The organism is Marinobacter sp. V34 (assembly GCF_055524115.1).
In genome coordinates, this window is sequence record NZ_JBUPZY010000014.1 from 57,672 (window position 1) to 98,300 (window position 40,629).

General features: G+C 55.8%; 36 protein-coding genes (1 of these 36 cut by a window edge). 20 read left to right on the forward strand and 16 right to left on the reverse strand.

The window, feature by feature from the left end:
- Positions 1 to 459: the 3' portion of a DUF2057 family protein gene (locus AC0B60_RS18770; protein ID WP_465087391.1), read on the forward strand. It extends 225 nt beyond the left edge of the window; the window shows 459 of its 684 coding nt (coding positions 226-684); the start codon falls outside the window, past its left edge; it ends in the stop codon at positions 457 to 459.
- Between the two features lie 49 nt (positions 460 to 508).
- Here AC0B60_RS18770 and AC0B60_RS18775 read toward each other — a convergent pair whose 3' ends face one another.
- A complete protein-coding gene (locus AC0B60_RS18775; RefSeq protein WP_465087393.1) occupies positions 509 to 2,035 on the reverse strand; it encodes a WS/DGAT/MGAT family O-acyltransferase in 1,527 nt (508 codons plus the stop codon).
- 121 nt (positions 2,036 to 2,156) lie between these two features.
- Complete coding sequence (locus AC0B60_RS18780; protein WP_465087394.1) at positions 2,157 to 3,068, reverse strand: LysR substrate-binding domain-containing protein; 912 nt, start codon at positions 3,066 to 3,068, stop codon at positions 2,157 to 2,159.
- A gap of 267 nt (positions 3,069 to 3,335) precedes the next feature.
- On the opposite strand from AC0B60_RS18780, the gene AC0B60_RS18785 reads away from it, so the two are divergent.
- Positions 3,336 to 4,337: a glutathione S-transferase family protein gene (locus AC0B60_RS18785; protein WP_465087395.1), complete on the forward strand. Its 1,002-nt coding sequence runs from the start codon at positions 3,336 to 3,338 to the stop codon at positions 4,335 to 4,337.
- Positions 4,338 to 4,352: 15 nt separating this feature from the next.
- Here the strand turns inward: AC0B60_RS18785 and ispB are convergent, their stop codons facing one another.
- Positions 4,353 to 5,321, reverse strand: a complete 969-nt coding sequence (gene ispB / locus AC0B60_RS18790; RefSeq protein ID WP_465087397.1) for an octaprenyl diphosphate synthase — start codon at positions 5,319 to 5,321, stop codon at positions 4,353 to 4,355.
- 230 nt (positions 5,322 to 5,551) lie between these two features.
- Between ispB and rplU the strand changes: the two genes are divergently transcribed.
- The 4 genes from rplU (at position 5,552) to proB (ending at position 8,751) form a co-directional block, all read left to right on the forward strand.
- The gene (gene rplU, locus AC0B60_RS18795) at positions 5,552 to 5,863 is read left to right on the forward strand and encodes a 50S ribosomal protein L21 (protein ID WP_036203642.1); all 312 of its coding nucleotides are present in this window, start codon (positions 5,552 to 5,554) and stop codon (positions 5,861 to 5,863) included.
- Between the two features lie 36 nt (positions 5,864 to 5,899).
- Complete coding sequence (rpmA, locus tag AC0B60_RS18800; protein ID WP_007155544.1) at positions 5,900 to 6,160, forward strand: 50S ribosomal protein L27; 261 nt, start codon at positions 5,900 to 5,902, stop codon at positions 6,158 to 6,160.
- Between the two features lie 137 nt (positions 6,161 to 6,297).
- Entirely contained in the window at positions 6,298 to 7,494 is a 1,197-nt protein-coding gene (gene cgtA, locus AC0B60_RS18805) for an Obg family GTPase CgtA (protein WP_465087399.1), read from the forward strand.
- A gap of 132 nt (positions 7,495 to 7,626) precedes the next feature.
- Complete coding sequence (proB, locus tag AC0B60_RS18810; protein WP_465087400.1) at positions 7,627 to 8,751, forward strand: glutamate 5-kinase; 1,125 nt, start codon at positions 7,627 to 7,629, stop codon at positions 8,749 to 8,751.
- Positions 8,752 to 8,832: 81 nt separating this feature from the next.
- On the opposite strand, the gene rpsT is transcribed toward proB, so the two are convergent.
- Positions 8,833 to 9,102: a 30S ribosomal protein S20 gene (gene rpsT / locus AC0B60_RS18815; protein ID WP_465087402.1), complete on the reverse strand. Its 270-nt coding sequence runs from the start codon at positions 9,100 to 9,102 to the stop codon at positions 8,833 to 8,835.
- Positions 9,103 to 9,387: 285 nt separating this feature from the next.
- Here rpsT and murJ point away from each other — a divergent pair, with 285 nt between their 5' ends.
- From murJ to ispH, 6 genes are all read left to right on the forward strand, one after another.
- Positions 9,388 to 10,968, forward strand: a complete 1,581-nt coding sequence (murJ, locus tag AC0B60_RS18820; protein WP_465087403.1) for a murein biosynthesis integral membrane protein MurJ — start codon at positions 9,388 to 9,390, stop codon at positions 10,966 to 10,968.
- Between the two features lie 65 nt (positions 10,969 to 11,033).
- Complete coding sequence (gene ribF / locus AC0B60_RS18825) at positions 11,034 to 12,005, forward strand: bifunctional riboflavin kinase/FAD synthetase (RefSeq protein WP_465087404.1); 972 nt, start codon at positions 11,034 to 11,036, stop codon at positions 12,003 to 12,005.
- Positions 12,006 to 12,040: 35 nt separating this feature from the next.
- Positions 12,041 to 14,860 carry an isoleucine--tRNA ligase gene (gene ileS / locus AC0B60_RS18830; protein WP_465087405.1) on the forward strand — a complete coding sequence of 940 codons (2,820 nt, stop codon included), beginning with the start codon at positions 12,041 to 12,043 and terminating at the stop codon, positions 14,858 to 14,860.
- Positions 14,861 to 14,885: 25 nt separating this feature from the next.
- On the forward strand, positions 14,886 to 15,404 hold the full coding sequence (lspA, locus tag AC0B60_RS18835) for a signal peptidase II (RefSeq protein ID WP_007155078.1): 519 nt from the start codon (positions 14,886 to 14,888) through the stop codon (positions 15,402 to 15,404).
- Positions 15,404 to 15,856, forward strand: coding sequence for an FKBP-type peptidyl-prolyl cis-trans isomerase (fkpB, locus tag AC0B60_RS18840; RefSeq protein ID WP_007155077.1), 453 nt, complete (start codon positions 15,404 to 15,406; stop codon positions 15,854 to 15,856). The genes lspA and fkpB overlap by 1 nt, the downstream gene beginning before the upstream one ends.
- Positions 15,857 to 15,915: 59 nt before the next feature.
- A complete protein-coding gene (ispH, locus tag AC0B60_RS18845; protein WP_465087407.1) occupies positions 15,916 to 16,866 on the forward strand; it encodes a 4-hydroxy-3-methylbut-2-enyl diphosphate reductase in 951 nt (316 codons plus the stop codon).
- 30 nt (positions 16,867 to 16,896) lie between these two features.
- Here the strand turns inward: ispH and AC0B60_RS18850 are convergent, their stop codons facing one another.
- The 10 genes from AC0B60_RS18850 to AC0B60_RS18895 form a co-directional block, all read right to left on the reverse strand.
- Positions 16,897 to 17,304 carry a type IV pilin protein gene (locus tag AC0B60_RS18850; RefSeq protein ID WP_465087408.1) on the reverse strand — a complete coding sequence of 136 codons (408 nt, stop codon included), beginning with the start codon at positions 17,302 to 17,304 and terminating at the stop codon, positions 16,897 to 16,899.
- Positions 17,305 to 17,350: 46 nt separating this feature from the next.
- Complete coding sequence (locus AC0B60_RS18855; protein WP_465087409.1) at positions 17,351 to 17,728, reverse strand: hypothetical protein; 378 nt, start codon at positions 17,726 to 17,728, stop codon at positions 17,351 to 17,353.
- 58 nt (positions 17,729 to 17,786) lie between these two features.
- Positions 17,787 to 21,191 carry a pilus assembly protein gene (locus AC0B60_RS18860; protein WP_465087410.1) on the reverse strand — a complete coding sequence of 1,135 codons (3,405 nt, stop codon included), beginning with the start codon at positions 21,189 to 21,191 and terminating at the stop codon, positions 17,787 to 17,789.
- A gap of 74 nt (positions 21,192 to 21,265) precedes the next feature.
- Positions 21,266 to 21,781 (reverse strand): pilus assembly PilX family protein, encoded by a 516-nt coding sequence (locus AC0B60_RS18865; RefSeq protein WP_465087412.1) that lies wholly within the window; start codon positions 21,779 to 21,781, stop codon positions 21,266 to 21,268.
- The gene (locus AC0B60_RS18870; RefSeq protein WP_465087413.1) at positions 21,781 to 22,908 is read right to left on the reverse strand and encodes a PilW family protein; all 1,128 of its coding nucleotides are present in this window, start codon (positions 22,906 to 22,908) and stop codon (positions 21,781 to 21,783) included. The genes AC0B60_RS18865 and AC0B60_RS18870 overlap by 1 nt, the downstream gene beginning before the upstream one ends.
- A 2-nt stretch (positions 22,909 to 22,910) precedes the next feature.
- A complete protein-coding gene (gene pilV, locus AC0B60_RS18875) occupies positions 22,911 to 23,411 on the reverse strand; it encodes a type IV pilus modification protein PilV (RefSeq protein WP_465087414.1) in 501 nt (166 codons plus the stop codon).
- Complete coding sequence (locus AC0B60_RS18880; protein WP_421840995.1) at positions 23,402 to 23,887, reverse strand: GspH/FimT family pseudopilin; 486 nt, start codon at positions 23,885 to 23,887, stop codon at positions 23,402 to 23,404. The genes pilV and AC0B60_RS18880 overlap by 10 nt, the downstream gene beginning before the upstream one ends.
- Positions 23,888 to 24,047: 160 nt before the next feature.
- A complete protein-coding gene (locus tag AC0B60_RS18885; RefSeq protein ID WP_421840993.1) occupies positions 24,048 to 24,620 on the reverse strand; it encodes a GspH/FimT family pseudopilin in 573 nt (190 codons plus the stop codon).
- A 121-nt stretch (positions 24,621 to 24,741) separates the two neighbouring features.
- Positions 24,742 to 26,130: a sigma-54-dependent transcriptional regulator gene (locus AC0B60_RS18890; protein WP_421840991.1), complete on the reverse strand. Its 1,389-nt coding sequence runs from the start codon at positions 26,128 to 26,130 to the stop codon at positions 24,742 to 24,744.
- A 53-nt stretch (positions 26,131 to 26,183) separates the two neighbouring features.
- The gene (locus AC0B60_RS18895) at positions 26,184 to 27,797 is read right to left on the reverse strand and encodes a sensor histidine kinase (RefSeq protein ID WP_465087427.1); all 1,614 of its coding nucleotides are present in this window, start codon (positions 27,795 to 27,797) and stop codon (positions 26,184 to 26,186) included.
- Between the two features lie 118 nt (positions 27,798 to 27,915).
- Between AC0B60_RS18895 and AC0B60_RS18900 the strand changes: the two genes are divergently transcribed.
- On the forward strand, positions 27,916 to 29,568 hold the full coding sequence (locus tag AC0B60_RS18900; protein ID WP_465087415.1) for an NAD+ synthase: 1,653 nt from the start codon (positions 27,916 to 27,918) through the stop codon (positions 29,566 to 29,568).
- Positions 29,569 to 29,612: 44 nt separating this feature from the next.
- On the opposite strand, the gene AC0B60_RS18905 is transcribed toward AC0B60_RS18900, so the two are convergent.
- Positions 29,613 to 30,449: an outer membrane protein assembly factor BamD gene (locus tag AC0B60_RS18905; protein ID WP_465087416.1), complete on the reverse strand. Its 837-nt coding sequence runs from the start codon at positions 30,447 to 30,449 to the stop codon at positions 29,613 to 29,615.
- A gap of 136 nt (positions 30,450 to 30,585) precedes the next feature.
- Between AC0B60_RS18905 and rluD the strand changes: the two genes are divergently transcribed.
- The 3 genes from rluD (at position 30,586) to clpB (ending at position 35,016) form a co-directional block, all read left to right on the forward strand.
- Complete coding sequence (rluD, locus tag AC0B60_RS18910) at positions 30,586 to 31,563, forward strand: 23S rRNA pseudouridine(1911/1915/1917) synthase RluD (protein WP_465087417.1); 978 nt, start codon at positions 30,586 to 30,588, stop codon at positions 31,561 to 31,563.
- Positions 31,553 to 32,296, forward strand: coding sequence for a peptidoglycan editing factor PgeF (pgeF, locus tag AC0B60_RS18915; RefSeq protein WP_465087418.1), 744 nt, complete (start codon positions 31,553 to 31,555; stop codon positions 32,294 to 32,296). The genes rluD and pgeF overlap by 11 nt, the downstream gene beginning before the upstream one ends.
- Before the next feature lie 143 nt (positions 32,297 to 32,439).
- Positions 32,440 to 35,016, forward strand: coding sequence for an ATP-dependent chaperone ClpB (gene clpB / locus AC0B60_RS18920; protein ID WP_465087419.1), 2,577 nt, complete (start codon positions 32,440 to 32,442; stop codon positions 35,014 to 35,016).
- 68 nt (positions 35,017 to 35,084) lie between these two features.
- Here clpB and AC0B60_RS18925 read toward each other — a convergent pair whose 3' ends face one another.
- Positions 35,085 to 35,543, reverse strand: coding sequence for a DUF4124 domain-containing protein (locus AC0B60_RS18925; RefSeq protein ID WP_465087421.1), 459 nt, complete (start codon positions 35,541 to 35,543; stop codon positions 35,085 to 35,087).
- Between the two features lie 497 nt (positions 35,544 to 36,040).
- On the opposite strand from AC0B60_RS18925, the gene AC0B60_RS18930 reads away from it, so the two are divergent.
- The 4 genes from AC0B60_RS18930 to pssA all read left to right on the forward strand — a co-directional run bounded on the left by AC0B60_RS18930 (position 36,041) and on the right by pssA (position 40,279).
- Positions 36,041 to 37,759 carry an acetolactate synthase 3 large subunit gene (locus tag AC0B60_RS18930; RefSeq protein ID WP_465087423.1) on the forward strand — a complete coding sequence of 573 codons (1,719 nt, stop codon included), beginning with the start codon at positions 36,041 to 36,043 and terminating at the stop codon, positions 37,757 to 37,759.
- 2 nt (positions 37,760 to 37,761) lie between these two features.
- Positions 37,762 to 38,253: an acetolactate synthase small subunit gene (ilvN, locus tag AC0B60_RS18935; protein WP_007155058.1), complete on the forward strand. Its 492-nt coding sequence runs from the start codon at positions 37,762 to 37,764 to the stop codon at positions 38,251 to 38,253.
- A 67-nt stretch (positions 38,254 to 38,320) separates the two neighbouring features.
- Positions 38,321 to 39,337 (forward strand): ketol-acid reductoisomerase, encoded by a 1,017-nt coding sequence (gene ilvC, locus AC0B60_RS18940; RefSeq protein WP_465087424.1) that lies wholly within the window; start codon positions 38,321 to 38,323, stop codon positions 39,335 to 39,337.
- A gap of 90 nt (positions 39,338 to 39,427) precedes the next feature.
- Positions 39,428 to 40,279 carry a CDP-diacylglycerol--serine O-phosphatidyltransferase gene (pssA, locus tag AC0B60_RS18945; protein ID WP_465087426.1) on the forward strand — a complete coding sequence of 284 codons (852 nt, stop codon included), beginning with the start codon at positions 39,428 to 39,430 and terminating at the stop codon, positions 40,277 to 40,279.
- Positions 40,280 to 40,629: the final 350 nt, after the last annotated feature.

Genomic DNA, 40,629 nt, shown 5'->3' on the forward strand with positions numbered 1-40,629 from the left:
CTGGCCCTGAACTACGAGCTTTTACCGGGCGAAAATCAGGTTGTGTTTACTTATAAGACAATCTGGGCCAAGAGCGGCGTGGTCCGCAATGGCGAATCCAAAGTGCACGTTGTTGAAACAGCGCCCCAGGCAGTGATGATCAATGCGCAAGCGGGTGATACCTACCGTTTCAGTTTCGAGCCTCCCGCCAACAAGAGCGATGCCGAGGCTTTCGCCAATAATTTCACTGCTGATGTGGTTGATGGGTCCGGTAATGTTGTAGCCACCGCCAGCGCCTGGGATGGCCAATCTGCCGGCACTCGAACTGCTGCAAGGGCGCCGGTCGGCTCTGGTGGCGAAGGAGAAAGTGTCGGAGGCGCGAGCGTCGACTCCGTGGGTACTCTGGGCGAGCTCAAGTCGCTTTGGGGCCAGGCCAATGAGGATGAGAGGCGTGCCTTCCTGCGTTGGGCCTTCGAGTAACCCGCAATCCTGACGGGCGGCGGCTCCGCCTGCCGCCCGCCACTGCCGTTCAGTTGCGAAATCGCCTGAACGTTTTCCGCAGAGCACCTTCCATGACGTTCAGTGCCTCGTCAGTCAGAGTCGGGTGACTGTCGGGGTATTCGCGCGTGTCTTCTTCATACGGCGGCAAAGTCTCAGCCGCCGATTCGATTGATTTCAGGCTGTTTTCAAGCAGTTCCGGCAGTGAGTCGCCGTCAGCCACTACGTCGGGGCACAGGGTGAAATTGATCGTCAGACTGCCCTGATAGCTCACTGCAACAATCACCAATCCCATGCTGTCGAACAGGGGGGCGGAGTTGAACTGCCGCACCAACCGTGAACCTTGTAAGTACAGCGGCACTTGTGGCCCGGGTACGTTGGTGATCGGGAGGTTGAATACCGGCTGGTATCGTTGTGCAATCTGCAGTTCGGAATACAATCTCGCAGAGAGTGCCAGCATGGTGGAGGGCAGGAGCTCTGTCAGCCTGTCCGCTGCAATGGCTTCACGGTAGGGCTCGGATTCCACCGCATTCCAGTGTATCCGCCGAATTCGTTCAGCGGGATTGGGCTCGGTGGTGGCCAGGTCCAGTAACATGGCGGACATCTGGTTGCCGGTGGCCTTACGAAGACTGCTTGAACGCACGGAAATGGGTGTCATCGCTACCAGAGAGCGTTCCGTTGTGGCATTGCTCTTGTCCAGGTATCGACTTAATGTTTCCGCGCATAGGCCGAGGACGACGTCGTTCAGGGTTACATCACCGAGCGTCGCCTTGATGGCCTTTAGCCTGGACAGGTCCAGGCTGGCGGAAACGATCTTGCGGTTGGCGGTAATCTGGCGGTTGAACGGGCTGTGAGGTGCGGAAAACAGGGGGAACGGCAACGGCAGCTTTCGCATCTGCTTTTGTATTAGCCCGCGAGCAGTGGCTTCGGCGGCACTGATGGCGAGGGATGTCATCTGCAAAGGCTTGCGCAGCAGGTTCGCACCGGTCTGGAGAATAACCCTTTCTTCTGACGGTTCCGGCTGAGGGTGCCAGGGGCGCGGTGCTTCTATTGCTCTGGCTTTTGGTGAGTATTCCAGAAGTTTGCCAATGATTTCCTCGCCACTGAACGCATCAATGGCGGCATGATGCAGTTTCACAATGAGTGCGAAACTTTTGCTGTCTGCGTCATCGTCGAGTTGGAATCCGTCGACAAAAGTGATGTGCCATAGTGGTCGATCCCGTTTGAGCGGTTCTTCCAGAATTCGCGAGGCCAGCCCCATCAGGCTGTCGACTTTGCCGTGGTTGCCGAGGTTCACGTAAGCCAGGTGCCGCTCGATACTGAAGTCCGGATCGTCAATCCAGTAGGGGCGCCCCAGCCGAAAGGGTATTTCCTTCAGGCGCTGGCGGAAGAGAGGAACCACATGGAGCCGGCTTCGCAGATAGGCGACAAAGGTGCTGAAGGCCAGGGGTTTGTCGCGTTCTCGGGCATCAAAAAGATAGATGCCGCCAATGTGCATGGGGGCGGTTTCTGACTCCAGGTACAGGAATGAGGCATCCAGCTCAGACAGCTGCCGCATGGTTTGAGCTCCGTTCACAGGTTCTTGCGTGGGGGCAGTATAAACGACTACGCCACTATTCTGTTGGCCGTTTTGCCCCGGAGGCCTGTGTTGTGAAGTCAGAACTATTTTGGACGGTCATTCAGGGCTGCAGCCAGGCAGCAATGTCTGGAGAGTCTCCCAGTTTTTCCCAGAACCACATCAGAGCCTTGCCCTGATCCTCGGCGTGGCGGGCCAGGTGAAGCTGGATAGCCTGCCTGGGTTCGTGGACTTCGAGTGCTATCAAGGTGCCATTCGCCAGTTGATCACGCACCCGTGCCTCCGGGAGCCAACCGACGGCAAGGCCGGTTTTTTGTACGGCGATCTTTTGGTCGATACTGGCAACCGTCACGGTTCGCTGGCGGCGGAATATGCCGGCGTGGCCGGGGGGTAGGGAGCGGGAAGTATCTGCAGCTACTGCTGCGGGGAAACGAGCAATATCCTCCTCCTTTAATGGCTGAGAGGCCCTTGTCAGGGGGTGGTCCGGTGCTACTGCGTAGACGAAGGCCATGTCGCCAAGTGGCTTGGTTGTGAATGAGCCCGCGGGTTTGCTCACTTGGTCGGCGCCAACGATCAGGTCGATTCGTCGACTTTGGAGGGCATCCCAGGAGCCCGCGAAAACCTCTTCCACCAGCTGTACCTCCACAGGTACGCCTAATTCATAGAACTCTTTGACAGCGGGAAACAGGCACTCGGCCGGTAGCAGGGAGTTGAATCCGATTCGCAGTCGGGTTTCCCAGCCCTGAGCCACCTGGCGGGTGGTGTGGGCCAGGTTTTCAGCAGCTTCCAGCAGGGTGCGGCCTTCTTCCAGCAGATAGCGCCCGGCTGGGGTGAGGGCTGCTCGGTGGCCGGTGCGGTCGAAGATGGCGACGTTGAGGTCTTCTTCGAGTTTCTGGACGGTGTAGCTGATTGCCGAAGGGACGCGGAAGAGTTCGTTGGCGGCGCCGGCAAAGCTGCCTTTGCGGTCGATGGCATCGAGGACTTTTAGGGCGTCTATGGTGATGGCTGTGTGCATGTTCGAATTATCTGAATGTGTTGGCCAGAATTGATTGTTTGAGAGCGTAGCAGGGTGGCCGGTATTCTTCCTCTAATTTCTTGTGGGCCAGTTTGGGGCTCGGGAATCGGGGCAGGCCTTCGCAAACACGCCGTGAACCCATCCATGGGGGCTCGGCATCGCCATCCATGGCAATGCACGGTTTGCGAAGGCCTGCCCCGATTCCCTTGATCAACAGAGTGCGCGCCGCCCACTCAAACCACAAAATATGCGTTCAGTGGAGGTCTTATGGGACTGCTTGTAGATGGCAAATGGCACGATCAGTGGTACGACACCTCGAAAACCGGCGGCAAGTTTGAACGTGAGGCCGCCCGGTTTCGGAACTGGGTGACGGCGGATGGCTCGCCCGGGCCAGCCGGGGAGGGGGGCTTTCCGGCGGAGTCGGGCCGGTATCACCTGTACGTTTCGATGGCGTGTCCCTGGGCCCATCGGACGTTGATTTTTCGGGCGCTCAAGGGGCTGGAGAAACATATTTCGGTGTCGGTTGTGCACCCGGACATGGTGGAGAACGGCTGGGAGTTCCGGTTGGATGAAGAAGCGCATCGGGACACGGCCAATGGTAAGCGCTTCATGTACGAGGTGTATCTGAAGGCAGCGCCCGATTACTCTGGACGGGTGACGGTGCCGACGCTGTGGGACAAGGACAAGCAGACGATTGTCAGTAATGAATCTGCGGATATTATCCGGATGTTCAACTCGGCGTTCGATGGGCTTGATGGTGTTCGGAGTGACCTGGATTTTCACCCGGAAGAACTTCACGGTGAGATCGATGAGGTGAACGAGCGGGTTTATCACACGGTGAACAACGGCGTTTATAAGGCCGGATTCGCGACTGCTCAGGATAAATATGAAGAGGCGTACGGAGCGTTGTTTGATTCCCTCGATTGGCTGGAGGGTCGTCTTTCGGGGCAGCGCTATCTGGCCGGCAATCGGTTAACGGAAGCGGATTGGCGGTTGTTTACCACGTTGATTCGATTCGACGCGGTGTATTTCAGTCACTTCAAGTGTAATCGTCAGAGAATTGCGGATTTCCCGGCACTCTCCAGGTACGTGCGGGATCTTTATCAAGTGCCTGGAGTGCCAGATACGGTGAATATTCGGCAGATCAAGCGGCATTACTATGTGAGCCAGCGCACGATCAATCCGACACAGATCGTGCCGGTGGGGCCGAAGTTGGATTTCACATCGGCCCACAACCGGGAAGCGCTGGGGCCTGAACTCAAGGGCTAAGGCTGTTTGGGGCGATCAGCTGACCCGTGCGACCGCAACTTCGGTCAGTAGCGTAAGCGCATCCCGGTGATCAGATTCGGGAATGTCTTTCAAGCAGTCGAGGGCTGCCTGGGCTTCTGCCTTCGCGCGATCCATGGTGTATTCCAGTGCGCCCGAACGGTTCACGATGTCGAGGATCCTGGGTAGGTCCTCCAGTCCACCCTTACGGACTGCTTGACGTATCAGGTGTTTTTCTTCATCACTGCTGTTAGCCATGGCGTAGATCAGCGGAAGTGTGGGTTTGCCTTCGGCCAGGTCATCGCCCACATTCTTGCCCATGGCCTCTGCGTCGCCTCGATAATCCAGCACGTCATCCACAAGTTGGAAAGCCAGGCCCAGGTGTTTGCCATAGGCGCTCATTGCCTGCTCCTGATCTTCCTCTGCGCCTGCCAACAGCGCGCCGGTGTGGGAAGCTGCCTCGAACAGCATGGCGGTTTTGTTGTGGATCACTTCCATGTATTTTTCTTCACTAACGTCCGGGTTCTTAACGTTCATCAGTTGAAGGACTTCCCCTTCGGCAATCACGGCTGTGGCATGTGAAAGCACATCCATGATTTTCAGGTTCTGGAGTTCCACCATCATCTCGAAGGCCCGGGCGTAGAGGAAATCACCTACCAGTACGCTGGGCGCGTTGCCCCAGCGCGCATTGGCGGTGCTGCGTCCGCGGCGCATGTCTGAGGTGTCCACCACATCATCGTGCAGGAGTGTCGCGGTGTGCAGGAACTCGATGACTGCGGCCAGCTTCAGGTGATCGTCCCGGTCATAGCCCAGCGCGCGGCTTGAAAGTAAAACCAGCAGCGGCCTCAGGCGTTTACCGCCGCTCTCAATAATATATTGGGCGATTTTCTCGACCAGGGGAACGTCGGATGAGAGCCGCTTGATGATCAGATCGTTGACGCGGCTGAAGTCGTCCGCGACGGTGTCGTAAATACGCTGGGCTGTCATGCGGCTGGTCCGATCCCTTGTCTGGTGTTTTCGTTGGAAAAATAGGCGGGTGCCGCAATGCTAGGTATTGCGGTGATCGGTGTCAACTTGGCTTGTAAAGCGGCGGCGGTTTTCGTACAATCACGCGCCCAACTCATCCCAACCTGCGCTCCCTACTATAGGGTTGCCGAAGCGCTTCCCTTAGAACCAGGTGGATAAGAGCAGGGATGGGTCAATCGCGGAGAACGTTAATGTACGCAGTTATTGTTAGCGGTGGTAAACAGCACCGTGTAAAAGAAGGCGAAACTCTGAAGCTGGAAAAGCTGGAAGTGGAAACAGGCGGCAACGTCGAGTTTGACCGCGTTCTGCTGATCGCTGATGGTGAGAAGGTTCAGGTTGGTGCGCCGGTTGTTGATGGCGCCAAAGTGACTGCGGAAGTGGTTAGCCACGGCCGTCACGACAAGATCCAGATCATCAAGTTCCGTCGTCGGAAGCATTCCATGAAGCGTCAGGGCCACCGTCAGTGGTTTACTGAAGTCAAGATCACGGGTATCCAGGGCTAAGACCCTCGAGTAACCCCTTAGATAAGGAGGCTTGTAATGGCTCATAAAAAGGCAGCAGGTAGTACCCGTAACGGTCGCGATTCCGAGTCGAAACGACTTGGTGTGAAGCGCTTCGGCGGCGAGACTGTATCCGCGGGCAGCATCATCGTTCGTCAGCGCGGCACCCGTTTCCACCCGGGTCACAACGTTGGCCTTGGCAAGGACCACACGCTGTTTGCAACTGCAAACGGACAGGTCGTGTTTGAGGTGAAGGGTCCGGAGAACCGTAAGTTCGTGAGCATCGTTCCGGCTGCGTAAGCAGCGGCGATCTCGGGTTCTGTCGAACCTTCGGTGGCCCTGATATGATTTGATATCAGAGCCACCTGGAGCCCCGCATAGCTTCCATGAGGCTGCGGGGCTTTTTAGTTTATGCGCAGGGCGCAAAGGGTTGATTGATGAAGTTCGTAGATGAAGCCACCATCATTGTAGAAGCGGGCAAGGGCGGTCACGGCTGCCTGAGTTTTCGCCGTGAAAAATACGTGCCCAAAGGCGGCCCCGATGGTGGTGACGGCGGCGACGGCGGCTCTGTATACCTGGAGGCCGACAGTGCGCTCAATACACTGATTGATTACCGGTTCCAGCGTAAACACAAAGCCGAGAATGGTCAGCCAGGCTCCGGCCGCAACTGCACTGGCATCAAGGGCGACGACCTTGTGTTACCGGTGCCGGTAGGCACCACGGTGGTGGATATGGATACCCACGAAGTGTTGGGGGATCTAACCCGTGCCGGTGAGCGCCTGAAAGTGGCCCAGGCCGGTTTTCATGGATTGGGTAACACTCGCTTCAAGTCCTCGGTCAATCGCGCCCCGCGTCAGACCACAAAAGGCTCTGAGGGTGAGCTTCGCAACCTGAGGTTGGAACTGAAAGTGCTGGCGGATGTCGGTCTGTTGGGTATGCCCAATGCCGGTAAGTCCACCTTTATCCGTTCCGTATCCGCTGCCCGGCCCAAGGTGGCGGATTATCCGTTCACCACCCTGGTGCCCAATCTGGGTGTGGTCAGCGTGCAGGCTCATCAGAGTTTCGTCATCGCCGACATCCCCGGATTGATAGAGGGCGCGGCGGAAGGCGCAGGGCTGGGAATTCGTTTCCTCAAGCACCTGGTGCGCACACGCTTGCTGCTGCATCTGGTGGACGTGGCGCCTTACGACGGTTCTTCGCCAGTAGAGAGTGTGTGTGCCATTGAGCACGAGCTGGAAAAATTCAGCGAAACCCTCGCCAGTCGCGAGCGTTGGTTGGTTCTGAACAAAGTGGATATGGTCTCTGAAGAAGACCGTGAGGCACACTGCCAGGCCATCATCGATGAACTTGACTGGAAAGGTCCTGTGTTCAGTATCTCCGCACTCAGCGGCGAAGGCACCAAGCCGTTGACTCAGGCCGTCATGCGCTGGATAGAAGATCAGGCCCAGGAAGAAGCAGAAAATCCCGAGTTCGCCGAGCGCGAGGCCGCACGCCGTCGCCAGATGGACGAAGAGGCGCGCGCCAGGATCGAGGTGGAGCGCCAGATCCGACGCGAGGCGCGTCAGGGAGACGATGATGACGATGACTTTGACGACGATGATTACGACGTTGAGGTGGTTTACGCCCCTGAATAGTGGAGTAGCGCCGGCGGGCAAGGCATTGCGAGACACGCTGTGAATACGTCCCTGTACGCTCGACAAAAACATCCCTGTTTTTGACGGTCCCGCAATGCCCTGCCCGCCGGCTTATCCATGGACCGAGTTAGCATGAGCAAAAGAATACAGCTACGCCAGGCTCGACGCCTGGTAGTTAAAATAGGAAGTGCGCTGCTTACCAATGATGGCAAAGGGCTGGATGCCGCCGCCCTGGGTCTTTGGGTAGACCAGATTGCAGAGTTGGTTACTGCTGGCGTTGAAGTGGTGGTGGTGTCATCGGGTTCTGTGGCTGAAGGTATGAGCCGGCTGGGCTGGACAGCTCGTCCTGAGCAGCTGCATGAGCTGCAGGCTGCAGCCGCCGTTGGTCAAATGGGGCTGGTGCAGACCTGGGAGGCCCAGTTCAAGCGCCATGATTTGCATACCGCACAAGTCCTGCTGACCCACGACGACCTGTCTGATCGCAAACGTTACCTCAATGCTCGTAGTACACTGCGAGCGTTGCTCGATTTTGGCGTGGTGCCCATCGTCAACGAGAACGATACCGTCGTTACCGACGAAATCCGCTTCGGCGACAACGATACCCTGGGTGCATTGGTCGCCAACCTGATCGAAGCTGATGGCCTGATCATCCTAACCGACCAGCTCGGCCTGTTTGACAAAGACCCTCGCAGAAATCCTGACGCCAAACTGGTAGAAGAACGCCGCGCCAGCGACACCGAGCTCGATGCCATGGCGGGTGGTGGTGCTGGCGTATTGGGCCGTGGCGGAATGCAAACCAAAGTCCGCGCCGCCCGCTTGGCTGCCCGGTCTGGCGCTTTCACTGTCATCGTCGGTGGTCGAATCGAAAAAGCCATCGCCCGCCTGCGCGACGGTGAAAGTATTGGTACCCTCCTTCTGCCAGAGCAGGGTCGAATCGCCGCCCGCAAACAATGGCTCGCCAGTCATCTCCAAACTCGCGGCAAGCTTACTCTCGACGAGGGCGCTGTCAGCGTCCTCTGCCGCGGCGGTCGCAGTCTGTTGCCGGTTGGTGTGAAAAGTGTTTCCGGCCAGTTCCGTCGGGGTGAAATGGTCTCCTGCGTCGACGAAAACGGCAAAGAAATCGCCCGTGGCCTGGTCAACTACGACGCCGACGAAGCCAGGGCCATCGCCGGCCGCTCCAGTGATCGGATAACAGAGGTGTTAGGTTATATCTCCGACGAAGAAATGGTCCATAGAGACAACATGGTGATTGTCTAAAAGGCTGCTCCCAACTTTGGAGGCAGATACAAAAAACCGGCCCATCAGGCCGGTTTTTTTATCTCAAGTTCCGAAAGAGCTTTATGCGCTCTTCAGAGTCTTGATTCGGGCGCTCAGACGGCTCTTCTGGCGAGCAATCTTGTTCTTCGCGAACACACCCTTGTTAACCATGCTGTCCATGATCGGCTGAGCTTTCTGGAGAGCAGCTTGTGCTTCCTCTGGCTTGCCGGCTTCAATGTTGGCCTGGACCTTCTTGATATAAGTGCGCGCCATGGAACGCAGACTGGCATTGTGCTTGCGGTTCTTCTCGTTCTGACGTGCGCGCTTCTTGGCTTGCGGGGTATTTGCCACCGTATAACTCCTGAGATCTGTGAAATACGAAATTCTTGTGAATCGATTCGTAAAAATCGCGGGCGCGCCAAAACCAGCGCGTCGAAATAAATGACGCGGAACTATGCCGCCAACGCCCAAAAATGTCAAGGCTCAACGCTATTTCATCCCGGTGTCCCTGGCCCCTGTGGTAAACTCGCCGCTCATCGCCGGAGAGCCCCGTTAAGGCCCTAGGGAATTACCGAAATATGGCCTGCTGTATCCCGGAGCCATCCAGAAAATACTGAACCATTGTCCAGGCCAACAATGTCGTCCGAACCTGAGCATACAGAAACACCAAAGGCTTTGCCCAAACCGCCAGGACTGTTGAGGTCATCTGGAGTCGTTGGCTCGATGACGATGCTGTCGCGGGTCCTGGGTTTGGTCCGAGACATGGTGATTGCGCGTTATTTTGGTGCTGGGGCAGGCGCAGACGCGTTCTTCGTCGCCTTCAAAATTCCAAACTTCCTGCGTCGTTTGTTTGCAGAAGGTGCCTTCGCGCAGGCGTTTGTACCGGTGCTTTCCTCGTATCGGCAGCAGGAATCCATCACCGAAGTTCGGCGTTTGGTCAACGCGGTTGCAGGTGCCCTTGGGCTGGTGCTGTTGGGCGTGACGGCAGTTGCCATGCTGGGTGCGCCGTTGCTGACAGCTGTGTTTGCACCTGGCTTTCTGGATGACGACCTCAAGTTCGGCCTGGCCAGCGATATGCTGCGGATTACCTTCCCGTATTTGTTGCTGGTCTCACTGACGGCGTTTGCGGGGAGCATCCTCAATAGCTACGATCGCTTTGCCGTTCCCGCGTTTACGCCAGTGCTGCTCAATCTGGCGATGATCAGCGCGGCCATCTTTCTCTCACCTCTGATGGAAACGCCTGTCATCGCTTTGGCTTGGGGGGTGTTTATCGCCGGGGCGTTGCAGCTGTTCTTTCAGTTGCCCTTCCTTATGCAGTTGGGATTAATGCCGCGTCCAAAAGTGGACTATAGGCACGAAGGGGTAAGCCGCATCATGAAGTTGATGTTGCCTGCGTTGTTCGGAGTCTCCGTCAGCCAGATCAACCTGCTTCTGGACACTGTTCTCGCGTCGTTTCTGCAGACCGGCAGCGTGTCCTGGCTTTACTACTCGGATCGTCTTTCTGAATTGCCTCTGGGTGTATTCGGCATCGCCATTGCCACGGTGATTCTTCCCAGCCTGTCGCGCAAGCACGCGGCGGAATCGGTGGACCAGTTTGCTGCAACCCTTGACTGGGCCGTGCGGGCAGTCTTGCTCATTGGTCTGCCTGCAGCGTTGGCACTGGCGTTACTGGCCGAACCCTTGATTGCCACTCTGTTCCACTACGGGGAGGTTACCGATCGCGACGTGACCATGGCGGCCCAAAGCCTGCGGGCCTACTCCGCCGGGCTGCTGGCGTTTATGTTGATCAAGGTGCTGGCGCCGGGGTATTTCGCGCGGCAAGACACCAAGACGCCGGTTAAAATCGGTATTATCGCGATGGTAGCCAACATGGCTTTTAATCTGGCGCTAATTTTCCCTCTGGCACATGCGGGGCTGGCGCTGGCAACTTCGCTCTCTGCGTGGTTGAACACGGCACTCCTGTGGCGTGGCCTAATCCGTGAAGGCGCTTGGAGGTGGCAGTCGGGGTGGCCCCGTTTCCTGGTCCAGATCGGACTTGCCAATGCGGCCCTGGCTGCGGTCATCCTCTGGCTACAGCGTCCTGTTGGCCAGTGGCTGATGGCCGGCGGTCTTCAGCGGACCACGGATATGGGTATTCTCGTAGTCTCGGGTGTAGCGGTGTACTTTATTGTGTTGGCATTGACCGGGGTTCGGGTAAGACATTTTCGCCACAGGTAGGTTATAATCGCGCGTTTTCTCACCAGTGAAACCATACACCGCTGGCAAACAAGGGTTCGCTTTACATGCGTCTGATCCGGGGCCTGACCAACCTGAAAAGCCTTTCGCAGCAGGACGAAGCGCCGCTCGCGAACGGGTGTGTCGCCACCATCGGGAATTTCGACGGGGTTCACCTTGGGCACCAGACTATTATCGATCAGGTTCATGAAAAAGCGCTGGAGCTCGGCGTGCCTTCCGTAGTGATGGTCTTTGAGCCCCAACCCCGTGAATTCTTCCAGGGCCGTGAAGCCCCACCGAGGTTAATGCCCTTTCGGCAGAAATTCGAGTTGCTGCTGGCCTCCGGCATCGACTTTGTTCTGTGCCTGCGGTTTAACGAGCGGTTTCGGAGTTACTCTGGTATGGGCTTTATTGAAGACGTTTTGATGGATGGCCTGAGTGTTCGCCATCTTGTCGTAGGCGACGACTTTCGTTTCGGTTGTGACAGGGCAGGGGATTTCTCGCTGTTGCGGGAAGTGGGCGAACAACGCGGATTCACGGTCGAGAACACCCGTACAGTGACGGTGCACGGAGAACGTGTCAGCAGTACTCGAATTCGAGGCGTTCTTTCGGAGAACCGAATCAACGACGCCGAGGAATTGCTGGGTCATCCTTATCGTATTCGAGGACGGATCGTTTATGGTCGTCAGTTGGGGCGGCAGATTGGCGCGCCAACGGCGAACGTTATTTTGCCCCATACGCCCGCACTGAAAGGTGTCTACGTGGTTAGCGCTACCCTTGAGGGTGGCCGCGTTATGGACGGCGTCGCCAATATCGGGTTGCGCCCTACCGTGGATGGCAAACAGCCGTCCCTGGAAGTGCACCTGTTTGATTTTGCTGGCACACTTTACGGCCAGCGTCTTGATGTGGTTTTCCGCCATGCCCTGCGGGACGAGGTGAAATTCGACTCGGTGGATGACCTCAAGGAGCAGATTGCCCGTGACTTCGACGATGCGCGGGCGTGGATTGCAGGCCATGGCTCCTCAGCCGCCGGACATTGACCGACATTTAACAACCTGAGCTACACACCATTACCATGAGCGACTACAAGCACACTCTGAATCTGCCTGAAACCGCCTTTCCCATGCGCGGTAACCTGGCCAAACGCGAGCCGGACATGCTCCAGCGATGGCAGGATCTGGACGTTTACGGCAACCTGCGCTCGCAGCGCGAGGGACGGGACAAGTTCATCCTCCATGATGGCCCTCCCTACGCCAATGGCAGCATTCATATCGGTCATGCGGTCAACAAAATCCTCAAGGACATGATCGTCAAATCACGCAGCTTCATGGGTTACGACGCGCCTTATGTGCCGGGCTGGGACTGCCATGGTTTACCAATTGAGCACAAGGTGGAGCAGGAGATTGGCAAGGCGGGTGTGAAGGTGGATTACAAGACCTTCCGTCAGGCCTGTCGTGATTACGCGACTAAGCAGATCGCTGGCCAGAAGGCTGATTTCATCCGTCTTGGAGTAATGGGTGAATGGGAAAAGCCTTACCTGACCATGGATCCGAAGGTCGAGGCGGGTATCGTGCGTGCGTTGGGCAAAATAGTTGCCAAAGGCCACCTCGTGCGCGGGTTCAAACCGGTGTATTGGAGCGTGGTCGGTCAGTCTGCGCTGGCGGAAGCCGAAGTTGAGTACCAGGACAAGACGTCGGTGCAGATCGATGTGCGATTCACGGTCGTCGATCAGGCGCGGGTGCTCGACCTGTTTGGCACCGACAAAGGTGCGGGTGATGTGTCGGTTGTTATCTGGACCACCACGCCCTGGACCATTCCGGCAAACCAGGCTGTTTCGCTGCATGCTGAACTGGAATACGCTCTGGTACAGTCCGATACCGGACATGGGCCGGAGCGGATGATCCTCGCAGCGGACATGGTGGATGGCATCATGTCGCGTTGGGGTGTTGAGAGCTATGAGGTGCTGGCAACTGTACCGGGCGCCACGCTGGAAAAGCTGGATCTGCATCATCCGGTGTATGACAAGCAGGTACCGTTGATTCTGGGCGACCACGTGTCCACCGATGCTGGTACCGGCGCCGTCCATACGGCCCCGGATCACGGCATGGAAGACTTTGAAGTGGGCAAGGCCTACGGCATTGATACCATCAGCCTGGTCAAGGCCGATGGCACCTATACCCAGGCCGCCGGTGAGTTTGCAGGCGTTCATGTCTACAAGGCGGACGATCCTGTGTGTTCCGCTTTGGAGCGCGAGGGCAAGCTGGTTCGGGCGGAGAAGTTCAGCCACAGCTATCCCCACTGCTGGCGGACGAAAACACCGTTGATCTACCGAGCCACCCCTCAGTGGTTTATCAGCATGGACAAGGAAAGTCTCCGTGACGACGCCCTGGAAGCCATCAAGGGCGTGCGCTGGGTGCCTGCCTGGGGGCAGAACCGTATCGAGGCAATGTTCAAACAATCCCCGGACTGGTGTATCTCACGACAGCGCACATGGGGCGTGCCGATCACCTTGTTTATCCACAAGGAAACACAGGAACTGCATCCGGATACCCAGAATTTGATTGAGGCGGTAGCGAAGGAAATCGAAAAGGGTGGCATTGACGCCTGGTACGACATCGATACCAGCGAGCTGCTGGGTCGTGATGCGGATCAGTATGAAAAGGTGATGGACACCCTGGACGTCTGGTTTGATTCCGGAGTAACCCACGAATCCGTACTGCGTCCTCGCACCGAATTGGGTCAGTTTCCGGCGGATATGTACCTGGAAGGCTCTGACCAGCACCGTGGCTGGTTCCAGTCGTCCCTGAAAACCTCCATCGCGATGAACGGCGTGGCACCGTATAAGCAGGTGCTGACCCATGGCTTCACCGTCGATGGTAAGGGCCGCAAGATGTCCAAGTCCCTGGGCAACGTAATTGCGCCCCAGGAAGTGATGAACGAGCTGGGTGCCGATATCCTGCGTCTCTGGGTGTCCGCCACCGACTACAGCGGTGAGATGACGGTCTCCAAGGACATCCTCAAGCAGACCGCGGACGGTTACCGTCGTATCCGGAATACCGCCCGTTTCCTGCTCAGCAACCTCACCGGATTCGATCCTGAGCAGCACGCCGTAGCACCGGAGGATATGATAGCCCTGGACCGCTGGATGGTCGACAAGGCCCTGCAGTTGCAGAAGGAACTGCATGAGGATTACCAGAATTACGCGTTCCTGCGCATCTACCAGAAGGTGTACAACTTCTGCGAGGCCACGCTGGGCGGGTTCTATCTGGATATTATCAAGGATCGGCAATACACCACCCAGGCTGACAGCCGCGAGCGTCGCTCCTGCCAGACAGCCCTGTTCCATGTGGTCGAAGCCCTGGTGCGTTGGATTGCGCCGATTTTGAGCTTCACTGCTGATGAGATCTGGCAGCACCTGCCCGGTAAGCGTGGCGATACTGTGTTCTACGAAACCTGGTATGAAGGCCTGACGGCGCTGCCAGACAACGCCGAACTGGGCCGTGACTACTGGAGCCGCATTTTCAGCGTTAAAGAAGCGGTAAATAAGTGCCTGGAGGAGGTTCGTGGCCGGGGAGAGATAAAGGGTTCCCTGAGTGCGGAAGTGACGCTCTACTGCGAAGGCGACCTTGCCAGGGATTTGCAGTACCTTGGTGAAGAGTTGCGCTTTGTGCTGATTACCTCTGAAGCTACAGTAGCACCGATCTCTGATGCCAATGGGGCGGAATCGACATCCCACGAGGGGTTACTGGTGAAAGTAAACCCAGCCGGACACGCCAAGTGTGAGCGCTGCTGGCATCATCGGGCCGATGTCGGTCAGAGCGAACAGTACAGCGATCTGTGTGGTCGTTGTGTGACCAATGTAGAAGGGCAGGGCGAGTCCCGCTCGTTTGCCTGATGGAAGTTGCCTTGTGGAAAGCGTAATGAACAATACGGAAGAAACCGGCTCCAAGCTCCGCTGGCTTTGGCTGGCGGTGCTCGTTATCTTGCTGGACCTTGGGAGCAAGGCCCTGGCGACGGCCATGCTGACCTATGGCAATCCGGTACCGGTAATGCCACTGTTCAATCTGACCTTGCTGCACAACACCGGCGCGGCGTTTAGCTTTCTGGCCGGCGCCGCAGGCTGGCAACGCTGGTTTTTCGTCTCCCTGGCGCTGGTCGTCAGCGTGGTGCTGGTTGTATGGCTGAAATCCCTGCGGCGCGATGAAACCTGGTCGGCGATTGCCATCGTATTAATCCTCGGTGGAGCGCTGGGTAATGTGTACGATCGCGTTGTTCATGGTTACGTGGTCGATTTCCTGCATTTTTACTGGAATGACTACCACTTCCCCGCCTTTAACATCGCCGATACGGCCATCACCATTGGTGCCGGCATGATGATTCTGGATATTTTCCGCAAACCCCGGGAACCGGATGCGGACAACAGGAGCGACAATCGCTGATGAAAGAACTTCCCATAGATCAGGGCACACGCGTCACGCTTCATTTTGCGTTGAAGTTCAGTGATGGCGAGATCATTGATTCCACCTTCGAGAAAGACCCGGCAACGCTGGAAATCGGTGACGAGAACCTGCCGGAGAATTTTGAAGCGTATCTGATGGGTATGACAGCGGGCGAGCGAAATAGCTTCGAAGTGCCGCCTGAAAAGGCCTTTGGGCAACATAATCCGAGCAATGTGCAAACCTTCAAGCGGAGTGAGTTCAGCGCGGACATGGTGCTTGAGAAGGGCGTTATGATTTCTTTCGCGGATGCGCGGCAGAGTGAGTTGCCTGGCATGGTTAGCCGTGTGGAAGGAGATCAGGTCGAGGTGGACTTTAATCACCCTCTGGCGGGGCGTACACTGACGTTCGAAGTGGAAATTATTGACGTGGAGCCTGTTGGCCGGGCCCATTAACCGCATTTCGGTCTTCCTACAGGCTTCCGCAAACTTGTTTGATATCTCAGGGCAATTCTATGCAAATCCGACTCGCTAACCCTCGTGGCTTTTGTGCCGGTGTCGACCGTGCCATCGAAATCGTGAACCGTGCCCTGGATGTGTTCGGTGCGCCGATTTACGTGCGCCATGAAGTCGTGCATAACAAGTTTGTGGTGGACAACCTACGCAATCGCGGCGCTATCTTCGTGGACGAACTGGAAGAGGTTCCGGACGACAAGCTGGTGATCTTCAGCGCCCACGGTGTGTCCCAGGCGGTGCAAAATGAAGCCGCGCGCCGGGGGTTGAAGGTGTTCGACGCAACCTGTCCGCTGGTGACCAAGGTTCACCTGGAAGTGATGAAGTACAGTCGTGATGGGCGTGAGTGCATCTTAATTGGCCATCATGGCCATCCGGAGGTGGAGGGCACCATGGGGCAGTATGACCATAGCAACGGTGGCGACATTTATCTTGTGGAAGACGAGAAAGACGTGGCCGAGCTTTTGGTGAAAGACCCTTCCAAGCTGTCCTACGTTACCCAAACCACGCTATCCATGGACGACACTGCCCGAGTTATCGACGCTTTACGAGAAAAGTTTCCGGAAATCCAGGGCCCTCGCAAGAACGATATCTGCTACGCCACGCAGAACCGTCAGGATGCTGTGAAGCAGTTGGCCGGTGACTGTGACCTGATGCTGGTAGTGGGGTCGCCGAACAGCTCCAACTCCAATCGTTTGCGGGAGTTGGCGGAGCGTATGGGAACTCCGGCTTATCTGATAGATGAGTCAAACCAAATAGATCCAGCGTGGCTCGTGGACAAGCAAGCAGTGGGCGTGACAGCGGGTGCGTCTGCGCCGGAAATACTGGTGAATGAGGTTATTGCTCGTTTGAGAGAACTTGGCGGTGAGGTGCCCGAAGAAATTGAAGGTAGGGAAGAGAATATCGTTTTTTCGATGCCGAAAGAATTAAGGATTGATGCCATCGAAGTCTAACTTCGGTGGCATCGGCCCGATGGGATGAATCTACCAGCATCCTTGGGCTAGTGCTGCTCCACGATTGCCCTGTTCATCCAGCGTAAGGGTTCCACAATCGTCGGTTGCCTGAGGACCTGTTGGCACTGCTTGTAGAGTGAACGTATCCCGCGTCACATTGCCCACGAAACTAATGTTATAGAACGCATCTCCATTCTGCGGCGATTGAACGAATGGCAAAACAGGGTTATTACCCGCATCGCGGTAGTCAAAACCGTTGGAGTATCGGCGCTCCATCCATTGGGTGAGTTCTAGCAGATCTGACTGCGCAGTTGTTCGTCGGGTTTGCTCCATCTGATTCTGATAAAGAGGAAGCGCTATTGCTGCGATGATGGCAATGATCGCGACCGCAATCATCATCTCGATCAACGTAAAACCTGAGTTCGAGTGAGTCTTCAAAATCGTTATCCCTCTTAGTGTAATAGTGGTCGCTATTCCCGCGTGGTCAGTTCAGAACTTCAATTTTTTGTACCAGGCGAGCGCCAGTTCGTTGATCCGCGACGCCACCGAGTTCCAGCCTAAGACGATCTCCTTCTGCTAGCCGCTGGACGACTTGTTCCCGGGACCAGGTACCACCGTTGAACGTGATGACGCGCTCAAGTACGAAAGAGGAGTCGTCAATGACCAGCATGAATGAATCGGGATGGACAAAGTTCACGGTTCCCTCAAAAGCGACGTTCCTGAGGGACATCGGATTGCCCTCCACGACTTCGTCGTCAGCCTGAGCGGACAATGCTATGCCATTTGTCATTATTGCCGTCAATACGATCAAGGCAATGACAAAAGCTTTGTGTGTTTGATTCAGTAGTAAGCGAGTAATCATAGTTTTTTCCTGCTACTCAAATAAAAATAGTTGGCTCGTTGTCTGCCAAGGCAGCTTCTTAACGAAGCTGCTCCCACGTTTGTCGACCGATGCTTGAGTCCAGGGAACGGGCACAGAGACCATCCTCGCATGGATCCCCCGGTGATAGTTTGTTGGGGTCCAGCCCTGGTATCACCACTTCTGCGTCGCCGTCTTCGGTCGCAATCGTGCGGTTTTCACCGCCGTAACCGACCTGAATGCCGCTTGGAGCATAGCCGCCTACGATATCACCCGCGTTGAAGGTACCATCGCTGTTCAGGTCGAAGACGGGGGTCTCAGAAGGAACGCCGGTTGTCAGTTTGAGATCCATAATAAACCCGGTACGTCCACTTCCGCAGGGGTCATCATCAGGGATGACGGTGGTGAATCGAACCCGGTCCGGGTTTACACCAAACGGGAAGGTCGCCCGGCTGATAACGCGCTCTCCCTGTTTATTTGAGTTATAGACAAGGTCCAGGTACCAGCCTTGCTGATTCGTCGACTGGTTGTCAGAGGTTTCCCGGACAGTAAAGCTGTTGGTGCCGTTCCCTGACGCTCTATTCACAACGACCTCTTCTTGTCTGGTGATGGTCTGTTGCACCAGGTCAGCTCTTTCCAGACTGGATGCGTTCAGGTTGTCTTTTATGGCGTACAGTGTCTGGACGTCATAGTCACCCTCGTCACCGTTTCGCAGGAAGCTTCCGGTACCGAATGCCGCTACGAGTTCGTCATTGTTGTTGGGGTTGAGTGCGACCCGAGGAGCAACAGTGATCGGTTGACTGTTGCCCGCTGGGCTCTTAGCGGTGAATACTTTGGTTGCATCCCACCCGTTGGTGTTCCCGGTAAGGTCGAATCGCCAAAGATTGCCTAACAGGTCGCCAGCATAGGCATAACGGGTGATGGCATCTGTTTCCGGAAAACTGGTGATGGTGGCGGAGGCAAGGCCGTTTGAGTTCGCAGCGCTACCGGCTCCGGTTTGGAGCTCTTTGATGAGGCTGCCGGTTTCGAGGTCAACAACAAACAGACTGGATTGACCGCTGGCCCCGTTGTAGCCATTTCCAAAAATAGCCACCCAGGTTCCGTCCTCAAGGCGGGAAATCTGTGGATCGGTGACTCCATAACCAAGGTTGGGGTGTTGAAACTCCCAGAGCACATCATCTGCTGGAGAGAATGATCCTGGCTCGGTTATATCAAGCGCAAATACCGTTTTGCCGCCTTTGCCCATAGTTCCCAAAAGCACAGTTCGCCACTCGGAACCGCTTCCGTTCTTATTAATATAGGCATCCTGTACTCGTGGTGTGCCATCCATGAAGTATTTGTGGTTGTAGTTGGGCTGCATCAGTTCGGATATGCGAGCGTAACTGTTGGAGCCGGCGGGGAGCAGAAATTCGGAGGGGATATAGCCGAAGAGCTCTCGGCCATTTGAGCCATCAAAAGCATGCAGTACGCCGTCGTTGGCCGGCACATAGAGGGCATCGATCCGGTTCTGGTACGTGGAAGTAGATCGAAACGCGCCGTACTTACTGCCTTCGGTACCGCCAAGGCGTGCAAAGCCGTAGTTGGTCTTACCGACGAATTGAGGGTTTGCATTGATGACATCACCCAGTAGCCGGAGCTCGGTGTTACCTCCGGCGTCTGTCCCTTCCCGGCTTCGGAAAGTTGCGTGAGCGTCATCGTCGCCGTGGAGCCACGCCAGTCGATTGTGACCGAGGTTGTCTTGAGCGGCACTCAGTGTTGGGTCGGCATTCAGCGCATCGCGTTGAGCAGCCGAGAGATTGGAAAGTGAGCTGGCCGATGAGAACTCCAGGTCAACGCCGCCATTCCCATTGTGGGTAATCAGTTTCCGGTCTGTCGGGATCGTCTGCCGCAGTATTTCTTCGGCATCCCAGAGTTGTTTGCCTTGGTCAAAGCTGAATCCTGACAAAGTTCCGGACCAGTCTTCACTGCGGAAGCCCGCAAAGAAACCCAGGGAGTCAGCGCGCAAGACCGCCGAACTGACAGCTGCGGATGAGGCAGATGTTTGTGAGCGAGCGATTACGTCACCAAGGAAGCTCTTGATTTCGTCGGCGAACTCCTTCGGGTTCTGCGCGCTGGCGTACCCCCCGCGACCATTGATAGCCGCATGGAGCAAGTCATCGATATTCTGAGGGCTGCGATCTGAACCGGGTTCAGGCCAGTTGATGGTGATTCCGCTGTCTGGGTCGAGTGCAGCAAGTGCATCGGCCTCTTTGATATCGCCTGTGACGCCGAGTCCGATCGTGAAGGTTGTCATGTGCTGCCAGAATGCCGGGTCGGTCGATGTAACGGGGACCTTGTTACCGAGGTCTGTGCGCAGGTCGTTTTTCCAGTACTGCATCGCAACGTCGGCCAGAGTGTTGGAATGCCCATCGGTAAATGGAGACACGGCTGTGTAGTTGAAATCGGAGCCGTCGGGATCTGGGTTGGTGTAGGACGGTCCCGGCTTATTGTCGACATTTCCGACAGATGGGCTGCTTCCGTTCCAGATGCCGTCGGTCATTATAAGGGAGAAGCTTTGGCGGCATTCTATGTGTGCGGTACTGTCATTGGTGCCAGGAGTCTCTCCCCATGGGCCCCGATTGTCAGTACGGGAATAGTACTTGCCGACATCCCTGAGCGCCGTTCTTAGTGGGGTGCCACCGTTTACACTCTTGTTGTGAAGCCAGGTTAGAAATTGCTGGCGGCGCGCGGCTGTGTATGGGCGCACACCACTGACAAGGGTATCTGTGTCGTTTACGCCATCAATAGTGTTGTTGTTGACGTTAATAGCGCCATAGCCAACCCGAATATTGTCTGGAAGGTCAAAGAAGGCTTCCGTAATGCCGGATTTGGCCGCCAAGGTCCGCGTGCTGTAATAGGAAAACCAGTTTGCATAATTTTGTTTGATGTCGGCGGAGGCACTGTTCAACAAAACGGGGGTATAACAGTCGTCTTGTCGGGGATTGCTATCGCAGCTCGTGGACGAGTTGAACTGCATGTAAAAGCCTTCCTCAATGCTACCGATGCTGTCGAAGCGAATATATTCACTCAGATCATCTGCACCATCGGATTGATCAAATCCGTTTACCCAGGCATTGGTGTAACTCGAATTCGGATAACGAGAGCTACCATCCGGTTTGAAGGGTGGCTGGTAGGTTATCGTCGGGTCGTAATAGACTTTATTTACCCGACTGGAGTAGTAGTATCGATTGCCACTATTACCACTAAGATTGTCTGGCATGTAACGCCACGCCATGGATCCGGAATCGTCATAGACAAACACCAGGTTTGAATCGACAGATTCCTTCAGAAACAGTGGTACCTGAGCCAAGTTGACCTGTGCCATGGCGGATTGCATGGTGCAGATTGAGAACACAAGGCTGGCGCTGAAAATGCCCAGCTTTGAGTAACTTGAGCGCTTGTGCGATGCTTTCTTGAACGTTTTCATGGCAAACTCTCCAGTTGGAGTCAGCAATTCATTGTGATGTTTGTCAGACGGCGAAGTTCAACACAAGCCGACGTTTACTCTGGTGGTAACAAAACCGTAGATTGTAAAACGGTAACCGCTTCGTCACTTCCACCCTGGGCTCTTGACGTTGCCAGGTAGCGTTCGAAGCAGGGTTGTCCGGGTTCGATCGGGCACACATCCGCAAGGCGCGCAAGGTGGTAGGCGGGCTGTGCGCTTACATCCGGGCCGGCGACCCCTGTGCCGGACCGGGCAGGGTTGTTGCCATCCCACTCCCACGGACTGTCGAGTATTGCCTCGCTAAAGGCTGTCACACGGGTACCTGGGGTATTCAGGATATCGTTTTCACTCTGTCGTAATGCAGCTTCGGAAGCCTGAAACGAAATTGCGCTGTCGTGAGCGTTGCTCGCCATTCGCTCCTGCATTACGGATCCCTGCATACCCCCGATGGCTAGCAGGGAGATCAGCAGCAGCATGACAAGCGCGACGATCAACGTCGCCCCGCGCTGGCGCATATTGAGGGGGCTAACACTATCCATGGACTGTCTCACTCGATTCCGGGCCGCTTTCATTACATTCTCCCCCTGAGTGCGGTGGTGCTGACGGAGATGAGTCGTACACGCCGGTCCCCGTTGTTTGCCTGGGAGACTTCACTGCCAAGCATGTCGAAATTGCGATTGTTTTCTTCGTCCAGCACTTCGTCCTGGCTTCGGGTCATGACCGAGAACCGAACGCTCACGATGGTGCTCCAGTCCGCCACCTCGTCGGCAGGGACATAGTCATCCGCAGCATTGGTTCCAACGGTATTTTCGCCGTATAGGATTTGCAGTGTTTCAACGCCAGAGACCAATTCCTGGGGGTTCTGGAGTGGTGTCATCATGCGCCGGAACAAGGCGGGTTCACCGTTGGTGCCCTGGCCGATGTAATAGGCCATCGATGTAAATTGGTAGACTCGGGTTTGAGGGTCGTAATTCAGATTGAAGTTATTACCGTTGTTGCCTGGGTTGACATTGCCGCCAGCCATTACGATGGAATCGGAATTGGCATTGTTGCTCTTCTGAAACATTTCGCCTTCAGAGCAATCGCCACGGGTGGCCAGAACGACGGATCCGGCCTCCACTCCAGAGTTGTCGGCAAGGTTAATGCTGTTACCATTCTGGGGAACGGCGGGGTTTAACGGCACACCAATAGAAGTCAGGGCATTGACAATAATGACATCGGAATTGGTGATCACGGAGCCCGCAAGATTGGCGGGCAGGTTCGTGCCAGCGGTTCCTGAGGCCCAGTTACCGGCGCCGGGCGTTGCCATGGCGTTCGCCAGCGTGACACTGTCTCCCGGGCCGGTTCCCGTGTACTCCCAACCCTGGAGGGCCTGGTCCAGAGGCACTACCAGACCGCCATTCAGACGGTTGTCGACAACCTGGTCAAGCGGCCGGCCCATTTCAGCGAGGCAGCCGAAACTGCCCGCGGAACGGAAATCCGGTGTCAGAACAGCAGAAACAAACCGGGTGCTTTCCTGCGCGTGGGCGAGGCCCTGAGTCTGGCGATAGGTCTCATTGCCGCTCAGATAAATTTGGATCACACCAAGCGTAAGAACGAGGCCGAGAGCTGTTGCAATCAGCAGTTCAACCAACGACAAGCCTGATTGGCTGGCCACAGGACAGGTATCGGGGGTAGAGGAAACGCGGAACTTTGACATGATCAAATCTGAGTCCTCACTACTACAGGGTTCATGGCCTGGTCGTTCTGGTCCCAGTCTATGGTGACTGTAACCACATTGGTAAAGAGATCCACCGCAACAGTACGCTCAGCCTCTGGAAGAAGACAGGCGAGGCTGTTTTCCCAGGCGGCAATATCATTGGCTGCAACGTTAGCATTTGCCGGTACGAAAGACGTGTCGCAATCACCACCATCGGCGCCCTGCGCGTCGTCCTGGGCCAAGGCATAGGCGCCGAGATTATCGGAATTCGCACGAATTCGGTCCAGCAAGTCCTCCGCGAGCAGAACCGCCTGGCTCCGGCTCTGGGACTGAGAGTTCATTTGCAGGGAAACGACTTGTGTTGAGGCAACGCCCAGTATGCCGATGGCAAGAACCAGGACTGTAATGAGGATCTCAATCATGCCAAGACCGGACTGGTGTCTCGGAAAAGTTAGGCCGGAGCAGTGCTTAGTGGTCTGAATCATAGTTGGAGTCACGGGCATACTTCTCCGTCATCTACTTCGGTTCGTCCAACCGGGCTTACCCGGATCCTTCGGAAGGATATGTCACCACTGGCACAGCCGACTGGAGCAATGGTAAAGGTTTGAGCGGTTTGTGGAACAAGAAACCCGCGTCGGTCAAACACCAGATCGCCTACGCTTTCGGTGAAGATAAGATTGCCAGGTGACTCGAACCCGCGAATCTGGTCGTTGGCGCAGTCCCCGGCGTCATCGCCCTCGTGCACACACCAACCGCCCTCCAGGCCACCATCGGTGCTGAACGTGACGTTTGTGCCGCGCTTGATGGCTTCTGTTCTGGCGAGTTTAATGGAGGACACCAGCAAATTCGTGCCGGTTACCAGCCGATTGCTGTCTATCAGCCTGCCAAAGCCGGGGAGAGCGACAGTCGCAATGATCGCGAGAATGACCATCGTGATGAGTAGTTCTATGAGCGTGAAACCTGCGGTTCTCTTCAACATGCCAAATTCCGTTGGTAAGCCTCAGGTTAGTAAATCAAAGGTGCCAAAGATATTCATCGCTTATTCGATGAACGGTCGAACATCCGGTATGGGCGGTATCAGCGGGCTGAAGATGAGGCTTGAGTCACACTTTAAGGCCGATCACGAGTCCTTTCGTGTTTCATGGGTCAGTGCAGGTGACGGTCGTTCCCCAGGGAAGTCTGATTTTTCCATCCCCGTCTTCGTCGTGGAGTGTCCGGATGCGACCGCCGATATTGAGGGCCAGGTAACTCATGTTAAACCCTCCGTTGGTTGACTCGGAACACGCGACAAGGCTGCCCATGGTGCCGTGACTCATACCTTTGGCAGACAATTGGAAGTAGCCTCTCCCGGCTGTTCGGGAATAAAGGCTGGACTGGCCCTTTGTGAGCGTGAACACCCGGTGGATTTTTCCGGCATCCGGTCGCTTGTCGTTGTCTCTGTCTGGAAAGACGGAGACGGTATTATTCCAGTCATCGGTGCACCGCAGCGCGGGAGAAAGCGGGCATACGGTGGTGAGGGTTTTCTGGTGAACGGCGTAGGATCGTGCAACGGCAAACATTCGGCGAGTGTCGTTGATCAAGTCGGTGTGGCGTGTTGAGGAGATAAGCCGAGTCCAGGAAGTGCTGGCTATACCGGCGAGCATTGCGATCAGTGCGAGTGTGAGAATGAGTTCAACCAGGGTGAAACCCCTGGTTTGGGCAGGGTATTGCATAGTCAACATCCATGTTGGTGGTTTGGTCGGGGCGCTTTTTTACATCCTGTAGAAAAGCGATGTGAATCTTACCCTAAATCGATGAACGATGGTTACCGACTAGAGATTTCTGAGATTTCGTTCACTCCATCCCCAGCTTTTTCAGGCGATATCGAAGCGCTCGGAAACTGATTCCCAAACGCTTCGCGGCCGCCGTTTTATTCCATCGGGTGGCTTCCAGAGCTTTCTCGATGGCTTGTCTCTCTATGCTCTCCAGGTAGTTCTCCAGATCAATCTCGCCATCCGGCACAGGGGCAGTCCCGTCATCGTTGACCTCGCCTTCCGCGATAACCTGCGTGGGTGACGACGCCGTCTGTACGCCATTTCCAAGATGCAGATCCCCAGCATCAATCTGATCGGCATCGCAAAGCGTAAAGGCGCGCTCCAGAACATTTTCGAGCTCCCTGACATTGCCTGGAAAATCGTACTGCTTGAGCCGCTCGATGGCGCCTGGGGTTAGCGAGGCGGGTTCGCACTCATATTCGTGACCTATTCTTTCGAGAATGTGTCGGGCGAGCAACGGTATGTCGTTGGGGCGTTCCCGTAACGGCGGAACTGCCAGTTCGATGACGTTGATCCGGTAGAACAGGTCTTGCCGAAAAATGCCTTCCTGAACCAGGTCTGGAAGGTTTTTGTGGGTCGCACTGAGTACCCGGATATCCACCGGAACTTCCTTCGTGTCGCCAACCGGGCGAACAGCCTTTTCCTGAATGGCTCTCAGGAGTTTTACCTGCATTGCCAGAGGCAGGTCAGCGACTTCGTCCAGAAACAAAGTGCCACCGTTGGCAGATCGAAACAGGCCGTCTTTGTTTTCAACGGCCCCGGTAAAGCTTCCCTTTTTGTGACCAAAAAACTCGCTCTCCATCAGTTCAGAGGGGATGGCTCCACAGTTCACAGCTATAAAGGGGCCGTCGCGGCGAGGGCCCTGCAAATGAATCATTCTCGCGACCAATTCTTTACCGCTACCCGATTCTCCACTGATAAAGACAGGTGCCTGGCTTCTGGCCAGTTTCCGAGTCTGGCTTCGGAGTTTCTGAATTTCTGTTGACTTGCCTAGCAACAGGCCCGGTTCATCGTCTGTGTCCTGAGTGTTGGCTTCTGCTTCAGACAAACGGAGAGCACTATTCACCAACTCTCTAAGTCGCGGAAGCTCGACCGGCTTGGACACAAAATCGAATGCTCCGGCCTTCAGGGACTCAATGGCCGTATCCATGTTGCCGTAGGCAGTAATGACGGCCACCGGGGTGCTAGGCGTATTCTGCTGTATCCACTGCACCAGATCGATACCATTGCCATCGGGCAGGTTCATGTCTGTCAGGCAGAGTTGTGGTTTGTGTTCACCCAGAAGCTTTTTCGCGCAGGTGATGTCTGGCGCGGTCAGGGTTGTTATTCCCATTCGGCTGAGTGTGATTTCCAGAAGGTCCCGGATATCGGGTTCGTCGTCTACGATCAGGGCGGTATGAGTGGTCATTGGATTGTTATCGGTTCCATGTCGTTATTCAGACTACCGGGCTTCCGGATTTGTTAGATCATCCGTCCATGGTGGGCGAATGTAATGCGGAAACAACAGCCGGGCTGGTTGCCTTCTACCAGGGACAGGTGAGCCTGATTAGCCTCGCACAGTTCTCGTGCCAGATAAAGGCCGAGCCCTGTCCCACTCTTGTCGGTTGTGAAAAAAGGTTCAAAAACAGATACGCGGTGCTCTGGAGCGATGCCCGGGCCGAAATCGCGAACATCTACATAGGCGCGCTCACCATCGCCGGTAACGCCCGCATACAGTTCGATGCGGCGTTCGCCCGTTGCCTGCTTACTATACCGGAGGCCATTGTCGCAGAGGTTTACCATCACCTGCTCAATCTGGCTGATATCAAAGCGCGCCAGGGGCAGTTCGCGTTCTGTGCGAAGCAGAATGTCGTCGGACTTCTGGTGTTCATTACTCTGGGTTTGCAGGTAATCGTCACGGAAGGCGGATAACCATTGGCCGACGTCAATCAGGTCGGTGTCGGCAGCGCGTCGTCTCGACAGGTCAAGCACGTTTTCAATGATGCCATTCACCCGGCGGGAGTGTCGTTCGATAATGTCCAGCATTTTGCGATCCCCCTCATCCAGGTTGGGAGATTCGTTCATCAACTGGGACGCGTGGCTGATAGCGCCCAGGGGATTACGAATTTCATGGGCAATACCTGCGGTTAGTCGCCCCAGGGAAGCCAACTTCATTTGCTGGGCTTGTTGCGTCACCCTGCTCATGTCATCGATAAATACCAGAATCTGGTCGCCGCGCTGCTGATCGAGCTGAGTGAAATTGGCTTGTACCACGGGCGAGGTTTGTGTGGCCTGGAAAGGTTCTGTTCTGCGGGCAGGGTCTTTCAGCCAGGCGTCTAGGCCTCTTCGGAGCGGTCGCGGCAGATTTCGTCCCCGGCTGGGTAGTTTCGTGTCCTCGGTGGTCGTGCCAAACAGCAATTCTTCCGCAGCAGCATTGGCCAGGCGGATGCGCCCAAACCGGTCGAGCACAAGAATGCCGGTTCTCATGCGTTGGATAATCTGACGATTGATCTGCTCCAGTTCGGCAATGCTGCGGGCGCGGGAACTGGCAAGTGCTTCACTGCGCAGCATGCGCCGCGATATGTATTGGAGGATAAACGCTGCGGCAAAATAAAGAATGCCCAGGGAGCCAGCGCGAACAATTTCATCGGCGGAGTCATCAAACACCAGCACGGACCAGGCCGAGATGCCCAGAGAACAGATAGCACCCAGCGCCGCGTAGAAGGTGCCGATCCTGGTAGGGGTAAGGATGTTACCTGCAGCAACAGAAACAATAACCAGATTGGCCAGCCCGTTGGTGATGCCGGTGCTGGTAACCAGGAGTCCATGCAGGAGCAGGATGTCCATCAGTATAGATACAGTGATATGGCGGCTTCTGGGCTGAAAACCTGCCAGCATTATCAGTGCGATGAAGCCATTGATGGCGAGATAGCAGACCACCCCGGCCTGGTAATAATCCATCGATCGGAAGCGGGAGTCGAAGTTTATGGGGTCCACAAACAGCAACGCCACCAGTATAACGCTGACGACGACGCGGTAGTGGTTATAGATCCGAAACAGCCGGCCCCGCTGGTTTGACGGTGGTGTATCGGTCATGGGTTGCTGATCAGGAGTGATTGGTTGTGCCATCGTCCAGTGGATATCCCGCGAGAATTCTGATGTCTTGCGGGGTTATAATAGCCTTTTAATGGCAATGAGTTACAGGAGCTGCGTTATGTCCGTGCAAAAGGATGTTCAGGGGCCAGGAAAACTTCGGGTAGTGATGGCCCAACTCGATTTTCTGGTGGGCGATATCCCCGGCAATACCCAAAAGGTGATTGAGGCGACCCGACGCGCGGAGCAGGAACATCAAGCGGATCTGGTTGTGTTCCCGGAGTTGTGTCTTACCGGGTACCCACCGGAAGACCTTTTGTTGAGGCCCAGTATGGATGTGCGCGTTGCAGACGCGCTGGAAACCTTGCGCGGGGAACATTTGGGTCCTGCTATTATCGTGGGAGCTCCGATACGGGAGGGCGCTCTACTGTACAACGCTGCAATCGCCATTGAGCAGGGAAATATAACCGGGCGCTACTTCAAGCGGTTTCCCCCCAATTACCAGGTTTTCGACGAGAAGCGCTATTTTGCGAATGGTGTGGATACCCTGGTCATGGATATCAAAGGGGTGCCAGTGGGTATTACCATATGTGAGGACATTTGGAGCGAAGGGCCGGTGGAAGACGCTGCCGCGGCAGGCGCCAGGCTGGTCGTCAACCTCAATGCGTCACCTTACGATATTGACAAGCAGGTGCGCCGAAAGGCTCTGGTAGAGCGCAAGGCTTTTGAGAATCGGGTCAGTATTGTCTACGTCAATCTGATCGGCGGGCAGGACGAACTGGTCTTTGATGGTGGCTCTGTGGTTTACGACCATTCCGGGGTGCTCGCAGCCGAAGCACCACAGTTCAGCGAAGGGCTCTATCCGGTGGACTTCGTCTGTGAACATCATTGCCAGCCAATCCCGCAGCCTGCCATTGCGGAGCCTTCGCTGGAGGAAAATGTCTACAAGGCCCTGGTCCTGGGAGTGCGGGACTACGTCAACAAGAATGGCTTTAAATCCGTTGTCCTGGGGCTCTCAGGCGGTATCGATTCAGCGGTGACACTGGCTGTTGCGGCGGATGCCCTGGGGGCCGACCGGGTACGCGCGGTGATGATGCCTTTTCGCTATACCTCGGGTATGAGTATTGAAGACGCGGAAGCCGAGGCCGTGGCCCTGGGCGTTCAATACGACGTGTTCTCCATTGAGCCGATGTACGATGCCTTTATGAAAACATTGGCGGCCCCGTTTGAGGGCACGCAACCTGACACCACCGAGGAGAACCTGCAGGCCCGGCTGCGGGGCGTTCTGTTGATGTCTCTGTCCAACAAGTTCGGTTCGCTGGTGCTGACGACTGGCAACAAAAGTGAAATGGCGGTGGGCTACTCGACCCTGTACGGGGATATGGCCGGCGGCTTTGATGTGCTCAAGGACGTTCCCAAAACCCTGGTTTTTCGCCTCGCCTGGTATCGCAACAGTGTTTCGCAGGTGATTCCAGAGCGGGTCATTACCCGTCCGCCGTCGGCAGAGCTGGCACCGGATCAGAAAGACGAGGATAGCCTGCCGGGATACGACGTTCTCGATCAGATCCTCAATCTCTACGTGGAGCGGGATCTCAGTGCCGATGCCATTGTGGCTCAGGGGTTCGACAGGGCGGATGTCGATCGCGTGGTGCGGCTGGTGGATATTAACGAATATAAGCGCAGGCAGGCGCCGATAGGCGTGAGAATTACCGAAAGGGGGTTTGGTAAGGATCGGCGTTACCCGATTACCAATGGCTGGAAAAGTGGAAAGTAGATTGCGGTAGGGCTGCCTGATTGCTCGGGCAGCCCTGCCAAATGTTATTCGTCGCCCATCAGGCCGAAGGTGACCACGCTAGACAGGGAGCGGTCCTCGCGTTTGAGGATGTCTGGCTGGAACTCTCCGTTCTCATTGAAGGCCGCGCTGTCCGGGAAGTTCTGTTTGAGCATTGCCACGGCATCCGTTGCTCCTTTTTTCAGATCCATGAAACGGAACGTTTCCGCCAGGATGACCAAGGCTTCTTCGACGGACGGCGTCGTTGAATAATTTTCGATAATGTATCGAGCTCGGTTGTTCGCTGCGATGTAGGCTTCACGGCTGATGTAATATCGTGCCGCGTAAAGTTCCAGTTCAGCCAGGCGGTTGCGGATCGCAATCATGCGCTGGCGGGCATCTGGAGCGTATTCGCTGGAGGGGTAGCGGTTCAGCAGCTCGGAAAAGTCCCGGAACGCCTGGCGCTGTTCGCCGGGGTCTCTTGCCGAAACGTCCACCGGGAAGTAGCGGGCAGCCAGGCCAATATCCAGATTATAGGATGCCAGGCCTCGCATATAGAGCGCGTAGTCGGCGTGATCGCTCTGTGGATTCAGTCTGAGAAAACGGTCTGCCGCCGCGCGGGCCCCTTCCAGGTCAAGATTCTGGTAGCGGGCATAAATGAGGTCCAATTGGGCCTGTTCCGCATAGCGGCCAAATGGGTAGTAGGTTTCCAGATAGTCGAGGTTCTGCTCGGCTTCGTTGAAGTTGCCCGAGTTCATCGCATCGCGGGCATTTTCGTAATAGGTTTGTTCCGGCAGTACTTCTTCCTGCTTATCGTTCGATGCGCAGGCACTGATGAATAACGCTGCGGTGGTGACTAGCAGTAATCGGACAACTGATCTCATGCCGGAATCCCGTATAATGGCAAAATTCGAAACGTCGGCCATTGTAACGGGGATCCGTTCACATGTGCAGTGGCACGCGCCGTGGATTCAGAAATTCTGACTCAAACGTAACACTCATACCGGCCCCGGGGGCTCAATGTCATCTGAAAACCGTATTATCGCCAGCTTCTCCATTCCACCGGAGCACAGCGACCGCCGCCTGGATCAGGCTGCGGCCGAACTGATGCCGGAGCACTCGCGCTCCCGACTGCAGGGCTGGATCAAAAGCGGCGCACTGACGGTCAATGGAAAAACCTGTAAGCCCCGGGACAAGGTAATGCTGGGCGACCGACTCGATCTGGACGCCGAGCCGGAAGCGCAAGTCAGTTGGGAAGCGGAATCGATAGACCTGGATATTGTGTATGAAGACGAGCACCTGTTGGTCATTAACAAGCCTGCGGGCCTCGTGGTCCATCCAGCGGCAGGCCACGCTGACGGTACCCTGGTCAATGCCTTGCTCAACCATGCCCCGGAAGTAGAAAACCTGCCCAGAGCGGGTATTGTGCACCGTCTCGACAAGGACACCTCCGGGATCATGGTGGTAGCGCGTAGCCTGATTGCTCACACATCGCTGGTCGACCAGTTGCAGACTCGAACCATGGGGCGGGAGTACGAAGCCATTGTTGTTGGGACCCTCACGGGGGGCTCGACGGTCGACGCACCGATTGGGCGTCATCCCCGTGAACGCAAGAAAATGGCGGTCGTGCCCACCGGCAAGCCCGCGGTAACGCATTATCGCCTGGTGGAGCGCTTTGCAGCGCACACCCACGTCCGCTGCAAGCTGGAGAGCGGTCGCACCCACCAGATACGGGTGCATATGGCCCACGTGAAGCATCCATTGGTGGGCGACCCTCAGTATGGCGGTCGGCTACGTCTGCCGAAAGGCACAACAGACGAATTGAGAGACGCACTTGCCAGTTTCCAGCGGCAGGCGCTCCATGCCCGTCAGTTAACATTGGAACACCCGCAAACCGGTGAAATACTGACGTGGGAGGTGCCACTGCCCGATGACATCGAAGGTCTGCTGGCCGCACTTCGCAAGCACGTTAAGGAGCTGGAGAACAATGACGTCTGAGCTGCCGTTGATTGTGCCTGACTGGCCCGCTCCGGCCTGGGCCCGAGCCGCATGCACGACGAGAGTGGGCGGGGTCAGTCAGGCGCCGTGGCAGTCCCTGAACCTCGGCGCGCATGTGGGAGATCGTCCCAATGACGTGGCGAAAAATCGGTCCCTGCTTGGGCAGTGGGCCGAGCCTGGCGCCCAGTCATTCGGTTGGCTTAACCAGGTTCATGGTACCGACGTTGTTGAGTTGCCGCAGTCAGGGTTGGTTACTGCGGATGCCAGTGTGACCTCGCAAACCGGGGTGGCATGTGTGGTGATGACAGCGGATTGTCTTCCAGTGCTTTTCTGCAACCCTGCCAGTGGCCAGGTGGCCGCTGCTCATGCTGGCTGGCGCGGTTTGAATGGTGGCGTCCTGGAGCGAACGGTAGAGCATCTTGGCAACCCCGCAGCAGTCCTGGCTTGGTTGGGCCCGGCCATCGGCCCCGATCAGTTTGAGGTTGGCCCCGAGGTCAGGGAGGCTTTCCTGATGAATGATTCCCAATCGGATGATGCATTCGTTGCCAACCCTCGAAATCCAACGCATTACCTTGCGGATATCTATGAGCTTGCCCGGCAGCGGCTGGCGATGGCAGGTGTGCTCCAGGTCTACGGTGGTGAATTCTGTACGGTGACCGATAGTGAGCACTTTTTCTCGTATCGTCGAGACGGGCAGACAGGGAGAATGGCAAGCCTGATATTCATCTCATGATGCTCGTCAATTTTCTGACACTTTCCTGTCCGATCTGCTTGAACTCCGATCAATCGCCCCTACATTAACTGTCAAAGCAGACGCAATGTCGCCGATGGATGTCTCCAATCGGTTAAGTGACAGAGATTTGGGAAGACGGGATTATGAGAATCGACAAACTGACCAGCAAACTCCAGACCGCACTGGCCGATGCCCAGTCCCTGGCGGTAGGCCGGGATCACAACTTTATTGAGCCTGTGCACCTGATGCAGGCGCTGATGGACCAGGAAGGCAGCTCCATCAAGCCGCTGTTGAAGCAGTCAGGCGCCGAGCCTTCTCGGATACGCCAGGCTGTGGCTCGGGAAATCGAGAACCTGCCGGAAGTGCAGGGCTCTGCCGGCGATGTCTCGATGTCAAACGATATGGGGCGGCTATTCAATATTGCTGACAAGCTGGCGCAGAAGCGTGGCGACCAGTTTATTTCCAGCGAATTGCTGCTGCTGGCGGCACTTGAGGATCGGGGTAGTCTCGGGCGGGTTCTGCGGGAGCAGGGCGTCGACAAATCAGCGTTGGAGCGTGCCATCGAAGACGTTAGGGGTGGTGAATCGGTTGACGATGCGTCTGCGGAAGAAAATCGCCAGGCGCTCTCCAAATACACCATTGACCTGACAGAGCGTGCCGAGGCTGGCAAGTTGGACCCGGTGATTGGCCGCGATGATGAAATTCGTCGAACTATCCAGGTGCTGCAGCGTCGCCGCAAGAACAATCCGGTGCTTATCGGTGAGCCTGGTGTGGGCAAGACTGCGATCGTAGAAGGACTTGCGCAGCGAATTGTCAATGGCGAGGTGCCGGAAGGGCTCAAGAACAAGCGTGTGCTGTCTTTGGATATGGGTTCGTTGATTGCGGGCGCCAAGTTCCGGGGTGAGTTTGAGGAGCGTCTTAAATCCGTGCTGAATGAGTTGGCCAAGCAGGAAGGGCAGATCATTCTGTTTATCGACGAAATTCACACTATGGTCGGTGCGGGTAAAGCGGAAGGCTCAATGGACGCCGGCAACATGCTCAAGCCCGCTCTGTCGCGCGGGGAGTTGCATTGCGTGGGCGCCACCACTCTTGACGAGTATCGCGAAAATATCGAGAAAGATGCTGCCCTCGAGCGTCGGTTTCAGAAGGTTTTGGTCTCCGAGCCCAACGAGGAAGACACCATCGCGATTCTCCGTGGTCTGAAGGAGCGTTACGAAGTTCATCACGGAGTGGAAGTCACAGACGGTGCCATCATCGCAGCGGCGAGGTTGTCTCATCGTTATATCGCCGATCGCCAATTGCCCGACAAGGCCATTGACCTGGTTGATGAAGCTGCAAGTCAGATTCGCATGGAAATGGACTCCAAGCCCGAAGCGCTGGATCGCCTCGAGCGGCGCCTGATCCAGTTGAAAATTGAACGGGAGGCTTTGAAGAAGGAAACCGATGCAGCCTCCAAGAAGCGGCTTTCCGAGCTCTCGGATGTCATCTCCGGTATCGAGCGTGAATACGCAGACCTGGAAGAAATCTGGAACACCGAAAAAGCGGCTCTGCATGGCTCCCAGAAGATCAAGAGTCAACTGGAGCAGGCCCGGATAGATCTGGAAAATGCCCGCCGTGCCGGTGATCTCGGCCGTATGTCTGAGTTGCAGTACGGCCAGATTCCCGAGCTGGCTCGCCAACTGGATATGGCGAGCCAGGCGGAAATGATGGAGATGAAGCTGCTGCGAAACCGCGTGACCGACGAGGAGATCGCCGAAGTGGTTTCCAAGTGGACGGGTATTCCGGTTTCCAAAATGCTGGAAGGCGAACGCGACAGGCTGATGCGAATGGAGGAGGCCCTGCATGGCCGAGTTATCGGCCAGGATGAAGCGGTTGAGGCCGTGTCCAATGCAGTTCGTCGATCCCGTGCAGGTCTGTCAGATCCTCACCGCCCCAACGGCTCTTTCCTGTTCCTGGGGCCAACGGGTGTGGGTAAAACCGAACTCTGCAAAGCTCTGGCATCGTTCCTGTTCGACACTGAGGAGGCCATGGTCCGAATCGACATGTCCGAGTTCATGGAAAAACACTCCGTCGCCCGGCTGATCGGTGCGCCTCCGGGATACGTTGGCTATGAAGAGGGTGGTTACCTGACCGAAGCGGTCCGCCGCCGCCCCTACTCGGTGTTGCTGTTGGATGAAGTTGAAAAGGCACACCCGGACGTATTCAACATCCTGTTGCAAGTGCTGGAGGATGGGCGCCTCACCGATGGTCAAGGCAGAACGGTAGATTTCCGTAACACCGTCATAGTAATGACCTCAAACCTGGGATCGGACATCATTCAACAGAAAGCGGGTGAGGAAAACTACGAGTCGATGAAAAAGGATGTTATGGACGTAGTGGGTACTCACTTCAGACCGGAATTCATTAACCGGGTGGATGAAGTGGTGGTGTTCCATCCGCTGGCTGAAAGTCAGATCCAGGGCATTGCCCGGATTCAGATTAATGCTCTCGGAAAACGCCTGAAGGAGCAGGAGATGTCGTTAATACTGGACGACGCTGCGATGGAGCTGCTGGCGGAAGTTGGCTACGACCCCGTTTATGGGGCTCGTCCTTTGAAGCGGGCTATTCAGCGGATGATTGAGAACCCGCTGGCCCAGAGGTTGCTTCAGGGAGATTTCCTGCCTGGCGATACCATTCGCGGTTCAGTCAAGGATCACGGCTTGGAATTCGCGAAGGCGTGATGGTTTGATCAAGAAGGCGGAGCATTGTGCTCCGCTTTCTTGTTATGGATCTGAGAGGTTCGTTGGGATCAGGCCTCGGAAGCCTCACCGCAGTTTTCTTCTGCTATTGTTTCAAACTGCTGTTTCTTTTCCTCAATTTCTTCTGGGGTAAGGTAGCGAAGTTCTCCTTCCTCTTCGATGCGAATTCGGCTGTTTCTCTGGATCACCGCCAGGTTATCTTGTGCTGTTTCACAGTTGGCTGCCCGTTGTTTGCGGCGGGCCTCCTCGACAGCGCTTTCCTCCCGTCGTTCGCTTTCCTCGGCTTCTCGGCTTTCGAGCTCTTCCACCTGTTCTTGCGGGCTCATGCGGTTGTTCTCGGATGATGTGCCAGTGCGTATATTGACAGACTGTGCCTGTTGCCCGGTTGGCTGCCGATCACCAAAGTGCGTAACCCCGTCTTCGTCAGTCCATTTATACACGGAAGCCGCGAAAGCCATTGCAGGTGTCGCTGCCAGAAGTGCTGCCAGGGTGAGGGTTTTTCTGTTCATGCCGTTGCTCATTCCGCGTTAGCCTTGTCGAAGCACCGCCGGTAGCGGCACAGTCTCTATGTTAGCCTATGTTTATCATGCCATTTGTAAAGGCAACTTTCTTTAATCTGGTTCAAATAGTTGAGCAAAGTATGGCAGACGTTCGGAGGGGAAGGACAGAGAATAGCGTTGCCGCTATTGACAGGGAGTTTAGCGCTGTCAAAATTACCGATTGCCTGAAGACTGGGGTCAATACGGCAGGCAATCCCGAGCGAGTATCCCCCGTTAATTACCACACTGAATGCCCCGCGCAGGTCGCGGACTGGTTGTTGCTTACGTGCAACCCGTTGATTGGTCGTTCTCCGCAACCCTCAGGAGGGCGGCCGGCCAGGAGACAACCTCTTTTAGCTGGTGTGGCGGAGTATCCGGTTCAGCTTTCACAAGAAGCATGGTATCCGGACATCCAGGCAACCGGGACGTTTCCCGGCTCATTCACTCGTAGAAGAGGGTAGAACATCGTGGAGTTATTGTCTGGCGCCGATATGCTGATCCGGTCCCTGCAAGATGAGGGGATCGAATACATATATGGCTATCCGGGTGGTGCAGCGCTGCATATTTATGACGCGCTGTTCAGGCAGGACAAGGTTAAGCACATTCTGGTGCGTCACGAGCAGGCAGCGGTCCACATGGCCGACGGTTACGCACGTGCCACCGGATTGCCGGGCACCGTACTGGTGACCTCGGGTCCTGGAGCCACCAACACCATCACTGGCATCGCCACCGCATTTATGGACTCCATCCCGATGGTGGTTCTGTGCGGTCAGGTCGCATCCACCCTGATTGGCGAAGATGCGTTCCAGGAGACCGATATGATCGGTGTCTCCCGGCCCGTTGTGAAACATAACCTGAGCGTCCGTCATCCGGAAGAGATTCCCGAGATCGTTCGCAAGGCCTATTACATTGCCTCGACAGGGCGCCCCGGGCCGGTTGTTGTTGATATCCCGAAAGATATGACAACGCCGAACGAACGCTATGAGTATGTCTTCCCCAAGAAGGTCAAGCTCCGTTCGTACAATCCGGCCATTCGTGGCCACGCCGGGCAGATCAAGAAAGCCGTTGATATGCTCATGGCGGCGAAGCGTCCCATTATTTATGCGGGCGGCGGTGTCATCCTGGGTAAGGCGACGGATCAACTGACCGAGTTGGTCAGGATGTTGGGTTACCCGATAACCAACACACTGATGGGCATTGGTTGTTATCCGGCCTCCGATACTCAACACATCGGCTGGCTGGGCATGCATGGCACCTACGAATCCAACATGGCCATGCATCATTCGGATCTGATCCTGTGTGTGGGTGCGCGATTCGATGACCGGGTGACCAACGCGACAGAGAAGTTCTGTCCCGGTGCCCGCATTGTCCATATCGATATCGACCCGGCCTCCATCTCCAAAACCATTGATGCGGACGTTCCCATCGTTGGCCCGGTGGATGCAGTGCTGAAGGAAATGATCACTCTCGTCAAAGAGAGTGAGGAAAAGCCCGACACCGACGCAATCGCCGCGTGGTGGAAGCAGATCGAAGAGTGGCGGGCGTTTCATGGCATGCGTTACGAAACCAGCCCGGATGTCATCAAGCCGCAGGAAGTGGTGGAGGCGCTCTGGAAGCTTACCAACGGTGAAGCCTTTGTGACCTCCGATGTGGGTCAGCACCAGATGTTTGCAGCGCAGTACTACAAGTTTGATAGACCCAATCGCTGGATCAACTCCGGCGGCCTTGGCACCATGGGCTTCGGCCTGCCGGCGGCTATGGGGGTCAAGTTGAACTTCCCTGATGACGAGGTGCTTTGCATTACCGGTGAAGGCAGTATCCAGATGAATATCCAGGAGCTGTCGACCTGTAGTCAGTACGATATTCCGGTAAAGGTCATCAATCTGAATAACCAGGCCCTTGGTATGGTCAAGCAGTGGCAGGACATGAACTACGAGTCCCGTCATTCCCAGTCCTACATGGAGTCCCTGCCTGACTTCATCAAGCTGGCAGAGGCCTATGGCCATGTCGGTGTCCGTATCGACCGGAAGGAAGATCTGGTGCCTAAGCTCAAAGAAGTGCTGGCGATGAAAGATCGGCTGGTTTTCGTTGATATCTACGTGGACCGTTTTGAGCACGTCTACCCGATGCAGGTGGCCCGTGGTTCCATGAAGGACATGTGGCTCAGCAAGACGGAGAGGGTCTGATCATGCGTCGAATCATTTCTGTTTTGCTTGAAAACGAGCCCGGTGCACTGTCCCGTGTTGTTGGTCTGTTCTCGCAACGTAACTACAACATTGAAACTTTGACGGTTGCGCCGACCGAGGACGAAACCCTGTCGCGCCTGACGGTAACAACCACAGGCTCGGACAAAGTCATCGAGCAGATCACCAAGCAGCTCAACAAGCTGATTGAAGTGGTCAAGCTTGTGGATCTGACCGAGGGCTCCCACATCGAGCGCGAGTTGATGCTGGTCAAGCTCAAGGCGACCGGGTCCCAGCGTGCCGAAATTAAACGCACGGTCGATATTTTCCGTGGCCAGATCGTGGATGTCACCAGCTCCGTCTATACCGTCCAGTTGGCCGGTGCCAGTGAGAAGCTGGACGGCTTTATTCAGGCGGTGGGTACCTCGGGTGTGCTTGAGGTCGTTCGCAGCGGGGTTTCGGGCATCGCCCGTGGTGAAAAGGTCTTAAGTCTGTAACAGGCGCTGACATCATTCTGTACAATGACGGCCTTTAAAAGGCCAATACAATATATAGAGGTTTTCCATGCAGGTTTATTACGATAAGGATTGTGATCTTTCCATCATCCAGGGCAAGAAAGTTGCCATCATCGGCTTTGGCTCACAGGGTCACGCTCATGCGTGCAACCTGAAAGAGTCCGGTGTGGATGTAACGGTTGGTTTGCGTCCAGGTTCTTCTTCCATTGCCAAGGCGGAAGCTTATGGCCTGAAAACCAGTGACGTTCCGTCAGCAGTTGCCGCAGCGGATGTGGTTATGGTCCTAACGCCGGACGAGTTCCAGGCGCAACTGTATAATGCCGAAATCGAGCCGAACCTGAAGCAGGGCGCTACGTTGGCATTTGCCCACGGTTTTGCGATCCACTACAACCAGATCGTGCCGCGCAAGGATCTGGATGTGATCATGATCGCCCCGAAAGCACCGGGCCACACTGTGCGCACCGAATTTACCCGTGGCGGCGGTATCCCCGATCTGATTGCTATCTTCCAGGATGCTTCCGGTAACGCCAAGAACCTGGCGCTCTCTTACGCCAGTGGTATCGGTGGCGGCCGTACCGGCATCATCGAAACCACCTTCAAAGATGAGACTGAAACCGATCTGTTTGGTGAGCAGGCGGTTCTTTGCGGTGGTACCGTTGAGCTAGTAAAGGCGGCCTTCGAAACACTCGTGGATGCGGGTTACGAGCCTGAAATGGCGTACTTCGAATGTCTGCACGAGCTGAAGCTGATTGTTGACCTGATGTACGAGGGCGGTATCGCTAACATGAACTACTCCATCTCCAACAACGCGGAGTATGGTGAGTACGTGACCGGTCCTGAGATCATTAACGAGCAATCCCGTGAAGCCATGCGCAACGCATTGAAGCGCATCCAGACCGGTGAATACGCCAAGATGTTCATTCAGGAAGGCAGCAGCAACTACCCGTCCATGACGGCCCGTCGCCGCATTAATGCCGAGCATCAGATCGAGACAGTCGGTGAAAAACTGCGTTCCATGATGCCCTGGATCTCCGCGAACAAGATTGTGGACAAAGACAAAAACTGATCCGGTACTTCGGACTGGTTTGAAAAACGCGGCCCGGGTGGCCGCGTTTTTCGTATATACTCCGCCTAAATGCTTTCCGGAGTGATTGGAATGACTGATGAAAAGAAGCAGGCCGAAACACAGGCTGAAAAGACAGATGTTAAGGGGCGTTCAAACGCGTCTGGTCATGAGCATGACATCGAGTCCGGCGAAGTCGTCGAAGAAGAGCTCGTAGAGGGAGCGCCGGTTCGTCGCAAGGGAATTTACCTGTTGCCCAATGCGCTGACAACGGCGTCGCTGTTCTCTGGTTTCTACGCGATCGTTTCCGCCGCAAACGGCGTATTCGACAATGCTGCGATTGCGATCTTCGTATCCATGATCCTGGATGGGCTTGATGGACGTGTTGCCAGGCTGACCAATACTCAGAGCAAGTTTGGCGAGGAGTACGACAGTCTCGCGGATATGGTCGCCTTCGGTGTGGCGCCGGGGATGGTGGCGTTCTTCTGGTCGCTCAACAACCTCGGCCAGGTTGGTTGGGCCATCACCTTTATCTATGTGGCTGGTGCTGCTTTGCGGTTGGCGCGATTCAACACCCAGATCGGGTCCATGGACAAAAAGTTCTTTGTTGGGCTGCCTAGTCCCGCAGCTGCGGCGTGCGTTGCTGGATTGGTCTGGTGTTTTCATATAATGGAGCCTGCGAGTTGGCTAACCTTTATGACAATTGTGGTCGTTGGCGGTTGTGGCGTGCTGATGGTCAGCAATATTCTTTATAAGAGCTTTAAGGACCTTGATATGCGGGGGCGAGTGCCTTTCGCTGCAATACTGCTGGTAGTTCTGATGTTTGTGGTTGTTGCGCTCGATCCAGCAACGGTCCTGTTTAGCGGGTTCCTTCTTTATGCGCTCTCGGGGCCGGTGTTTGCGTTGTTTAGAAAATCGCGCCGCTCGGCAGGCGAATCGACGTGATCTCGGTCTAAATAATGAGCTTTTTGCTCACCGTTTGAGCGGCGTTATAGGTGCTAACCGAAACAGAGTAAAAATAATTGATTAACCTCGTTGACACATTCTCAGGGCTCTGTAGAATGCGCATCTCTTTCGAGGGGAACGCCACTGAGGCGGGCCAGAAATTGAAAGGCAACCGTTTGAATTTATTGGCAGTTTTTCGGTTTTAAATCGAAGTCAAAATAAACGGTTGACAAGGCGGTGATTCGATGTAGAATACGCCACCTTGATCGGGCAAGCCCCGAACGCTCTTTAAAAAGTTAACCAAGTAATTCGTGTGGGCGCTGGCCGAGGTATTTCGGATACGAAATATC

Coding starts and splice junctions, on each gene's coding strand:
- AC0B60_RS18775 (WP_465087393.1), bottom strand. CDS start 2,035: ATGCGGCAGCTGTCTGAGCTGGATGCCTCATTCCTGTACCTGGAGTCA.
- AC0B60_RS18780 (WP_465087394.1), bottom strand. CDS start 3,068: ATGCACACAGCCATCACCATAGACGCCCTAAAAGTCCTCGATGCCATC.
- AC0B60_RS18785 (WP_465087395.1), top strand. CDS start 3,336: ATGGGACTGCTTGTAGATGGCAAATGGCACGATCAGTGGTACGACACC.
- ispB (WP_465087397.1), bottom strand. CDS start 5,321: ATGACAGCCCAGCGTATTTACGACACCGTCGCGGACGACTTCAGCCGC.
- rplU (WP_036203642.1), top strand. CDS start 5,552: ATGTACGCAGTTATTGTTAGCGGTGGTAAACAGCACCGTGTAAAAGAA.
- rpmA (WP_007155544.1), top strand. CDS start 5,900: ATGGCTCATAAAAAGGCAGCAGGTAGTACCCGTAACGGTCGCGATTCC.
- cgtA (WP_465087399.1), top strand. CDS start 6,298: ATGAAGTTCGTAGATGAAGCCACCATCATTGTAGAAGCGGGCAAGGGC.
- proB (WP_465087400.1), top strand. CDS start 7,627: ATGAGCAAAAGAATACAGCTACGCCAGGCTCGACGCCTGGTAGTTAAA.
- murJ (WP_465087403.1), top strand. CDS start 9,388: ATGTCGTCCGAACCTGAGCATACAGAAACACCAAAGGCTTTGCCCAAA.
- ribF (WP_465087404.1), top strand. CDS start 11,034: ATGCGTCTGATCCGGGGCCTGACCAACCTGAAAAGCCTTTCGCAGCAG.
- ileS (WP_465087405.1), top strand. CDS start 12,041: ATGAGCGACTACAAGCACACTCTGAATCTGCCTGAAACCGCCTTTCCC.
- lspA (WP_007155078.1), top strand. CDS start 14,886: ATGAACAATACGGAAGAAACCGGCTCCAAGCTCCGCTGGCTTTGGCTG.
- fkpB (WP_007155077.1), top strand. CDS start 15,404: ATGAAAGAACTTCCCATAGATCAGGGCACACGCGTCACGCTTCATTTT.
- ispH (WP_465087407.1), top strand. CDS start 15,916: ATGCAAATCCGACTCGCTAACCCTCGTGGCTTTTGTGCCGGTGTCGAC.
- AC0B60_RS18855 (WP_465087409.1), bottom strand. CDS start 17,728: ATGATTACTCGCTTACTACTGAATCAAACACACAAAGCTTTTGTCATT.
- AC0B60_RS18860 (WP_465087410.1), bottom strand. CDS start 21,191: ATGAAAACGTTCAAGAAAGCATCGCACAAGCGCTCAAGTTACTCAAAG.
- AC0B60_RS18865 (WP_465087412.1), bottom strand. CDS start 21,781: ATGAAAGCGGCCCGGAATCGAGTGAGACAGTCCATGGATAGTGTTAGC.
- AC0B60_RS18870 (WP_465087413.1), bottom strand. CDS start 22,908: ATGTCAAAGTTCCGCGTTTCCTCTACCCCCGATACCTGTCCTGTGGCC.
- pilV (WP_465087414.1), bottom strand. CDS start 23,411: ATGCCCGTGACTCCAACTATGATTCAGACCACTAAGCACTGCTCCGGC.
- AC0B60_RS18880 (WP_421840995.1), bottom strand. CDS start 23,887: ATGTTGAAGAGAACCGCAGGTTTCACGCTCATAGAACTACTCATCACG.
- AC0B60_RS18885 (WP_421840993.1), bottom strand. CDS start 24,620: ATGCAATACCCTGCCCAAACCAGGGGTTTCACCCTGGTTGAACTCATT.
- AC0B60_RS18890 (WP_421840991.1), bottom strand. CDS start 26,130: ATGACCACTCATACCGCCCTGATCGTAGACGACGAACCCGATATCCGG.
- AC0B60_RS18895 (WP_465087427.1), bottom strand. CDS start 27,797: ATGACCGATACACCACCGTCAAACCAGCGGGGCCGGCTGTTTCGGATC.
- AC0B60_RS18900 (WP_465087415.1), top strand. CDS start 27,916: ATGTCCGTGCAAAAGGATGTTCAGGGGCCAGGAAAACTTCGGGTAGTG.
- AC0B60_RS18905 (WP_465087416.1), bottom strand. CDS start 30,449: ATGAGATCAGTTGTCCGATTACTGCTAGTCACCACCGCAGCGTTATTC.
- rluD (WP_465087417.1), top strand. CDS start 30,586: ATGTCATCTGAAAACCGTATTATCGCCAGCTTCTCCATTCCACCGGAG.
- pgeF (WP_465087418.1), top strand. CDS start 31,553: ATGACGTCTGAGCTGCCGTTGATTGTGCCTGACTGGCCCGCTCCGGCC.
- clpB (WP_465087419.1), top strand. CDS start 32,440: ATGAGAATCGACAAACTGACCAGCAAACTCCAGACCGCACTGGCCGAT.
- AC0B60_RS18925 (WP_465087421.1), bottom strand. CDS start 35,543: ATGAACAGAAAAACCCTCACCCTGGCAGCACTTCTGGCAGCGACACCT.
- ilvN (WP_007155058.1), top strand. CDS start 37,762: ATGCGTCGAATCATTTCTGTTTTGCTTGAAAACGAGCCCGGTGCACTG.
- ilvC (WP_465087424.1), top strand. CDS start 38,321: ATGCAGGTTTATTACGATAAGGATTGTGATCTTTCCATCATCCAGGGC.
- pssA (WP_465087426.1), top strand. CDS start 39,428: ATGACTGATGAAAAGAAGCAGGCCGAAACACAGGCTGAAAAGACAGAT.